We start from the raw sequence: 41,404 nt of genomic DNA, 5'->3' as shown, positions 1-41,404 counted from the left end.
CTGGAGCTGGTCGCCCGCGAAGCCGGGGTTGATCGGCTCCCCCTTCGCGCCGCCCTTTCGCGCATAGGGATAGTCGGGGCGGCTGCGATAGCCGCACCCGCCGCATTCGCGATACTGGATCACGTCGGCGGTGTGGTTGGCGATGATGTCCATATAGACCTTGATGCCGCGTGCATGCGCCGCATCGACCAGCGCCTTGAACTCGGCATTGGTGCCGAAATGCGGATCGACCTGAGTGAAATCGGTCACCCAATAGCCGTGATAGCCTGCCGATTCCTGCCCCGTCGGACCCTGCACCGGCTTGTTGCGGAAGATAGGCGCGACCCAGATCGCCGTCGCGCCGAGCGCCTCGATATAATCGAGCCGCCGGGTCAGCCCCGCGAGATCGCCGCCGTGAAAAAAGCCCTTGTGAGTCGGATCATAGCCGGTGGCCAGCCGGTCGCCCTTCAGCCCGCCGCGATCATTGGCGGTGTCGCCATTCTCGAAACGGTCGGGGAGGAGGAAATAGAGGATCTCGTCCTCGGGCAACCGGTCGCGATAGCTCTGCGCCGCCGCGGGGGCGGACAGCAGCGAGAAAGCGAGCAAAAGGAGCGCGTTACGCATCGGTAAACTCTCGACTGGCCGCCCCGCCGCGAAGACGGGGCGGCATGCGGCCTCAGAAGCGGTAGCTCGCGCCGAGCAGATAGCGGGTGCCGTAGCGCTGATAGTCGATCGTCAGCCGGTCGTCGGCGGGATCGTAGGTGCTGAACGGCTCGTCGGTCAGGTTCTGCGCCTGGAGCTGAATCCCCAGCCCCTCGAGCGCGCCCGACTGGAATTCATAGCCGATCTGCGCGTCGACGATCGTCTCGGCCTTGGCGAGGCGCTGGATGCGATCGGTGCCGACGCCGCTCAATTCGGCGAGGAAGCCCGAGCGATGCCGCACGCTGGCGCGCGCCGAGAAGCCCGATTTCTCGAAATAGACCGTCCCGCTCGCCACCCATTTGGACAGGCCCGGCAGCGGCTGGGTCGGATTGCCCGGATCGGGGGTGATGCCGCTCTCGGTATAGGAGACGCTGCCGAGCACGCCGAAGCCGTCGAGCGCCGAGGTCAAAGTCGCGAAGGACAATGCGAACGCCGCCTCGGCGCCGTAGAGATGCCCGCCCTGCCCGTTCTGGAAGATGCTGACCACGCCCTGGCGGATCGCCGGCTCGGGCCCGCTGGTGACCGGGAAGCCACTGAAATCGTACAGCAATTGCTGCTGGTAGATATAGGTTTCGAGATATTTGTAATAGCCGGCGAGCGAGACATAGCTGTCGGGCCCGAAATATTTCTCGACCGACACGTCGACCGAATCCGCCACCCACGGCCGCAGCCGCGGATTGCCGCCCGATCCGCCCCAGGGCGAAAGGTTCACATTGGTGTTGCCCGCGCGCGAGGCGTCGTAACTGAAATTGATCGACGCGCGCATCTGGTCCATCCGCGGCCGGGCGAGCTGGCGCGCGACGCCGAGACGCAGCGACCAGCCGCCGTTCAGCCGCGCGACGAGGTTCATGCTCGGCAGCAAATGGGTGTAGCTGACCTGATCCGATACGTCGGTGATCACCGCGACCGGCGATCCGCTAGCGGCGAGCCCGTTCGACGATTGGTCGACGCGGACCACCTGCACCCCGACATCGCCGGCGAGCGAGGCGCCGTCGGACATCTCGGCCTGGATGTCGTATCGGGCATAGCCGGTCAGCACCTTCTCGGTGACCGACCAGCCGAAGGCGTAGAGATTGGCGTCGGTCGCGGCGTTGAAGTCGTAGATGCCGCTATAGGCGAGGCCGAGCGGATCGTAGCTCACCATCCCCGGTATGCCGAGGAAATCGAGCTTGGTCGGGTCGAGCAGCTGGTCCGACGGGATCGGCACGCTCACATCGTGTCCCGGCGCCGCGGCATTGGCCTTGAGCCCGAGATAGAAGCGCGCGAGATCGAGCGTCTTGTCGCGCTTCGTGTAATTGGCGCCGAGCTCGATCTTGCCGGCATTGGGCCCGAGCTCGCGCTGGACCGCGGCGCGGAAGGCGATCAGTTCGTCCGTCGTCTTGGGATTGTTGAGGAAGCCGTCCTGCCCGCCGGGGGTATTGTCGGCGCCCCAGCCCTGCGGGCTGGTCAGCTGGATGACCCCGGCATTGGCGTAGTCGAGCGTCGGGTCGAAGGTATAGGTGCCGTCGCCATTGGCGCTGAAGCCGAGCAGGTCATAGGGGCCGTTGCCGGCGCCGCGCGAGGTGCCGGCATAGGTCTCCAGCACCTTGTCCTCGCGATCGACCCGCGAGTAGCTGAGGTCGCCGAGCAGCTTCCAGCCCTCGCTCTCGTACGTCACGTTGAGCCCGGCCGAATAGAGATCGGCCTCGCGCAGATTGGCGTCGTTGCGGACCACGCCCTTGACGTTGCGCCACGTGCCGTCGGTGATGATTCCGTCGGTGACCGTATAGCCGGGGTTGAGGATCGCATTGCCCCAATAGAGCGGGAATTCGATGCCGCGCAGCGTCTGCTCGTCGCGGAAGCGCGAATAATAGCCGTCCAGGGTGATGTTGAGCGCCGGATCGGGCCGCCATTGCAAGGTGCCCATCGCGCCGGTGCGCTCGAGCTCGTCCGACTGCACATAAGGCTTGGAGCCGCCGATGATCAGCGCGCCATTCGCCGCGGCATATTCGGGACGCGGGGTGAAGGTGTCGTCGGCGGTGTCCGCGGTCCCCTGGGTGTTGCGGATGCCGTAATTGTCGTTGTTGGTCTCGAAGCGCGGATAGCCCCACGCATTGAACCGCTCGAACTGGGTCGGCGAAGTGAGGTGCGCGACGCCGATCATCACGCCGAGCGTGTCGTTGGCGAATTGGTCGACATAGGTCGCGCTGGCGCGCCAGCCCTTGTCGCTGGTGCCGGCATTGAGCTTGCCCGGCGAGACGATCTCGCCGCGCAGATTGACCGCGAGCACGCGCTTGCCGTGATCGAGCGGGCGGATCGTCCGCAGATTGATCGTGCCCGAAAGCCCCTGCCCGATCAGCCCGGCATAAGGCGTCTTGTAGACGTCGACCGCTCCCATCAGCTCGGAGGGATATTGATCGAACTCGACTCCGCGATTGTCGCCGGTGGTGACCTGCTCGCGCCCGTTGAGCAGAGTCGCGGCGAAATCGGGCGAGAGACCGCGGACCGAGATTACCTGCGCGCGGCCGTCGAGCCGCTGCGCGGTGAGGCCGGGCAGCCGCGCGATCGCCTCGGCGATCGAATTGTCGGGCAGCTTGCCGATATCCTCGGCCGAGACCGATTCGACGATCTGGTTGGACTGGCGCTTGGTCGCGACCGAGGTGGCGAGCGCGGCGCGGAAGCCGGTGACGACGATGTCTTCCTGCGCGGTGTCGTCGGCCTGCACCGGATCGGCGGTCGGCGCCTCCTGGGCGCATGCGGGCGCGGCAAAAGCGGCAAGCGCGAGCGCCGCGGCAAGCGCCTGGCGGCTCACGAGAGCGATGCGAGTGGCGCTCCGGCCACGGTGATTGCTGATCAAAGTCCGTCTCCCCTAATCCACGCCTCGCTCCGGCTCTTGCGGCCGGCGCTTTTCGAATGCGCATCCTGTGGCGTGCAAGGCTGTTGCACCCCGTCGCCCCGCACTTCTTCCGAAATGGGGGCGCTCGACCAGCCGGCCACATACGTATTCAATGGCGATCCCTGCCCGGCCCGGCCGATTTGCGTGCGCCGCGCCGTTGACGCCGCAGGCGATCTGGGGCTGTCTGCATATTATGCGAAGCGGCGACACAGCCGCGCGCCGGGAAGGAGGGGGCATGCAACGCAAGCCGACATCATTCGACATCGCGCAGCTCGCGGGGGTCTCGCAACCCACCGTCTCGCGTGCATTACGCGGCGAGCTCGGCGTCAATCCGGCGACCCGGCTGCGCATCGAATCGATCGCCAAGCAACTCAACTACCGCGTCGACAAGGCCGCATCGAACCTGCGCACCCGCCACTCGCAGACCTTGGCCCTGTTGTTCTTCGAGGATCCGACCGCCGACGATTCGCTGATCAACCCCTTCTTCCACGCGATGCTCGCCGCGATCATCCGCGCCTGTGCCGAGCATGATCACGATCTGCTGATCAGCTTCCAGCAGCTCTCCAGCGACTGGCACACCGATTATGAGGATTCGCGCAAGGCCGACGGCATCATCCTGCTCGGCTATGGCGACTATGAATTGTACCGGAAGCGGCTCCGCGCGCTCGAGGATGCGGGGACGCATTTCGTGCGCTGGGGCTCGGTCCAGTCCGAAGCCTCGGGGCTGACCGTCGGCTGCGACAATCGCGGCGGCGGCCGGGACGCGACCCGGCACCTGCTCGATCTCGGCCGGCGGGGCATCGCTTTTCTCGGCAGCGCATCGAGCCATTATCCCGAGTTCCACGATCGCTATCGCGGCCATGTCGCGGCGCTCAAGCAGGCCGGCGTGATCCCGCGGCCGGGCCTGCAATTCGACGCGATCACCACCGAGGAATCGGGCGCCGCCGCCGCCAACGCATTGCTCGCCAGCGGCGAGAAATTCGACGCGATCCTCGCGGCGAGCGACCTGATTGCGATCGGCGCGATGCGCGCGCTGGCCGCGGCGGGCCTGCGCGTTCCGGAGGACGTCGCCATGGTCGGCTTCGACGACATCCCCGCCGCCAGCTCCGCCAGCCCGCCGCTCACCACGGTGATGCAGGATCCCCGCCTCGCCGGCCGCAAACTGGTCGAGACGCTGATCGGCCGCATCCGCGAGCAGCCGGTCGGCTCGGCGCTGCTGCCGACCAGGTTGGTGGTGCGGCGCTCCTGCGGCGCGGAGGGGTAACGAGGTCGGAACCCCCAATCCTTCGTCACCCCGGACTTGTTCCGGGGTCCACCGCGCAACGAAGCGGAAAGCAGGCACCGCTTGTCCGTCGCCCGACCGCGCAGTGGATGCCGGAACAAGTCCGGCATGACGGCTAATGAGGCGGGGTGATGCCTATAAGCATGCCCCTTTAAAAGTTGGATTTGATCTGGTTATGTTCTCCCAACACGACCCGATCTGAGTTCGACGCCGACGAAATATAACTACGAGATGAATCGCGTTTCGGTGAACTTGGTCAATTTAGCGCGGGCCGCCGGGCCCAGGCGAAAGCGAGAAAAATGAGCGAAAAGCCGCGTCAGTCCTTTGCCGGCCTGTGGAACATCAGCTTCGGATTCTTCGGCATCCAGATCGGCTTCGCGCTGCAGAACGCCAATATGAGCCGGATCTTCCAGACCTTCGGCGCGAAGATCGACGATCTGTCATGGCTGTGGGTGGCGGCGCCGCTCACCGGGCTGCTCGTCCAGCCGGTGATCGGCCATCTCAGCGACCGCACCTGGCTCGGACGGCTCGGGCGGCGGCGTCCCTATTTCTTCGCCGGCGCCCTGCTCGCCGCGCTGTCGCTGTTCGCGATGCCGCTGGCGCCGGCCTTGCTGTTCGCCGCGGTGATGCTGTGGGTGCTCGATGCGTCGCTCAACGTCTCGATGGAGCCGTTCCGCGCCTTCGTCGGCGACATGCTGCACAAGGACCAGCACGCCGCCGGCTATGCCGTACAAACCGCGTTCATCGGCGCAGGCGCGGTGGTCGGGTCGATCTTCCCTTGGGCGCTCGAGCATCTCGGCGTGTCCAACCTCGCGGTGGGCGGCGGCATCCCGGACACCGTCCGCTACGCCTTCTGGTTCGGCGGCGCGGCCTTGTTCCTGTCGGTGTTGTGGACGGTGGTGACCACCCGCGAATATGCGCCCGACGCCATGGCGGCATTCGACGGACCCGCCGAACCCGCCCACGCCGCGCCGCTCGCGACCCGCAGCTACGCCGCCAGCGCGCCCTGGCTCCTAGCCGGCGCGCTGGTGCTCTGGGCGGTCGGGCAATTCGGGCTCGAGAAGGAAGTCTATCTGCTCGGCGCGCTATTGCTCGGCTACGGCTTGGCCAGCGCCGCCGGAATCGCCCTCGCACGTGCCGGATCGCCAACCAATATGCTCAGCAGCATCGTCGGCGATTTCGCCGGCATGCCATTGCTGATGAAGCGGCTCGCGGTCGCGCAATTCTTCAGCTGGTCGGCCTTGTTCATCATGTGGATCAACACCACGCCGATCGTCGCGCTCCATTTCTACGGCGCGCCCGATGCCGCGAGCCCGCGCTTTCAGCAAGGCGCGAGCTGGGTCGACGTATTGTTCGCCACCTATAACGGCGTCGCCGCAGTCGCCGCGCTGACTTTGCTGCCGTCGCTCGCCCGCCGCATCGGGCAGGCGCGCACCCATATCGTCGGCTTGCTCTGCGGCGCGGCAGGCTATGCCAGCTTCTTCGTCATGCCCGATGCGCGCTGGCTGCTGCTCAGCGAAGTGGGGATCGGCATCGCCTGGGCGTCGATCCTCGCAATGCCCTATGCGATCCTCGCCTCGAGCCTGCCCCAGGCCAAGCTCGGCATCTATATGGGGCTGTTCAACGTCTTCGTGGTGGTGCCGCAATTGCTCGTCGCCACCGCGATGGGTTCGATCATGAAGCGCTTCTTCCCGGGCGAGCCGATCTGGACGATGGCCTTCGCGGCGGCGACCCTGGTGCTGGCGGCCGCCGCGATGCTGAGGGTGGAACGGCTGGTGCGGACCTAGTCCCCGTCGAACAGATTGCCGAGCGGGCCGAGCACCGAGCCTTCGCCGCGGCTCTGCCCGCCATAAGGCCGCGCCGCCGCGAGCATCCGCCCGGCGAGACGCGAGAAGGGCAAGGACTGGATCCAGACATGGCCGGGTCCGGTCAGCCGCGCGAAGAACACGCCTTCGCCGCCGAAGATCATGCTCTTGACCCCGCCTGCCGCGACCACGTCGAAATCGACCGTCGACGTGAACGCCGCGACGCAGCCGGTATCGACATGGAGCACTTCGCCGGGCGCAAGCTGGCGCTCGACCACGGTGCCGCCCATCTGGACGAACACCCAGCCGTCGCCGTCGAGCTTCTGCATGATGAAGCCCTCGCCGCCGAACAGCCCGGTCATCATCTTGCGCTGGAAGGCGATGCCGATCGAGACGCCGCGCGCCGCGGCGAGGAAGGCGTCCTTCTGGCAGATCAATTGTCCGCCATAATCGGCGAGCCGCAGCGGCAGGATCGCACCGGGGATCGGCGCGGCGAAGGCGACTCGCGCCTTGCCTTGCCCCTGATGGGTGAACACCGTGGTGAACAGGCTCTCGCCGGTGACCAGCCTTTTGCCGGCGCCGAGCAATTTGCCCATGAAGCCGCCGCCCTGCCCGCCCGATCCGTCGCCGAACACCGTGGTCATCTCGACCGACGCGTCCTTCCACACCATCGCGCCGGCTTCGGCGACGGCGCTCTCGCCGGGATCGAGCTCGATCTCGACGAACTGGAGCTCCTGCCCCTTGATCTCGAAATCGATGTCGTCGGCGACGCTCGCCGAGCGATGATGCTGCCACGGGCTGTTCGGTGCCATTCGTATCCCTCCCTCAGTTCCACCCGGTGCTCCTGCGAAAGCAGGAGCCCTGCGAGACTATCCCGCCGCGATCCGCGGCCCGAAATCGAGCTCGGCCTGCGCGACCGGCGCGAAACTGCGGCGATGGTGCGGCGTCGGCCCCAGCGTGCGCAAAGCTTCCTGATGGAATTTGGCCGAATAGCCCTTGTTGCTCGCCCAGCCATAGCCGGGAAACGCCAGATCGAGCTCGGCCATCATGCAGTCGCGGCGATGCTTGGCGACGATCGAGGCCGCGGCGATCGACAGGCACAGCGCGTCGCCGCCGACCACGGCGTGGCTCTGATGCGCCCAATCGGGGCAGCGATTGCCGTCGACCAGCACGAAGGCGGGGACGAAGCCGAGCGCGTCGACCGCGCGGGTCATCGCCAGCATCGTCGCCCAGAAGATGTTGAGACCGTCGATCTCCTCGACGCTCGCCACCCCGACTCCGACCTTCGCGCATTCGAGCAGCCGCTCGCACAGATCGGCGCGCTTCGCCGCGGTCAGCACCTTCGAATCGTCGATCCCCTCGGGAATGCATTTCGGATCGAGCACCACCGCTGCGGCGACCACCGGGCCGGCGAGCGGACCGCGGCCCGCTTCGTCGACGCCCGCGACGAGGCCCTTGTGGAGCCGCTTGTAGCGGCGTTCGAACTTCAGGTCAGGCCCGGTCTTAAGCATCGTCGAGCCGCCATGGCGGAAAGCGGCGCATCTCGCCAGCCTGATAGAGCCGAATCGCATTGCCCGCCGGATCGCGCAGCCGCGCCTCGCGCCAGCCCCATGGCTCGTCCTTGGGCTCGGCTTCGAACTTCACACCCTGTTGCTGGAGATAGGCGACCGTCACGTCGAGATCGCCACACTCGAAATAGGCCACGGGCGCTGTATAGCTTTCGTCAGTGGCGATCGAGAAGGTCGCGCCCCCCTCGCTTTCGAAGCGGGCATAGCGCGGGCTGGCCCGGACGACCTGGCGCAACCCGAGCAACCGATAGAAGCGTTCCGAAGCGGCAAGGTCCCGCGCCGGCACGGTCACCTGGTTCAGCATCGGCTCGAAGAAGCTCATGTTGAGGTCGAGCCGCACCGCCTGCTGGCCCATTGGTCCGTGGCCGCGCCCGAGCTCGGGTGCCTCGCGCATCGCGATCCGCACGAACCGCCGGCCGCGGGCCACTGCCTCGGGCAGATCCCATTCCTGCGCCAATCCGCAGGCGATCGCCGAGGACAAGGTGCAGCCGGTGCCGTGTGTCGCCTCGGTCTCGATGCGCGGATCGCTCCATTCGATTTCGGGCGGATCGTCAGGGTTGGCCGAGAACAGTCGGTCGGTCACTTGCGGCGTATCGCCATGGCCGCCCTTGACCAAAACCGCGCAGCCATGCGCGGCGATCAGCGCGCCGGGGTCGCCGCCCAGCGCGTCGAGCTCGGGCAGGTTGGGGGTGACGACGGTGGCACGTGCCATCAGCCGTTCGAACGCGGCGATCGTCGCCGGGTCGGCGAGCGTCGCGCCGCTGGTCGCGACCATCACCGGATCGAACACCACCGGCACGCCGGGCAATTCGGCGAGCTTTTCCGCCACCGCCAGCGCGGTGCGGGCGGAGCCGATCATCCCGATCTTGATCGCATCGACCCCGATGTCGCGCACCACCGCGTCGATCTGGGCGATCACCATGTCGGTCGGCACCGGGTGCACCGAATCGACCCCGAGCGTGTTCTGCGCGGTGATCGCGGTGATCGCGGTCGTCGCATGGCCGCCGAGCATCGTCACGGTCTTGATATCGGCCTGGATTCCCGCGCCGCCGCCCGAGTCCGAACCGGCAATGATCAGGATACGCGGCGTCACTGTCTATCCCTCGAACTTGCGCTCCGCCGAAGCGGGGTGGCGGAGGAGCGCTTTACCAGTTCGCGTCGGCCGGTCCATCAATTCGCCGCTGCAATTGGGGCAGCGATCGTCGAACGCATCGGTGCATTCGGCGCAAAAGGTGCATTCGAACGAGCAGATGAACGCGCCCGGAGCATCGGCAGGCAGATCGACGCCGCAGCGCTCGCAATCGGGGCGCATCTCGAGCATTCAGCGCGTGCTCTCGCCATGGTAATAATCGACTTCGTCGACCTTGCGGAACAGATGGCGCACCGTGCGCGCGCCGCGCGGACCGGCGACCACGCTGATCTTGCCCGAATCGGGATATTCACAGGTCTCGATCTCGACGAGATTGGAGACCGCGAGATAGCGCATATCGACCCGGCCGGTGTTGACGATCTGATGCGCGACCTCGGCCCCGCCAGTGGGACAGGCGATCACGTCCATTGCGCGGATCGGATGGCGTTCGGCGCCGAAACGCAGCTCGCCCTCGCCTTCGAGGATGAAGAACATCTCCTCCTCGCCGTGATGGCTGTGGAACGGGCACTGGACCTTGCCGGGCGGGAGCACGGTGAGATTATAGCCGAGCTTGCGCGCGCCGATCAGGTCGCTGATCGTCGCGCGGCGCGAAGTGTAGATGCCATTCTCCTCGACATCGTCGAAGTCGAGCGCGTCGAGATTGAGGATCGGTCCGCTCATGCCGCGGCTTCGCGCACCACATCGCAGATGCGATCGACCACGGCTTCGACCTGGCCGCGATCGTCGCCCTCGGCCATCACCCGGATCACCGGCTCGGTGCCCGAGGCGCGGATGACGAGCCGGCCCTTGCCGTCGAGCTCGGCCTCCGCGCCGGCGATGGCATCCTGCACGCGCGCATCGTCGAGCGGCTTGCCGCCCTTAAAGCGGACATTTTTGAGGATCTGGGGCAGCGGATCGAAGCGATGGAGCACTTCGCTGGCCGGCGCGCCGGCGCGGACCAGCTCGGCGAGCACCTGGAGCGATGCGACCAGTCCGTCGCCGGTAGTGGCATAATCGGAGAGGATGATATGCCCGCTCTGCTCGCCGCCGACATTATAGCCCGAGCTGCGCATCTTCTCGAGGACGTAGCGATCGCCGACCGCGGTGCGCACCATTCCCAGCCCCTGCGCGGCCAGATGCCGTTCGAGCCCGAGGTTCGACATCACCGTGGTCACCAGCCCGCCGCCGGCGAGGCGCCCCTGCCGCGCCCAGCCACCCGCGATCAGTGCCATCAGCTGGTCGCCGTCGATCACCCGGCCGGTCTCGTCGACGACGATCAGCCGATCGGCGTCGCCGTCGAGCGCGATGCCGATCTGCGCGCCGCTGGCGACCACCGTCTCGCACAGCGTTTCCGGCGCGGTCGAGCCGACCCCGTCGTTGATGTTCTTGCCGTTGGGCGTGACGCCGATCGCGATCACTTCGGCACCCAATTCCCACAGGGCCGAAGGGGCGACCTGATACGCCGCGCCATTGGCGCAATCGACCACCACCTTGAGCCCGTCGAGCGTGAGATCCTCGGGGAAGGTCGATTTGGCGGCGTGGATGTAGCGCCCGCGCGCATCCTCGACTCGCCGCGCCCGGCCGATATTGGCCGAGGCCGCCAGCCGCACCTCGCCGTCGATCAGCGCTTCGATCGCGAGCTCGTCCTCGTCGGAGAGCTTGTAGCCGTCGGGGCCGAACAGCTTGATCCCGTTATCGGCATAGGGGTTGTGGCTCGCCGAGATCATCACGCCCATGTCGGCGCGCATCGATTGGGTGAGCATCGCCACCGCCGGGGTCGGCATCGGCCCGACCAGCACCACGTCCATGCCCACCGAAGTGAATCCCGCGACCATCGCGTTTTCGAGCATATAGCCCGAGAGCCGGGTGTCCTTGCCGATCACGACGCGGTGGCGGTGATCGCCCCGCGCGAAATGCGCCCCTGCCGCCATGCCGACCTTCATCGCCATCGCCGCGGTCATCGCCGAGACGTTGGTCGTGCCGCGGATTCCGTCGGTGCCGAAATATTTTCTTGCCATGCCCTGCCTGTTCGCGCCCTTGTGGCGTTTCGTGCCTGCAGAGATAGCGGCGAAAACCACAAAGGGCGAGCATGTCGCAACCTACCCGTATTCTTCTGGCGCTGATCGCCGGCCTGGTCATCGGCGTCTTCGCGGCGAAGGGGTCGCCCGCGCTCGCGCTTCAGGCGGCGGACTGGGTCCAGCCGATCGGCACGATCTGGCTCCATGCGCTGCAGATGACGATCGTGCCGTTGGTGACGTCGCTGCTGGTCACCGGAATCGCCGCCACCGCCGAGCGGGCCAAGGCCAGCCGACTCGCTACGCGCGCGTTCATCACCTTCCTCGTCCTGCTCTGGGTTTCTTCGGCGCTGGGCGGCGCGCTGACCTTGAGCTTCCTCGATCTCTGGCCGCTCGATCCCGCCGCCGCGGCCGGATTGAAGGGCGCGCTCGCCCAGGAGGCGCCCAAGATCGGCGAAGTCCCGCCCTTCACCGATTTCCTCATCGCGATGGTCCCGTCGAACCCGGTGACCTCCGCGGCAACCGACGCCTTCCTGCCGCTGATCCTGTTCACCACGGTGTTCGCCTTCGCGGTCACCAAGCTGCCCGCCGAAGAGCGCAGGCGCCTGACCGGCTTCTTCGAGGCGCTCGGCAATGCGATGCTGGTGGTGATCAACTGGGTGCTGTGGCTGGGGCCGATCGGCGTCGGCGCGCTGGCCTATGTGGTCGGCGCGCGCGCGGGGACCTCGGCGTTCGGGGCGCTGCTCCATTATGTCGCGGTGGTCTCGGGCGTCGGCATCGTCTTGTGGCTGCTCGCAGTGCCGTTCGCATGGATCTTCGGGCGGGTCTCGCCGCTGCGTTACCTGCGCGTGATCGGCCCGTCACAGGCCGTGGCGCTGAGCACCCAATCGTCGCTCGCCTCGCTGCCGGCGATGCTCAAGGCCACCGAGAAGCTCGACGTCCCCGTCGCGCATTCGGGGGTGACGCTGCCGATCGGCGTGGCGATCTTCCGCTGGACCGGGCCGGCAATGAACTTCGCGGTGGCGATCTATGTCGCGCACTGGTTCGGCATTCCGCTCGGGCCGGGCCAGCTCGCCGCGGGGCTCGCCGCGGGGGCGATCACCACGATGGGCGCGGTCGGGCTTCCGGGAACGGTAAGTTTCGTCAGCTCGATCGCGCCGATCGCGATCGCGATGGGCGTGCCGATCCTGCCGCTCGGGTTGCTCGTCGCGGTCGAGACGATCCCCGACATCTTCCGCACCCTCGGCAATGTCGCGATGCAGGTCTCGACCACCCGCGCAGTCAGCATCCGCTCGGGAGATGACGACGAACCGGCGCGCGAAGCGGATTTGCTGCTGAGCGAGTAACAGGGGTTGCGGTGCTCCTGCTCCCGCGCCAGCACGGTTACTTCAGCAGCACCAGCTCCTCGGCCATGCTGGGATGCAGCGCGACGGTGTCGTCGAACGCCTCCTTGGTGAGTCCGGCCTTTACCGCGACCGCGGCGGCCTGGAGAATCTCGGGTGCATCGGGGCCGATCATGTGGATGCCGACCACCCTGCCGGTCATCCCGTCGCAGACCATCTTGTAGAGCGCGCGCTCGTTGCGATTGGCCAGCACGTTCTTCATCGCCCGGAAATCCGAGGCGTAGACCTTGACCGAGCCGAGCTTGTTGCGCGCCTCGCCCTCGGTCATGCCGACCGCGGCGATCGGCGGGTGGCTGAACACCGCGCTCGGCACGCAGCTATAATCGACCGTCCGGGGATTGTTGCCGAAGATCGTGTCGGCGAAGGCCTGGCCTTCACGAATGGCGATCGGCGTGAGCTGGATGCGATTGGTCACGTCGCCGACCGCATAGATGCTGTCGACGTTCGAGCGGTTCTGCGCGTCGACCTTGACCGCACCCTTGGCATCAAGCTCGACGCCGACTTCCTCGAGCCCCAGCCCGGTGGAATTGGGCACGCGGCCGGTGGCGAACAGGACGACGTCGACCTCCACCGGCTCCTGCCCGGTGAGGAAGACCTTGAGACAGCCATTTTCGAGCTTTTCGATCTTCTCGAACTCGGCATGGAAGCGGAAGTCGATGCCCTTGGTCAGCGAGATCTGGAGCAGGCGGTCGCGTACCGAATGGTCATAGCCGCGCAGGATCACGTCGGTGCGGTTGACCACGGTGACGTGGCTGCCGAACTCGTTGAAGATTCCGGCGAACTCATTTGCGATATAGCCGCCGCCGGCGATCAGGATCCGCCGCGGCAGGCTTTCGAGGTGGAAGGCCTCGTTCGAAGTAATGCCGTGCTCGCTGCCCGGGAATTCGGGAACGTGCGGATGCGCGCCAGTGGCGACGAGGATGTATTTGGCGGTGACCTTCTTGCCGGATGCGAGCGTGACTTCATGCGGGCCGGTGACGGTTGCGCGTTCGAGAATGATCTCGGCGCCGGCATTGTTCAGCCCCTGGGCATAGAGGCCGTTGAGGCGATCGACATCGGCGAGGACGTTGTCACGGAGGGTGGCCCAGTCGAAGTCGCATTCGGGGACCTGCCAGCCGAAGCGCTTGGCGTCCTTGAGATCCTCGGCGAAGTGCGCGCCGTAGACGAGCAATTTCTTGGGCACGCAGCCGCGGATCACGCAGGTGCCGCCCACGCGATACTCCTCCGCGACCGCGACTTTCGCGCCGTATGCGGCCGACACGCGCGAGGCACGCACCCCGCCCGACCCCGCGCCGATGACGAAGAGGTCGTAATCATAGTCGGCCATTGCATTCGCTCCCGCTTCGTCGCGCCGGAGCCGCAGATAGGCGCGCCGACGCCCGATGCCAACGGAGCCGATGCGTGCGCCGCCGGTTCCTCCCGTGAGGAGAGCGACGATGCACATCATTCTGGGCGGCACAGGCCATGTCGGGTCGGCCGTGGCGGAGACCCTGCTGGCAAAAGGCGAGCCGGTAACCGTGGTCGGGCACGACCCGGCCAAGGCGAATGCATGGGAAGCCAAAGGCGCGAAATTCGCCAAAGCCGATGTGCATGATGAAGCCGCGTTGCGCGAGGTGCTGCGTACCGGCAGGCACGCATTTCTGCTCAACCCGCCGGCCGCAGTCACCACCGACACCGATGTGGAGGAACGTCGGACGATCGCTGCGATCCTCGCCGCGCTGGAGGGTTCGGGGCTGGAGAAACTGGTCGGCGAATCGACCTATGGCGCCCGGCCGGGCGAGCGCTGCGGCGACCTAAACACCTTATGGGAGCTCGAGCAGGGACTGGCGGCGCAAGACATCCCTTACGCGATCAACCGCGGCGCTTATTATTTCAGCAATTGGGCGATGAATTTGCAGGAAGTGCGCGAGCAGGGCGTGCTGCGGACGATGTTCGATCCCGGCTTCGAGCTGCCGATGGTGGCGCCGGAGGATCTGGGGCGGCACGCGGCGGCGCTGATGACCGACGATCGTACCGGCATGTTCCTTGTCGAGGGACCGCGCCGCTACACGCCGCAGGACGTGGCCGAGGCGTTCGCGGCAGCGCTCGCGCGTCCGGTCCGGGTCGAGACGATTCCGCGCGACCAATGGGTGGCGACGTTCAAGGCGACGGGCTTCTCGGACGCGGCGGCGGAAAGCTATTCCCGGATGACCGCGGCGACGGCGGACTCGCCCGGCTGGCCCGACGATGTGATCCGGGGCCAGACCCGGCTCGAGGACTATATCGCCGGGCTGGCCGGATCGCCCGTCTAGCGTTTCCGCACGAACTCCGCGCGCAACACCAGGCCCTTGATGCCTTCATATTTGCAGTCGATCTCCTGCGCGTCCCCGGTCAGGCGGATCGACTTGATCACGGTGCCGCGCTTGAGCGTCTGGCCGGCGCCCTTGACGGTCAGATCCTTGATCAACGTGACCTGATCGCCGTCCTGCAGCAGGTTGCCGACTGAATCGCGGACCTCGACCGTTTCCGCGCCACCCGCTTCCACAGCCTCGGCGGCGGGGACCCATTCCCCGCGCGCCTCGTCATAGACATAGTCCTCGTCGCCGCCCGCCATCAGCCGAACGCGCGCTGGATCAGATCGCTGGTCGAGGCGTCGAAATCGCCGCCCTGCTCGGCTGCGCGCGCCATTTCCTTGCCGAGCTCGACGCCGAACTGGTCGAACGGATTGATCCCGAGCAGTACCGCGTTGACGAAGGTGCGCTGCTCGTAGAACGCCAGCAGCGCGCCCATCGTGCGCGGATCGAGATCGTTCAGCAGCAGAGTCGAGGACGGCCGGTCGCCCGGATAGGCGCGAGCAGGATCCTGATGCGGCTTGCCCGCCATCAATGCGGCGCCCTGCGCGAACATGTTGAGCAGCAGCTGGCGGTGATGCGCGTCGCCCTGCGCATGGCCCGGCTCGATCACCCCGATGAATTCGACCGGAACCAGCCTCGTGCCCTGATGGAGCAACTGGAACACTGCGTGCTGCGCGTCGGTGCCGACGCCGCCCCAGGTGATCGGCGCGGTCGGCCACGCAACCGGCTGGCCTTCGGCAGTCACCCGCTTGCCGTTGGATTCCATCTCGAGCTGCTGGAGATAGCTCGGCAGCAGGCGGAGGCGCTCGTCATAGGCGAAGGTCGCGCGAGTCTCGCAACCGCGGGCCTGTGCGTAATAAAGATCGGCGAACGCCGCGAGGACGGGGGCGTTCTTCTCCAGCGGCGTCAGGCGGAAATGACGGTCCATTTCGGCCGCGCCCTCGAGCATCTCCTCGAACGCGTCCCAGCCGAGCGCGAGCGCCGCGGGAAAGCCGATCGACGACCAGAGCGAATAGCGCCCGCCGACGCTCTCGGCGAAGGGCAGCACGCGGGTTTCGTCGACGCCCCACGCCACGGCCTTGTCGGGCGCCGCGGTCAGCGCGACGACGCGGCCATAGGGATCCTCGACGCCGTTGCCCGACAGCCAGGCGAGCGCGCTGTCGGCGTTGAGCATGGTCTCGGTGGTGGTGAAGGTCTTGGAAGCGATTGCGATCAGGGTTGCCTGCGGATCGAAGCGGTCGAGGGCCTCCTCGAGCGCGGCGCCGTCGACGTTCGAGACCACCGCCACGTCGTAGCGGTCGGCGTCGCGGCCGAGCGCGTCGACCAGAACATCGGGCCCGAGCGCCGATCCGCCGATGCCGATATGGAGGATGTGGCGCACCGGACCGAGCGCCTCGGCTTCGATCGCATCGATCAATGCGCGCATCCGCGCATGGAACCCGCGCGCACGCGCCACGCTCTCCGGCGCGCCTTCGCCGCGCTCGGCGCTGTGCTCGGCGGCGCGACCTTCGGTGACGTTGATCGCTTCGCCCGCGAACAAAGCGTCGCGCTTCGCCGCGAGGCCCATGTCCGCCGCCAGCCTGGTGAAGGCCTCGATCGCCTCGGGCATCAGATGGGTCTTGGACCAGTCGAAATGGATCCCCGCCACGTCGAGCGAAAGCGCCGTCAGACGCGCCGGATCGGCGTCGAACAATTGCTTGAGCGAGGCGGGCTCGAGGGCTTGGATCGTCGACCAGTCAGGCAATGCCATGTTCATCTCCTTGAACGCAGGCTGCCCCTATCCTCCCCTAACGGCGCCTGCCAGCGCTATTCAGCCGCTTGACCAACCCGCCCAGCCCAAGCAGAGCACAGTCCATGGAAAACGCGCCCTCCGCAGAGCCCGAAACGCCCGCAGCCGATGCGCCCAAGCCCTATTCGGTGGGCACGGCGGCGGAAAAGCCCAAATCCGAATGGCGCGATCTCGCGTCGTTCCTCGTCAAGCTGGCGCTGATCGTGTTCGTGGTGCGCAGCTTCATCTTCTCGCCTTTCTCGATCCCCAGCGAGTCGATGCTGCCGCGGCTGTTGATCGGCGACTATCTGTTCATCACCAAATGGAATTACGGCTATTCGAAGCATTCGCTGCCGTGGAGCCTGCCGCTGATCCCGGGCCGCGTCTTCGGCGGGACGCCCGCACGCGGCGACGTGGTGGTGTTCAAGGCGCCGCCGGGCAACGACACCGACTGGATCAAGCGCGTCATCGGCCTGCCGGGCGACAGCGTGCAGATGGTGGGCGGGCAGCTGATCCTCAACGGCAAGGCGATCCCCAAGGATCGCGTCGCGCAATTCGTCCTGCCGCTGAGCCCCAATTTCCCGGCGGCGCAGGAAAATGGCGGGCGCGGCTGCCAGGAACGCTTCCAGAGCCTCGACGCCCAGGGAAATGCGGTTTGCAGCATTCCGCGCTTCCGGGAGACCCTGCCCAACGGCAAGACCTATGAAGTGCTCGACCAGGGCAGCTATCCCAAGGACAATACCGGCATCTATACCGTGCCTGCCGGCCATGTCTTCCTGATGGGCGACAATCGCGACAATTCGACCGACAGCCGCTTCAGCCACGCCGATGGGGGCATCGAGTTCGTGCCGCTGGAGAATATCGAGGGCAAGGCAGTGGTCAGCTTCTGGTCGACCGACGGCAGCGCCAATTGGTTTCTGCCCTGGACCTGGTTCACCGCGGCGCGCTGGAGCCGGATCGGAGAAGGCTTCTGACCGCCCCCGCTCTGGGGGGATGGATCGCTGAGACCTTCGGCCGCAAGCCCGCGGATCTCGCCGCCTATCAGCGCGCGTTGACTCATGGCAGCCAGGCCGCGGCCAATTACGAGCGGATGGAGTTTCTCGGCGACCGCGTGCTCGGGCTGGTCATCGCCGAATGGCTGTTCGAGCGCTTCGCCGACGAACCCGAGGGCGCGCTGTCCCGCCGGCTCAATGCGCTGGTGACCGGCCCGGTCTGCGCCGGCGTCGCGCGCGAGGTGGGCGTGGCACCCTATCTGCGACTCGGCAAACAGGCGCGCGAGGACGGCGCGGCGGACAGCGACAATGTGCTGGGCGACGTGATCGAGGCGCTGATCGGCGCCTTCTATCTCGAATTCGGGCTCGAGGCGGTGCGCGGCTTCATCCGCCAGGCATGGGCGAAGCGCATCGACCTGCAGGGCCAGGCGCCCAAGCATCCCAAATCGGCGCTGCAGGAATGGGCGGCCGCAAACAATCGCCGCCCGCCCGAATATGAGATCGTCGACCGCTCGGGCCCCAACCACTCCCCGCGCTTCACGGTGAAGGTGGCGATCGGCAAACTGGCCGAGGCGACGGGGGAAGGGACGTCGAAGCAGGAAGCGGAGACCGCGGCCGCGGCGGCGTTACTGGAGAAGCTCACGTCCCGGTAGCTGGGGCGCTCACCCTTCGACAAGCTCAGGGCGAACGGCTAGGGGAGAGGACGACCCCAAAGCCCGTTCGCCCTGAGCCTGTCGAAGGGCGCGTTTCCGAATTGTGAGAAGATGACCGAGTCCACCACCCCCCATTGCGGCGTGATCGCAATCGTCGGCGCGTCCAATGCCGGCAAGTCGACCCTCGTCAACGCGCTCGTCGGCCAGAAGGTCGCGATCGTCAGCCCCAAGGCGCAGACCACGCGCGCCCGATTGATGGGCATCGCGATCGAGGGCGCCGCTCAACTCGTCCTCGTCGACACGCCGGGAATCTTCACCCCCGAGCGTCGGCTCGATCGCGCGATGGTCGCCGCGGCATGGGAGGGCGCCGACGGCGCCGACCTGATCGCTCTGGTGGTCGATGGCAAGGGCGGAACCGGCCCCAAGGTCCAGCAAGTGATCGAAAGTCTCGCCGGGCGCCGCGAACGGAAGATCCTGATCCTCAACAAGGTCGATATCGCCGACAAGCCGCGGCTGCTCGGCCATGCCGCACGGCTCAACGAGATGCTGCCGTTCGACGAGACCTATTTCGTCAGCGCGCAGACTGGCGACGGCGTCCCCGAGCTCAAGGCCGCGCTCGCCGCGGCGATGCCCGAGAGCGAATGGCATTTCCCCGAGGACCAGGTTTCCGACGCCACCGAGCGGATGATCGCCGCCGAAGTCACCCGCGAGCAGCTCTACCTCCAGCTCCACGCCGAGCTGCCTTATGCGAGCGCGGTCGAGACCGAGAAATATTCGGAGCGCTCCGACGGATCGGTCGAGATCCATCAGCAGATTCTCGTCGCGCGCGAGACACAGCGCGCGATCGTTCTCGGCAAAGGGGGCACGCGGATCAAGGAGATCGGTGCCCGCGCCCGCGCAGAATTGTCGCGGATCATGGGGGTGCCGGTGCACCTCTATCTCCACGTCAAGGTCAACCCGAAATGGGAGGAGGACCGCGGCCTCTACCGCGATATCGGGCTCGACTGGGTCGACTAGGCGCCGGCCAGAACTTCCTCGATCCAGATGGGCACCAAAGCCCCCGCCGGCCCCATCCGGCTCTCACCGAACCACAAGCTGCCTGCGGACGGATCGAGGTTGAGCTCGAGCGTCGCCGCGCCATGATAGCGCGCGGTCTGGACGAAACCTGCGGCGGGATAGACCGCGCCCGACGTGCCGATCGAGACGAACAGATCGGCCTCGCCAAGCGCGCGTTCGATCCGCTCCATCTGATAGGGCATTTCGCCGAAAAAGACGATGTCGGGGCGCAGCGCCGGGGTGCCGCAATTCGGGCATTCGGTTTCGGGCGGCAGCGAATCTTCCCATGCCGCGCGGACGCCGCAGGCCGCGCATAGTGCCGATTTGAGCTCGCCATGCATGTGGAGGAGCCGGGTCGAGCCGGCGCGCTCGTGGAGATCGTCGACATTCTGGGTGACGAGCAGCAGGCCACCGGACCATTCCCTGTCGAGCCGGGCCAGCGCAAGATGCGCGGCATTGGGCATCACGCCGGCCAGTTTCTCCCGGCGTTCGTCGTAGAAGCGGTGGACCAGTTCGGGATCATGCGCGAGCGCCTCCGGGGTGCAGACATCCTCGACCCGGTGCCCTTCCCATAATCCGCCCGGTCCGCGAAAAGTCGCGACGCCGCTTTCGGCGGAGACGCCGGCGCCGGTGAGGATCACGATGTTGCGGACGGTCATGCCCCGCTCGCTACCATCACTCAGCGCAAGCGCCTATCGATCCGCGCAGGAAATAAGCAGATCGACAGGACCACCTCTATGGGTCTCTCCCGGTATCTTCACGACTATCTGCGGAATCTTCTGGAGGCCGGACCGCTCAGTTATCCGCAGCCGGCCACCCTGCCCGGACTTCGACCGCATTTCAGGCAATGCCACATCGTTGCTGAAATGGTGCAGAACCAGCGGCATTGGCCGATGGTCGTCGGGATTCAATTCCTCGACCTTTTCGGCAAACTCTATCCCTGGCCGCACGTCGTGAACCAACGCGATGGCCAGCTCCTCGATTTCTCCGGCGGCGCCGATCAACCTTTTCTCGGCTACGTCGTTACCGGCTTTGATCAGGTGAACGAGTTCAACGCCATCGTAGCTGCCTATGACACGATGAATGCAGATCAACAGAGCCCGCGATGGACCGATCCATTGGCGCAGTCATTGTCCGACGATTTTCTGGAACGGTTGCGGTCGGTGGCGCGGTTCCCGCCGCGAGTCGATCTGTGAAGGCGGCGCTCGGCGTCTGCCATGCGGCTGCCGCAAATCTCGCGTTGAATACGCGTTATCCTTTCGGAGCGCTTGCCGATGATGTTGCTCGCCTTGCTGCTCGTCCACGCCTTGCCGCAAGACCGCAACATCGTCCCCGGCGGCGATGACGACGGAACCCGCACAGTCACGGCGCAGCCGCGCTGCGATCCTGCCGCGGATGACATCATGGTGTGCGGCACTGCCGACCCGGACCGCTTCCGGGTGAGGCGGGTCGAGCCACGTTACGTCGAGGCGCCGGTACGCGCGGCAACGCGATTGGGGCCGGGCGAGGTCTCTCTGGAGGCCGGGCAGCGCTCGTTCCCGGGCGCTGAGGCTCCCGCGGCGATGGTCCGCTTCCGGATTCCATTAGGCAGGAAGCCGAAATAGCCCCTGTCGCCCCGCCCCCCGATTGTGCCACAGCAGTCGGCATGACGAGCATCGGCATTTTCGGAAGCATGGGGCGGATGGGGCAGGCGATCGCCGCCGTCGCGCCCGGTCTCGGCGCGCAGATCGCGGGCGGCGCGGATGTCGGCGACAACCCCGCCGATCTCGCACGCAAGGCCGATGTGCTGGTCGATTTCTCCGCGCCGGCCGCACTGGAGGCGCATCTCGCCGCCGCGCGCGCCGCCTGGACCCCGATCGTGATCGGCACCACCGGGATCAGCGCGCACCACCATGCACTGATCGACGCCGCCGCCGCGGAGATCCCTGTTCTCCAGACCGGCAATACCTCGGTCGGCGTCGGACTGCTCGCGCGGCTGGTGCGCGAGGCCGCGGCACGGCTCGGCCCCGACTGGGACATTGAGATCGTCGAGATGCACCACCGCAACAAGGCCGACGCGCCCTCGGGCACCGCGCTGATGCTCGGCAACGCCGCCGCGCACGGCATCGGCACCACCCTCGCCGAAGCGGGGGTCAGCGATCGCGCCGGGCTGACCGGGCCGCGCGCGGAGGGCACGATCGGAATGGCGTCGCTGCGCGGCGGATCGGTGGTCGGCGATCACAGCGTGATCTTCGCCACCGCCGGCGAACGGATCGAACTCATTCACCGCGCCGACGATCGCGCGATCTTCGCGCGCGGGGCGGTCCAGGCGGCACTCTGGCTCAAAGGACAGCAGCCCGGCCGCTACACGATGGACCAGGTACTCGGCATTTGAACAAGGCCGGAATCGTCGAATTCTTCGCGCGGCTCGCGGCCGACAATCCGCATCCCGAGACCGAGCTCGAATACAGCAACCCCTACACCTTGCTGGTCGCGGTGGCGCTCTCCGCGCAGATGACCGATGTCGGGGTCAACAAGGCGACACGGACATTGTTCGCCGAGGCCGACACGCCCGAGAAGATGCTAGCGCTCGGCGAGGAGACGCTCCGGGAACGGCTGCGGACGATCAATTTCTACAACACCAAGACCAAGAACGTCCTCGCGCTCAGCCGCGCGCTGATCGAGCAGCACGGCGGCGAGGTCCCGGCGGATCGCGCGGCGCTCGAGGCGCTGCCGGGCGTCGGGCGCAAGACCGCCAACGTCGTGCTCAACACCGCGTTCGGGCGCGAGACCTTCGCGGTCGACACGCACATCTTCCGCGTCGGCAACCGCACCGGGCTGGCGCGCGGCAAGACCCCGCTCGACGTCGAGCTCAAGCTCGACAAGCGCGTACCCCGGCCCTTCCGACTTCACGCGCACCATTGGCTGATCCTGCACGGCCGCTACACCTGCAAGGCGCGAACGCCCGAATGTTGGCGGTGCGTGGTCGCCGATCTCTGCGCCTACAAGCCGAAGACGCCGGCACCCCCGGCAAGCAAGCATGCGGCGCGCTGACGAGGAAACGGCTGGCGCGGCCCGATTTGCTTTGCTAGGCGCGGCTTCCAGGCACCCGTAGCTCAGCTGGATAGAGCGCTGCCCTCCGAAGGCAGAGGCCACAGGTTCGAATCCTGTCGGGTGCGCCATTTTCTCCATTTCCAAGCCGCGGCGTTCAATTGCCCGCGGCCGATCCCGCCGCTTTGATCACCTGAACGAGATTTGCGAGGTCCTGTCCGGAGGGCAGCCTCGTCCCGCTCGTGAGCGTGCCTGTCCTGTCGTTCCAGATCAGTTCGGCCTTCATGCCCTTGCCGGCGCGGTAGCCGTTGGTCGTGCCGTCATCGTCGTAGAGCGTGATACGCGCGTCCCGGCCGGGATATACCCGGATCGATGCCAGCGCCTGCCTCTCGTCGGTATTGGAAATGGGGGCGCCCATGGGGACGATCGAACCTGCGCGGACGAACAACGGAATCCGGTCGATCGGCGCGGCCGCCTCGATCGTCTGCCCGCCGCCATATTGGCGGTTCGTCCAGTAATCGTACCAATCCGAGCCAGCGGGCAGATAGACGGCGCGGCTGGTGCGGCCCTGCTCGGTGACCGGTGCCACCAGAAATGCCGGCCCGAACATATATTGATCGCCGATCGTCGCCGCCCGCGGATCCGCGGGGAAATCCATGAAGAGCGCGCGCATGAACGGGGCGCCGGTCTCGTATGTGTGGCGGCCCAGCCCGTAGAGATAGGGGATCAGCGCGTAGCGAAGCTTCAGATAGTCGGCGAGGATCGGCTCGGCCGCCTTGCCATATTCCCAGATTGCCGTGGCCGGGCGCTGGCCGTGGATGCGCAGGGTCGGGGTGAAGGTGTTGTACTGGAACCAGCGCACGAAGAGTTCGGGGTAATCCGCATAATCCGCCCCCATCGCAGTTGCGCCGGCGGGATCGATCAGCAGCGGCCGCTCGGCCTTCGGCCCATGCGGCCACATCCAGCCGCCGGTGTCGCTGCTCCAGTAAGCGAGGCCGCTCGCCGTGAAGTTGAGCCCGGTCGGCACCTGACGGCGCAGCGCCTCCCAGGTCGAATGCACGTCCGACGACCAGAACAGCCCACCGTGCCGCTGGACTCCGAGATACGCCGCGCGCGAGAGGATCAGATTGCGCTTTTCCGGACGGTCGCGGGCCGAGCCTTCCGCCACGCTGCTGGTGTGCACCAGCGGGTAGAGGTTATAGTAACGATCGCCCGAGCCGATCGAATAGAAGTGGCCGCTCGGAACGAGATCAGGCTCGGTCTCATCCAGCCAGAACCAGTCGAACCCCTGGCTGCCGATATTTTCGCGGATTCGCTCCCAGAACCATTTGCGCGCTTCGGGATTGGTGCTGTCGAGAAGCGCACCGGCGCGATCGGAGCGCACCGGCAGCCCGTCGGCGGTCTGGCCGTCGGCATCCTTGAGGAACCAGCCTTTGGCGGAAAGCATGTCGTAATAGCGCGATTCGCGTTCGAAACGCGGCCAGACGCTGATGATCGAATGCATTCCCCACTCGTGGAGCTGACGGTTCATGCCCGCCGGATCGGGAAACGCGTTCCGGTCGATGTCGAGCTGTCCCATCCGCGTCCAGTGGAACCAGTCGAGCACCATCACGTCGAGCGGATAGTTGCGACTGCGATAACCCTCGGCAGTCCGCATCAGCTCGTCCCGGCGCTCGTACCGCGCCTTGCTCTGGATGAGGCCGAACGCCGCCTTGGGCGGGAGCGGCGTCTCGCCGGTCAATTTGCGATAGCCGGCATAGATCTCGTCGGTCGTCCCGCCGGTGATGACGAAGAAAGAGACGCGCTCGCCGACTTGCGACTGGAACCGCGTCGCGCTGTGAAGCCCCGGCGATACGATCGTCGCGGCGGGATTGTCCCAGACGATGCCATAGCCCTTGTTGGTGACGAGGAACGGCACGCACACGGTCTCGCCGGCAGGTGCGTCATAGTTGTGGCGGCAATCGATCGTACGCCCGCGAAGGTCGAGAATGCCCTCCTGATTTTGGCCGAGACCGTAATAATGCGTGTCCGAAGTATCGGAGAAGGTCGCGCCTACCCGGAAGGTCTTTTCGCCGTTCACGGTTTGCGGCGACATCTCCCAGCCCGTCATCCGCGTGATCTCGCTTCCATCGGCGCCGGCGACCACGATCGCAACCGGCGGGAGCGACGGCACGAAATAACGCTCCATCTGGGTGGGCGGCTTGGGCCAGGGCTGCGCCGCGACGGTCACCTCGAGAGCGGCCGAAGTGAAGACGTCGCCTGCGGTTCCCGCCCGATGCGTCCAGCCGGAAGCATCGGGCTTCGCGTCAATGCCATGGCCGGCGCCTTCGATCCGCGACGGATCGAGCGCGATCGTCACGTGCACGATGTTCGGCGCATATGCCTCGACCGACACGCGACTTCCGTTGCGGTCCACCGTCGCGATTCCCTGCGCGACCGCCGGGCTCGCCGCGAGCGCGACACTTGCCAGCAAAAGACTACGAAGGATCATGGCTCTCCCTTTGTGATGCACCGCGCGTCACGGCAAAGCCGGACGCGCGCGATAGATCAGGTTGCGAAAGGCGACGCTGCCTTCGCCCGACGCGTAGATGCCGGGACGCAGGCTCAGAAAGCCGTCCGCGACATTGTGGTTGTAGCCGGCGACCTCGAAGGAACGCTCTTTGGTCCAGCGCGCGCCGTCCGCGCTGTGGAAGAAAGTGACGATATTCTCGTCATTGACCGCGCGGAGGTGCAGCCGCCGCGTCGAGGCCTTGCCGCCGGGCGGCCAGCGCTCTTCCTGGCCGATGCGATATGCATGCAACCTGCCGTCCGACAGGCCGAGCCCGCAGAACAATTTCTCGTCGTAGAAGAGCAGCAGGCCGCCTTGCGCATCACCCTCGATTTCGAGCTCGACCGACACTTGATAGGAACGGTCGCCCGCGACGAACAGCAACGGCGAGGCATTTGCCGGACCGCTGCCCTGACCGGCGAGACGCACACTCCCTCGCCCAGCTTGACGCGTGCCGGGTAATTTCGCTTCGGCGCGTGGAATGCCAGCTTCGTGCCGAAGCTATCGTCGGTGAACCCCGACAGGGCCACGCCATGTGGTCCCGACGAAGCCGGTACCGGCTTGGCGAGCGGCCGCGACAAGTCGCCGCCCAGCCCGCGCGGCCAGCCGTCGTCGGTCCATTCGATCGGCTCGAGCAGCATCTGCCGGCCGAGCGTGCGGAATCCGTTCTCATAGCCGTGATAGACGAGCCACCAGTCGCCGGAAGGACCTTCGACCGCTGTCGCATGGCCCCGCGACCACCAAGGTTCGTCGCGGCTCGCCGTCCGCACGATCGGGTTTCGCGGGCAATTCTCCCATGGACCATGGATCGACTTCGCGCGAGCGACCACGACCATATGGCTGGTCGGCGGGCCCGCTGTCCCGCCTTGCCCCGAGAACATGTAGAACCATCCGTCCTTGCGCAGCAGCTTGGGGCCTTCGAGCGCGAAGCCTTCGATGATCCATTCCTCGGGGATCGGCCAGCCGCCATAGACATGCTCGACCTTTCCCATCGCGGAAAGGCCGTCGTCGCTGATCCGGACCCGGTGCCCGCCGTTGAAAAAGAGGTAGCGCTTGCCATCCTCGCCGACCGCGTGGCCGGGATCGATATAGCCGTCGATCCGCATATCGACGGGCTCGCTCCACGGCCCGCGCATGTCGGCAGCGTGGATCACCCAGGTCTTGAGCGGCCGCGCCCGGTCGTGCGGGTCGAGTGCGGGGATGTAGATGAAATAGCGGCCGCCATGCTTCGCGATGTCGAGCGCCCATACCGAGCCGATATTGCGACGGAGCGCCGTGGCGAGCGGAGTCCAGTGGATCAGATCGCGCGAATGCCAGATCGGCACGCCGGGATAATATTGGAAGGACGAGAAGGTCGCATAATAATCATCGCCGTCCTTCAGGACATTGGGGTCGGGCCGATCGCCTGCGAGTATCGGATTGCGGAAACGGCCGTTCCCGAGATCCGGCATGCGCTGGCCCTCGACACCCGCTTTCCACGTCGGCACGGCACTTGTGCAGCTTTGCGATGTTGCCGCGTCCGCGCGCATCTCGCCCGACAATCCGAACACGCCCGCAGCGCCGAAAGCAAGTCCGAGAGTTTCGCGGCGGGTCGGTTTCATGCGCATTCCCGGTGAGGCGGCGAGGCCGCGGAATAAAAAGGGGATGCCGCGGCTCCATGCGACATCCCAGGGGGACTCATTTTCGGGCGGACCGACCGACGGGCTCGACCAGCGCGAGAACGACGTCGTTGCTGCGCATCGGCACCCGCAGAACATAGTTGCCGGTCCTGCCGATACGCATGGTCGCGCTCGTCTCGGGGAGGTCGCGAGTCAGCGTTTGAAGCTCGGTCAGTTGCCCGGGCGAAAGCGATGCCGGCGACCCCATTTCCAGATAGCGCGTATGCGCGTCATTGGCCTTGAAACCCGTGCGCCGCACGGTGATCCGGTAGCTGCCCGGCGCGAGCCCGGAGAAATGCAGTTCGACCGGCCGAGCCTCCCGTGCAGGCAGTACTTTCGTGAAAAAGGGTCGATTGCTCAGTTCCTGCTTCGGCTGCTGCCAATCCCAAAGCAGAGCAGCGGTCCGGCCCTCGCTCGTGCTGATCCAGCTCTGCGCATCGGCGGCGGGGACTTCGCGTCCGCCGAGCAGGTTGAGATATTTGTACGCGAAGAAGGCCGGCTTGCGGATGCCTTCGCGGTTTATGAGTCCGAAACCGCCATGAAAGGGTGTCGGCGGCGGCCCGGCTTCCTCGAACAGGTCGCTGAAAGTCCAGTAGCTCATCCCCTGCGCGAGACCGCGCGTCGCCTTGAGCTTGGTCAGGATATAGGCGGCGGCGATATAGGAATCGTGGACCGGGTCGCGCGGATTGTAGCTCGCGCTCCACTCGGTGAAGAACAAGGGCAGACGCGGGAATTTCGATGCCGTGATCTGCTGGCGAACGCGGCGGACGTCGCCGATAACGGCGTCGGGATTGGTCGACAGCCGATTGTCGTCCTGCCCCTTCTCATCGAGGAAACCGCCGTCGACGCCGTACGTATGCGTCGCGACGAAATCGACCGGCAGGCCCCGCTTCGATGCGAAGTCGAGGAACTCGGGCACCCAAGCCGCTCCCGCGGTGGCGGGGCCGCCGATCCGCAATCGGGGATCGATCGCCTTGATCGCCCGCGCGCTGGCCTCATAGAGCTCGAAATAGGCCTTCTGGTCGGCCCGCTCCCAGAAGCCGTCGAGATTGGGTTCGTTCCACACTTCGAAATACCAGCTACGTATCTCGGCTTCGCCATAGCGGCTGCGCAGATGCCGCACGAAGGCATCGACCAGTGTCCGCCATGCCCTGGGCTCGGGATGCGAGGTGTTGCCCTTCCAGAAGAAGATCGTCTGCGGCGAGCTCGCTATGGCTTCGGGCGTGAAGCCGAGTTCGACAAAGGGCTTGATCCCCATGCCGAGCAGCGCGTCGTAAAGCTGGTCGATTTTCGTCCAGTCATAGACCGGCTTGCCGTTCTCGAGCCGCACGGTGCGGAAGACATCGTGGAAAATCGCATGAAAGCGAATGTAGCGAAAACCGAGCTCGTCGACCGCGATCTCGAGCTGCGCGAGGCTTTCCGGGCGAATCAATGTGCCGGGATAATCGGATCCCACCGAAAAATTGAACGACCGATCGAGTGGCGCCCCCGCTTTGCGAAGGTCGATGTCGATCCGGCGTGCCTGGGTGGCAACCGGGCTTTCAGGTTGCGCCGCAGCCGGCGTTGCGAGGCAGGCCAGCACGGTCGCCGCGGCCGCAGCCATTCGCAGGAACCGGCCCAGGCTGAATTGAATGGCGCTCACCTGTTCGGCCTCTCTTTCCATGAAAGTTGGTCGCCACCTTGGCGCGGCGCGTCCGCCATCGGCTCCCTCATGCCGCACCCGCCCGCACTGCCGCGCAATGGCGGGCGATATAGTCTTCGTGCCGCGGCATCGCGTCGGCGGTCTGCGCGACGATGTCGCGCATATGCGCCATGAAGCGCGTGGTCTCGTCGACCGGGAGCATGGCGACCAGCGGATCCGAATCTTCGGGAACGATTCCCTGCCCGTACAGGACCGCGGTCCAGCTCTCTTCGGTGAACAGCGAGTTCGAGCCGCGGAAGATCCGGCCTTTGCCGCGCCACAGCTCCAGCCGCGCGGCGAGGCTATCGGGGATGTCCATCGTCCGACAGTCATTCCAGAAGCCGGAATCGCTGCGCGTGCTGGCATGATAATGCAGCACGACGAAATCGCGGACATTCTCATATTCTTCGATGAGCCAGCGATTGTACGCGTCGATTTCCACGCGCGGGAAATTGCGGTCGGGAAAGAGCGCCATCAGGCGAAAAATGCCCGACTGGATCAAATGAATGCTGGTCGATTCGAGCGGTTCGATGAAGCCCGCGGACAGGCCGATGGCGACGCAGTTCTTTTCCCACAATTTCTCGCGCCGCCCGGCGGTGAACCGCAGGATCCGCGGCTCCGACAGCGCATCGCCGTCGAGACCGTCGAGGAGCGCGCGCCTCGCCTCGGCGTCGTCGATATGGGCGCTGGAATAGACATAGCCGTTGCCGACGCGGTGCTGCAGCGGAATCCGCCAGCGCCATCCGGCCTTGTCGGCGATCGACCGCGTGTAGGGCACGGGCGGCGAAACCGTCGCGCTGGGGACCGCGACGGCGCTGTCGCACGGCAGCCAGTGCTTCCAGCTGCGATAGGCGACGCCGAGCGCCTCGCCGATCAGCAATGCGCGAAAGCCGCTGCAATCGACGAAGAAGTCGCCTTCGATCCGCCGGCCATCCGCAAGCAGCACTGCGGTCAGAAATCCGTTTTCGTCAGATTTCTCGACATGGGCGATCTTGCCCTCGATGCGCTCCACGCCCTGCGCCTCGGCACGATTGCGCAGGAAACGCGCATAGAGCCCTGCGTCGAAATGATAGGCATAAGCCAGGCCGTTCAGCACGGCTTCGGGGTTGCCGACCGGTTTCGAGAACCGGCCCCGCGCGGCTGCCGCGATCGAGATGGCATATTGATCGAACGCCCCTGGATCGGCCTCGAGGCCCAGAAGGCGCTGTCGGAGCCAGAGCTGGTGGAACGGGATTCCGAAGGTCAGCCGGCCATATTTGCCAAAGGGGTGGACGTAGCGATTGCCGAGCTGCCCCCAATTTTCGAACGCGATGCCCAGCTTGAAGGTGCCCTGGGTCGCTGCGACGAATTCATTCTCGTCGATGCCCAGAGCCGCGTTGAAGTCGAGCAGCGGCGGCACCGTCGCCTCGCCGACCCCGACCGTGCCGATCTCGTCGGATTCGACGAGCGTGATCGTCGTACCGGCCGCGACAAGGCGTGCGAGCGCGGCCGCGGTCATCCAGCCCGCCGATCCCCCACCGACGATCACGACGCGCGAAAGCGGCGCGTTGGGAATCCTGCCGTTCACGCGGCGTGCGCCCCTTCGCCGAAGCTCGCACCTTGCGCGAAGCGAATGATCTCGCGGTTGGACGGCAGCTGGCGCACGGCATAGTCGCCGTGGCGCTGGACTTCGGCGAACGACTCCTGGGCCTCGTCGGCGAACCGACAGGCGCTCGCCCTGGCCGACAGATCGGTCTTCCAGCCCATCCCGTACAAAACATATTGCCAGCTGGCTTCGGGAAAGATGTCGACATTGGCGTCGATGTCGAGTTCGTTGGGAGGCCGGTGGCGCCAGCGATCGAGCAGTTCGCTCAGGCTGTCGGGGATCGAGCGGGGGTCGACATTGTCATTCCAGAAATCGCTGTCGCGCCGCTCGCTCAGGCAGTAATGCATCTTGAGGAAATCGAGCGTGCGCGCATAACGGCGCCGCATGTTCGCGTTGAACTGGCGGGCGGACGTCTCGAAGTCGCCTGCCCAGGGGAAGAGGTTGGCGATCAGCGAGGCCGCGACTTCGGAGAAGACGATGCCGGTGGCCTCGAGCGGCTCGAAAAATCCGCTGGAAAGGCCCACCGCGACGCAGTTCTTGTACCAGCTGGTCTCGCGATAGCCGGCGTCGAAGCGAAAGCTGCGCGTCTCGAGGCCCTTGGCGGCCGGACCGGCATAAGCGCGCAGAGCACGCTCGGCCTGCTCCGCATCGCAATGTGCCGATGAATAGACATGGCCGATCCCGCGCCGGGAAGCGAGGCCGATATCCCAGATCCAGCCCGAGGCCTGACCCGTCGCCAGCGTCGACGAAGCGATCGCTTCGTCAGGATGCTGGTTGGGCAATTGAAGCGCGATTGCCGCATCGCAGAACAGGGTCGAGCGACAGGAGGTCCATGGCTGCCGCAACGCCTTGCCGATCAGCTCGGCACGAAAGCCGCTGCAATCGATGTAGAGATCGGCAGTGAACCGGCCATTCTGGCGCAGCGACAGTGCGGCGATGCTGCCGTCCCCGGCCAGATGGACCTCTTCGACCGTATCAGCGAGATGCGACACGCCATTGGCGATGCCCTGCTCGCGGAGCAGCTCGGCAAAAGCGCCGGCGTCGAAATGAAAGGCATAATTGAGCGGCCCGACATAATCGGGATGGCTGGTGAGCTTGGGCGCGCGACAGGCGTCGACGGCCCGGCGCTGCGGCGTACTGACCATATCCCACGGACGATCGCCTGCGACGCCGAGCAGCCAATAGGGCAGCAGCTCCGGCCCCTCTCGCGCCGCCTCCTGAAAGGCATGAAGGAAGTGATCGCCACCCGGTGCGCCCGGCGCGTATCGCCAGTTGATGAAGCTGGCGCCCTGCTTGAACGATGCGCCGCACCGCCGGACCAGATCCGCTTCGCGCACGCCGATACGGGCCAATGTCTTGCGGATGGTCGGGAAAGTGCCCTCACCTACGCCGAGAATGCCGATCTCCGAGGATTCCACGAGCGTGATCGCGGCGCCGCCCGGCCGATCCGCCGCCAGCAGGCGCGCGAGATAGCCGGCGGTCAGCCAACCCGCGGTCCCACCGCCGACGATCACCACTTTTCGTACGCTGTTGGTCATGGGCACTCGGGCGAGCGGGGTCGCGGACCTTACGGCCCGCCACCATCGTCTGGTTTAGAAAGCGAGATTGATGCCCATCCGCACGCGCCGGTCGCTCTGGAACCAGCTGCGCACGTACAAGGCGTCGTTGGGATAGCCGCCCATCAACGTCTTTTGGGTCGCGTTGGTGAGGTTGGTTCCCTGGATCAGGAACGAAAAATTCTCGGTGACGTCGAACGTCACACCGGCGTCGAGCGTGCCATAGGCGCTGCCGTAGACCGGCAGTGCGATCTGGGTGTTGGCGCCGGCACCTCCGGCACCGCTATAGAAGAGATAGGCCGGGTTGGTGCCGTTGGAATTGGTCGACTGCAGATATCGCGACCGCCAGCTATAGGCGATGCGCGCCGAGATTGGCTTGTGCTCGTAGAGCAGCGTCACGTTGAAATTGTGCCGCGACAGGCCTTGCAGCGGCGCATCGTTCTTCACGACGCCGTTGATGTCGCGGTAGAGATCGCCCGGGTTCTTGCTGTCGATCCATGTGTAGTTGGCCTCGAGCCCGAGCCCGCGGAACACGCCGGGGAGATTGTCGAGGAAGACGCGCCCGCCGACCTCCACGCCCTTTACCGTCGCGGCCTCGGTCGCGTTGCGCACCGCCGTCGAAACCGCCGTCGCCTGCTCCGTCGTTCCGCCGGCATAGGTCACCGTCACCGGCTGGTCCGCCACGGCATAGATCGGGAGATTCTTGATGTGCTTGTAGAATCCCGCGACGTGGAAGGTCGTGCCGGCGCGTGGATACCATTCGAACGAAGCGTCGAAATTGTTCGATGTCGCCGGGACCAGCCGCGGATTGCCCGCGGTCGTGGTGAAATTGGTGAAGATCGGAGGGAGGCTCGGCGCCGGCGCCGGCGGATTGTTCGGGTTGGTGATCGTGGCGACGCCGAGCTCGCCGGCCGCCCGCAGCGCCTGGAAGGACGCATTGTCGAGCGTGATGTTGTAGGCTGCGCGCAGCTTCACCTTGTCGTCCGGCGCGTAGCTGAGATTGATCGCCGGAAGCACCTTGGTGAATTCCGCGCTCTCCGACCGGGGCGCCGCCACCGCCGCGATCGTCACCACTTGCCCGTTGCGGATGAACGTGTTGGAAAACTGCTGGAAAAAGCCTTCGCTCTCGTTGGTGATGTTGACGAGGCGCACGCCGACATTGCCCGCGAGTTCACCGCCCCCGAGCGAGGCGCCGAAACGGGTCATGAGATAGCCCGCCCAGGTGTCCGTCACGAAGTCGGTCTGGTCCTGCGGCAACAGGAAGCCGGATTGGCGATATGCCGGATTGCCATAGCCCGTCGCTTGCAGCGGGCCGCTCGACGAGCAGTCGAAATAGGTTGGGTTGCCCCAATCGAACGATCCGCAGAACCCGACCGGCGCGGCGCGGTGGACGAGATCCACGTCGAGCTTCCCGGTGAGAGCGAGGCTCGGGTAAAGCGAGTTGCCATTCCCTGGCAACGTTGTCGCCCCACGGAAGAAGTTCTTGTAGGTGTGCACTTCGACGTCGCCGGGTGCTGCGTTCGCGAAAGTCAGCTGCGGCGCGTAACAACCACCGCAGCTCCCCGGATCGCCGTTCCACCCGCGGCCGAGCGCATTCCACGCATAGCTGTTGTTGAGATCCCGCTCGGTCCGTCGCGACCAGCGTCCGCCGGCGCTCAGCGACTTGAAGAAGCCGTCGCCGAACTTGAACTCGGCATCGAGATTGACGGCGTCCATCTCGCCGCGATTGAGTTCGTTGTGCGGCATGGCCGCAGCCCATTGATAGCGCGCCGGATTGAAGAAATTGCTCTGCGCGAAGCTCGCCGGGGTGGTCAGTTGCGGCAGATCGCCGCTCAGGTCGAGCCCGAAGCTGGTCGGAAAGGCGAAGTCGCGAAACAGCGACAGGCTGTCGACCTGCGAAGTCGAGTTGATCCGCTGATAACCGCCGCGGAGCGAGAGCGGGCCGTCCGATGGTGCCCAGGCGAAAGCCGCGGAGATGTCCTGCGTCTTCGATCTGGTCTTGCTGACGCCGGTGGTGCCGCCGCTCGTTATCGGATTGCCGCTCGGCAGGAAGGTCGCCGGGTCGCGCTGGAAGATCGCGTTCGACGAAATCAGCGCGTTGTTCGAGTCGAACTTGCTCGCCGACGGATCGACCGAGAGCGTCTGCGACGTGACGAAGGACGCCCATTCGTCGCCGACATTGCGGTAGCGCGACTGGAAGAAGATGCCGGTGAACGTCAGGTCGTCGTTCGGGGCCCATTGGGCGGCGGCATAGAGCCCGTCGCGCCTGCGCTGGAACAGTTGCTCGCCATAGTCGTAGCCGCCCGGAATGTAATAGTCGGTCGAATTGATCCGGGTCCGGAAATAGGGCTCCATCCGGAAGAATTGCGAGTTCGAGGTGAACTGGCTGTAGGCGCCGTCGACGAGGACGCCGATGTCGCCGATACCCGTGGACCATTTGCCGGCGATCAGGCCCGACGCGGAATAATCAACTTCGCGGGCGAGGTCGCCAAAACCGATATCGGCCGAACCGGCGACGTGCAGACCATAGCCATAATCGAAGGGGAGCTTGGTCCGCAGATCGACGCTGCCGCCCGTGCCGCCCCCGATCTGGTCCGCCGACGACGATTTATAAACGTCGACTGCCTGCATCAGTTCGGGCGTGACATCGCCCCAGAGCAACGACCGCCCGGCATTGGCACTGAAAATCTCCCGGCCGTTGAGGCGCGAGGCGACCCCTGAGAGTCCACGCACCTGAATGCCGGAGCCTTCGACCGAGAAATGGTCCGGATCGTTGAGCGCCGAGAAGCGGACGATCGTCACGCCGGCGACACGCTGGAGGACCTCGGTTATCGAATTGTCGGGGAGCTTTCCTGCTTCGTCCGCGACGACCGAGTCGATGATCGTCTCGGCATTCTTCTTGCGGTTGTCCGCGGACTGCAGCGCGGCGCGACGGCCCGTGACGACGATCGCGTCGTTCTGCTCTTCACTCGCCACCTGCTGCGGCGGCGCGTCTTGCGCAAACGCCGGAGCCTCCAGCCCCGTGGCGATCAGTGCCAGCAGAGATGCACTGCCCTTTGCCGCAACATCCAGATGACGTCGTGAATTCTTGACCATTGCCCGCCCCTCTCCTCGCGTGCCGCCCTGATTGAGCGGTCGTGGTTTCTCGCCCTACCAGCACGAAGCGCCTGGCAGTGCGGACCCGATCACACGCGGAACAAAGGCCACAATCTCCGGGTCGAGTCTACGGATGTTAGCGCAAACAATATGGGTAAATCGCTGTTTTTGAAGATCTTTTCCAAGGCCCCAATCCGGCCTGCAAATTCTGCGGCCGGCCTGCAAGGCAATAGTCCGCTTCGTAACATTTTGGCCTGTTGGAGGCCGCGCGCCTTGCCCGGCCCGGGCTCTGAAAGGAAATTGAGCCGCCAAATCGAACCCGGGGGCGATCGCACACCACGCGGCATTCGCGTGGCAGCGCGTGGAACCACGCTTCTACCGGCAGCCGAATTGATGAATATTGATGCCCATGAATCGCGCGAACGAGCTCGCATCCGCAACCGGCCTTGGCGGCTGGACGGGGTTGATCCCCGAAAGCGCCGGATCCTCCCCGAGCCGCACGTGGCGGGCAAGGTTCAAGCCTGCGGCCCTGACCTTCCTCTTATGGACCATCGTGGGCCTGTTTCAGGCCGTACCCGACATGCTCGACGGCTTCCGGTGGAACGAGACCATCGGAAAATTCATCGATGCCTGGGCCTGGGCATTGCTCACGCCGGCGATATTGCTGATCGATCGCAGACTGACCTCGCTCTTCCAGAGCGTCGTTCGTATCGCGCTGGCACATCTGGCGCTGAGCATCCCGATCAGCCTGCTGCACACCTATCTGACCGGCCTGATCCTCTACCCGATCCCGACGATCTGGTGGAGCCCGCTCAGAAGCACCGAGTTCGCGATCTATTTCTATCTCGGTGGCTGGGGAACCTACTGCGCCATTGTCGGGGTGCTGCAGACATTCAAATATTATAATCGTTTGATGAGCAGCCAGGTAGAGCTGGCAAAGGTCGAGAAACGGCTCGTCGAGTCGCATCTGAATGCGCTCCGGCTCCAGCTCGAACCCCATTTCCTGTTCAATACGCTGAACGCGATCTCCTCCGAACTCGCGGAGAATCCCGTGCTGGCCCGCGAGATGATCGAGGATCTGGGCGCGCTGCTTCGACAATCCCTCGATTGCCAGGGAAGCAAGGAGATCACGCTGGCGCAGGAGCTTGCGCTTCTGGACCATTATCTTGCCATTCAAAAGCTCCGGTTCGGCGACAGGATCGACATCCAGGTCGAAGTCGAGCCCGCGACGCTCGCGGACCTGGTGCCATCGATGTTTCTGCAGCCACTCGTCGAGAACGCCGTCCGTCATGGCCTCGAGCGACGCATGTCGGGCGGCAAGGTGGTGGTTTCCGCGGCGCATGTCGCCGGCCATCTGCTGATCAAGGTGATCGACGATGGCGTCGGCCTGCCGCCGCATTGGGCGATCGAAACCTCCGCGGGCCTCGGCATAGGCGTGACCCGCGAGCGTCTCCAGGCGCTATATACGGAGCCGGATAGTCACGATTTCACCATCTCGCGATGCAGCGGCGCCGGCACGGAGGTGACGATCCGCATTCCCTTGCAGAGAACGGGAGACGACGCACATGGCAGCGCATCCTGAGCGCCTCTCCGCGCTGGTGGTCGATGACGAGGTCCCGGCGCGGCGACGAATCGCGGACCTGCTCGCGAAGGATGAGGACATCGCGGCGGTCAGGAGCGCCGGGAATGGTATAGCAGCGATCGAGATGATCGAGAGTGCACGACCCGACATCGTGTTCCTCGACGTGCAGATGCCCGGCCTCGACGGCTTCGGCGTGGTAGAAGCGATCGGGGCCGAGAACATGCCGCTCACCGTGTTCGTCACCGCCTATGACCATTTCGCCATCCGGGCGTTCGAGGCGGAGGCGATCGACTATCTGCTCAAGCCGTTCAGCGACCGGCGGTACGAAAGGATGATGCAGCGCGTTAAGCAGCGCCTGCAAGATCGCCGTTCCACCGAATCGGACGATGCCAACGTCTTCGGACCCGAACTGCTCAAGCTGGTGGCCAGACGCGCGAGCCCCGGCGAAATCTGGGACTGGATCGCAGTGAAGTCGCGCGACACCACCCGCCTGTTGCTGACCGACGACATCGACTGGATCGAGGCCGCCGGGGTCTATGTGACCGTGCATTCAAAAGGCGAGGAGTTTCTCTATCGAGCGGGCCTCGCCGCGGTGGCAAGCCGGCTCGATCCATTTCGCTTCGTCCGGATCCACCGATCGCATATCGTCAACGTTCGATCGATCGCGTTCCTCGAGCGACGCTCGCACGGCGAATTCGAAGTGATGCTCAAGACCGGGAACCGGCTGATGATGAGCCGCACGTATCGCGGCGAGGTCGAAGCGATTCTCGGCCAACCCATTTGAATCCACGGATGCGTGCAGTCGTCCGAGGCAGGTGCCTGTCCGCCGGTGAGCGTGCGCCCAGGTAAGGTGGGCGGAAGCGACCGGACCCGACGGCGCCTGCAAGACCAGCGCCGCCGGGTCTTGCCTCTACGGTTGCAATTCAGGGTGCACCAGCAAGGCATCGATCGAGCGAGTAACCTCGATGCACGTCAATGCGTGAACCGCAGATAGAGGAAGCCGGTGCGGCCCATCACGTCATAGACGCCGGCCTGCCAGCCTTCGTCGCCGAAATAGGCGCCGCCCGCCTCGGCTCCCGGATAACGCGGCGGCTGCTTGTTGAAGAGATTGGAAAAGCCGGCGCCGAGGGTGAGATTGGGCCTGAGCCGATAGGATGCGTTGAGATCGTGATAGGTGACCGACGGTGTCCGGTACGGCGAATAGGTTTCGGGCTTGATCGTGGTCGTCTGGCGCATCCCCGCGAAATAGCGTGCCGTCCAGCCGACCCACAATTTATCCTTGCTGTAATTGATCGATGCGCGGCCCTTGAGTTCGGGGAAACCGAAAACGCCGAAGGTATCGGTGACCGTGTCCGGGTTGTCGGGATCGGGGGTATATTTGTTCTCGATCAAACGCGTGAAGACGCTGTTGATGCCGATACGGCCGCCGCCGAGATCGAGATCGGCGAGGTCGAACCAGTAATCGACTTCGAAGTCGACGCCGCTCGTCCTGCGTCGCGACAGGTTGATGTTCTGCTTGAGGACCGAGACCAGATTGTTGGTCGCCGGATCGCGCACCACCAGGGCGCAATAGGCGTTGTCGAGAGTCGCGCCGTCCATGCACTTGTTGATGATCGTCTGCGGCTCGACCGAGGAGATCACATCCCGCATGTTGATCTTGTAATAATCGACCGTCGCGGTGAAGTTCTTGACGAAGCTCGGCTGGAATACGAGCCCCAGAGTCAGCGTCCTGGCGGTCTCGACCTTGAGCTCGGGATTGCCCTGTTTGATGACGTCCAGCCAAAGCCAGAAATCATTCTTGTTGGCGGGCATGACCGCCGCGCAATTGGCCGCGGTGAACTCGGTCCTGTCGGGCCGGTTCGGCAGATTGTAATAATTGCAGGGATCGCTGAGCCACTGACCGCTCACCGACGACGCCGTGAAGACTTCGCTGATGTTCGGCGCACGGACTGCCTTGCCGTAGGTGGCCCGGAAGCGCAGGTCCTTCACCGGCGCCCATTGAACGCCGTATTTCTCCGCCGTGGTCGTACCCGCAGTCGAATAATCAGCGACGCGGATCGCACTTTCCAGCGACAGGCGGTGAATGAGCGGCAAATCCTTCAGCAGCGGCACGCTCAACTCGCCGAATATCTCGCTGACGTCGATGCGGCCCTTGAGCGGGTTCTCGATCACACCGTAGTCGGGCACGAACGCCGGATTGTTGGGATCATATTCGGCACGTGCACCGATATCGTTGGATTCGCTGCGAAACTCGCCGCCCAGCACGACCTGCACTTCGCCGCCCGGCAGATTGAACAGGCCCCCGGTCGCATAGCCCGACACGACATATTGCTCGAGCGAGGTCGAGGACTCGCTCGAATCATATTGCAGGTAATCGATGACGTTCTGCGGGATCGGCTTGAACGGGTTCAGCGCGACGCAATTGGGGTCGTCGTTCGAGGTATCGGCATCGGAATTGACCCAGCAGATCGGCGTCCCGCCCGGTCCGCTGACGGCGTCGAGCGCGCGCAGATAGCGGTCGTTCGACGTGTTGTTCCGGTCGCGGATCGTTTCCTTGGTCTTGCCGTAGGAGAAGTGCGCCGCCCACGACCAGTCATGCCCGCGGAAAAAGCCGGGCAGTTCCCCTTCGAAACCGGTGACGACCTGATACATTTCGCGGCGATAATCGGAGCGCGACTTGCCGAATTCGGGGAACTGGCGCACGAAAGTCAGCCCGTCGGCGCCGAACGGTTGCCCGCCATTGGCCGCGATGATTTCCGGCGTGATGAACGGGTTTCCGTCCCACAATTTGTTGCCGCCGCCTTCGTACCACAGGCCATATTCACCATGCGACTTGTTGGTGGCGTAGTCGGCCTCGATGAAATAGCGGACATTGTCGGAAAGCTGGTAGGCGAAGGTGCCGTGGGTGATGAACCGGTCGTTCGGTACCGACAGCAGCCAATTGTCATAGCGCCCGCCGAACTCCGAGCCGCTGTTGGTTTCGAGCTGGCCCACGACCGAATTCTTGGTGAGGTCGAGGGTATTCGGCAAGATCCCCGCCGAGCCCAGCCGGGGCGCGCGCATGGTGCCGTCGTCGTTGAACACATAAGGTTTGGAGCCCAGCAGCACGACCGCACGGGGCGAATAGCTGAAGCTGTGCCGATCATCGAGGATGGTGTTCATCGTCGTGCCCGCCGGACGGTACCACCACGGATTGCCATAAGCCGTCGAGGGGCGATCCTGACCGCCGACGATGCCGTTCGACTGGCCGTAATAGGCGAACAGGGTGACGTTCGCCTTGCCGTCGGCGAAGTTCTTCCCCCACAGAATTTCGCCGTCGTACCCCGGCATGTCGCCATAGGTCGAATTGGTGTAGCTCAGCTTCGCGTCGAGGCCCTGATAATCCTTCTTCATGATGAAGTTGGCGACGCCGGCCACGGCGTCGGCGCCATATTGCGCCGAAGCGCCGCCGGTGATGATCTCGACGCGTTCGACCAGACCGCTGGGTATCGTGCTGATATCGACGCCGGAGGTGCCGGGGGCGCCCGGCACGTGGCGGCGGCCATTGACGAGGACGAGCGTCCGCTTGCTGCCCAGACCGCGCAGATCGAGCAGGTTGAGACCGGGATGTCCGCTGTCGAGCGAATCCTTGTCGCGGTTGGCGTTGGAGGTCTGGTCGCTCTGGCTGATCACCAGTGCCGGCATCTGGTTCACGAGGTCGGCGATCTGACGCGTGCCGGACTTGCTGATCGTTTCCGAAGTAATGACGGTGGTGGGCGTCGCGCTGGCCGCGCCCTTGTGGCGGATCCGGGTGCCGGTCACGACGATGCCGCCGCTTTCTTCGTCTTCGTTCGAGGGCTCAGGGACATCCTGCGCGGCACTCGCGGATGCCGGGCCCTCGGCTGGAAATCTCTCCTGTGCCGAAGCGGCCGAAACATTGATACCGGCAAGCACCAGGGCGAGCATGCTCACACCGCCGGACGTCTTGAAATCGTGACTCATGTGGCCTCCCCGCCATGTATCGTCACCTTGTTGGTATACGATATACGGATATGATACGATATACGAAGTGGTTGTCCAGCCCTTCGTCTGATATCCGTACGGCTGCGATTTCGCGCGGCGGGGTCACCCGACGGATAGTCGGTGACGGGATGGGACGGCCTTTCGTCGTGGAAATCTGATACTCGCGACGACAAATCGGCGAGGCGCTTGCAGATCGAGGAGTTACCCGTCACCCGCGCGGGCGACGTGGCGCGCCGGGAACCTGACGCTCGAATTGCTCATCACCTCAGGACGATGGCTATGAGGCCAACCCGTTCTGGCACCGCCGCTCGTTGCGGTGATCACCGGCTACGCGCCGGACATCGGTGCCGCTGGCCGCGCGAGGAAACGGCCATACGCCCAGCTGATCCCAATCAGGACCATTCCGAGCGCGAGGAAGGACAGAATGCGCAACACGCCATCGAGCGCGGCGGCATCGATCAGAAACACCTTGAAGGTCACCAGCGTGAGCAGCGCCAGCCCGGCGATCCGCAGATCATGCACGCCGGCAGCGATCCCGCGCCACAGCCAGAACAGCGCGACGCCGAGCAAAGCTGCCGAATAGCCGCCGTTTTCGAGCGTCCCGACCGGGCCGGTCAGCATATCGCCATGCGTCGCCTGGCGTATCGTCGCGAGTGCCGCGGTGACGGTGAGCAATGCCGCGCCGGCGCGGCGCCCGTGGATCTTCGCCGCCGTCCACAACCAGAAGGCGGCGAGTATCGCATGGACGACTACCGCGTTGAGCAGGGGAATCGCACCTACCGCCTGAGGCACGATCGCGGGATTGAGCAGCAACAGATCGAACCAGACGATGCGCAACAGCCCGAGCCCGAACAGCATCGTGGCCAGCGACGGAAAACGACCGCTGCGCAGCAAGGCCCAGCCCGTCGCAAGACACGCCTGGGTCAGCAAGGCGCGTTCGACGAAGCCGAGGCTGACGAAGCGCTCCGGCGTCGCGATCGCCAATATCTGTTTGGCCAAGGCATAGACGAGCAGGATTCCCACGCCGATCGCGATGCTGCCGATCAACCGCCGCGCGCGGCCCAGCTGGCGCGGATCGAGCAGAATGCCGAGCAACGCAAAGCTGG

33 protein-coding genes, 1 tRNA gene and 1 pseudogene are annotated in these 41,404 nt (G+C 65.4%); 14 read left to right on the top strand and 21 right to left on the bottom strand.

What is annotated here, in order from left to right; translation table 11 throughout:
* Together Q9Q95_RS21190 and Q9Q95_RS21185 are read right to left on the bottom strand one after the other, a co-directional pair.
* On the bottom strand, positions 1–603 hold a 603-nt coding region (locus Q9Q95_RS21190; protein WP_306099156.1), incomplete at its 3' end, for an alpha-amylase family glycosyl hydrolase.
* 52 nt (positions 604–655) lie between these two features.
* Complete coding sequence (locus tag Q9Q95_RS21185; RefSeq protein WP_306099155.1) at positions 656–3,517, bottom strand: TonB-dependent receptor; 2,862 nt, start codon at positions 3,515–3,517, stop codon at positions 656–658.
* 274 nt (positions 3,518–3,791) lie between these two features.
* On the opposite strand from Q9Q95_RS21185, the gene Q9Q95_RS21180 reads away from it, so the two are divergent.
* Both Q9Q95_RS21180 and Q9Q95_RS21175 read left to right on the top strand, forming a co-directional pair.
* Positions 3,792–4,820, top strand: a complete 1,029-nt coding sequence (locus tag Q9Q95_RS21180; RefSeq protein ID WP_306099154.1) for a LacI family DNA-binding transcriptional regulator — start codon at positions 3,792–3,794, stop codon at positions 4,818–4,820.
* 317 nt (positions 4,821–5,137) lie between these two features.
* Entirely contained in the window at positions 5,138–6,625 is a 1,488-nt protein-coding gene (locus Q9Q95_RS21175; RefSeq protein ID WP_306099153.1) for an MFS transporter, read from the top strand.
* Here the strand turns inward: Q9Q95_RS21175 and Q9Q95_RS21170 are convergent.
* From Q9Q95_RS21170 to glmM, 6 genes are read right to left on the bottom strand one after another with little or no spacing between them, the layout of a single operon-like run.
* Complete coding sequence (locus Q9Q95_RS21170) at positions 6,622–7,455, bottom strand: TIGR00266 family protein (protein ID WP_306099152.1); 834 nt, start codon at positions 7,453–7,455, stop codon at positions 6,622–6,624. The genes Q9Q95_RS21175 and Q9Q95_RS21170 overlap by 4 nt on opposite strands.
* Positions 7,456–7,512: 57 nt before the next feature.
* A complete protein-coding gene (locus tag Q9Q95_RS21165; RefSeq protein WP_306099151.1) occupies positions 7,513–8,154 on the bottom strand; it encodes a ribonuclease HII in 642 nt (213 codons plus the stop codon).
* Entirely contained in the window at positions 8,147–9,304 is a 1,158-nt protein-coding gene (thiD, locus tag Q9Q95_RS21160; protein ID WP_306099150.1) for a bifunctional hydroxymethylpyrimidine kinase/phosphomethylpyrimidine kinase, read from the bottom strand. The genes Q9Q95_RS21165 and thiD overlap by 8 nt, the downstream gene beginning before the upstream one ends.
* Positions 9,305–9,307: 3 nt before the next feature.
* Positions 9,308–9,532, bottom strand: a complete 225-nt coding sequence (locus tag Q9Q95_RS21155) for a DUF1272 domain-containing protein (RefSeq protein WP_306099149.1) — start codon at positions 9,530–9,532, stop codon at positions 9,308–9,310.
* Positions 9,533–10,021, bottom strand: a complete 489-nt coding sequence (locus Q9Q95_RS21150) for a cupin domain-containing protein (protein WP_306099148.1) — start codon at positions 10,019–10,021, stop codon at positions 9,533–9,535.
* Entirely contained in the window at positions 10,018–11,358 is a 1,341-nt protein-coding gene (glmM, locus tag Q9Q95_RS21145) for a phosphoglucosamine mutase (protein ID WP_306099147.1), read from the bottom strand. Before glmM ends, Q9Q95_RS21150 begins: the two co-directional genes overlap by 4 nt.
* 71 nt (positions 11,359–11,429) lie before the next feature.
* Here glmM and Q9Q95_RS21140 point away from each other — a divergent pair, with 71 nt between their 5' ends.
* Positions 11,430–12,701, top strand: coding sequence for a dicarboxylate/amino acid:cation symporter (locus Q9Q95_RS21140; protein WP_306099146.1), 1,272 nt, complete (start codon positions 11,430–11,432; stop codon positions 12,699–12,701).
* A 37-nt stretch (positions 12,702–12,738) separates the two neighbouring features.
* Here the strand turns inward: Q9Q95_RS21140 and gor are convergent, their stop codons facing one another.
* Positions 12,739–14,085 carry a glutathione-disulfide reductase gene (gor, locus tag Q9Q95_RS21135; RefSeq protein WP_306099145.1) on the bottom strand — a complete coding sequence of 449 codons (1,347 nt, stop codon included), beginning with the start codon at positions 14,083–14,085 and terminating at the stop codon, positions 12,739–12,741.
* Between the two features lie 109 nt (positions 14,086–14,194).
* Here gor and Q9Q95_RS21130 point away from each other — a divergent pair, with 109 nt between their 5' ends.
* Positions 14,195–15,049, top strand: a complete 855-nt coding sequence (locus Q9Q95_RS21130) for an NAD(P)H-binding protein (protein ID WP_306099144.1) — start codon at positions 14,195–14,197, stop codon at positions 15,047–15,049.
* Here Q9Q95_RS21130 and Q9Q95_RS21125 read toward each other — a convergent pair.
* Together Q9Q95_RS21125 and pgi are read right to left on the bottom strand one after the other, a co-directional pair.
* A complete protein-coding gene (locus Q9Q95_RS21125) occupies positions 15,046–15,351 on the bottom strand; it encodes an alkylphosphonate utilization protein (protein WP_306099143.1) in 306 nt (101 codons plus the stop codon). The two genes, Q9Q95_RS21130 and Q9Q95_RS21125, sit on opposite strands and share 4 nt — an antisense overlap.
* A complete protein-coding gene (gene pgi / locus Q9Q95_RS21120; protein WP_306099142.1) occupies positions 15,351–16,841 on the bottom strand; it encodes a glucose-6-phosphate isomerase in 1,491 nt (496 codons plus the stop codon). The genes Q9Q95_RS21125 and pgi overlap by 1 nt, the downstream gene beginning before the upstream one ends.
* Before the next feature lie 104 nt (positions 16,842–16,945).
* Between pgi and lepB the strand changes: the two genes are divergently transcribed.
* The 3 genes from lepB to era all read left to right on the top strand — a co-directional run bounded on the left by lepB (position 16,946) and on the right by era (position 19,521).
* A complete protein-coding gene (gene lepB / locus Q9Q95_RS21115) occupies positions 16,946–17,833 on the top strand; it encodes a signal peptidase I (protein ID WP_306099141.1) in 888 nt (295 codons plus the stop codon).
* Complete coding sequence (rnc, locus tag Q9Q95_RS21110; RefSeq protein WP_371876825.1) at positions 17,830–18,504, top strand: ribonuclease III; 675 nt, start codon at positions 17,830–17,832, stop codon at positions 18,502–18,504. The genes lepB and rnc overlap by 4 nt, the downstream gene beginning before the upstream one ends.
* Positions 18,505–18,615: 111 nt before the next feature.
* Positions 18,616–19,521: a GTPase Era gene (gene era / locus Q9Q95_RS21105; protein ID WP_306099140.1), complete on the top strand. Its 906-nt coding sequence runs from the start codon at positions 18,616–18,618 to the stop codon at positions 19,519–19,521.
* Here era and Q9Q95_RS21100 read toward each other — a convergent pair.
* The gene (locus tag Q9Q95_RS21100) at positions 19,518–20,219 is read right to left on the bottom strand and encodes an NAD-dependent deacylase (protein WP_306099139.1); all 702 of its coding nucleotides are present in this window, start codon (positions 20,217–20,219) and stop codon (positions 19,518–19,520) included. The two genes, era and Q9Q95_RS21100, sit on opposite strands and share 4 nt — an antisense overlap.
* A gap of 78 nt (positions 20,220–20,297) precedes the next feature.
* On the opposite strand from Q9Q95_RS21100, the gene Q9Q95_RS21095 reads away from it, so the two are divergent.
* From Q9Q95_RS21095 to Q9Q95_RS21075, 5 genes are all read left to right on the top strand, one after another.
* Positions 20,298–20,756 (top strand): hypothetical protein, encoded by a 459-nt coding sequence (locus tag Q9Q95_RS21095; protein ID WP_306099138.1) that lies wholly within the window; start codon positions 20,298–20,300, stop codon positions 20,754–20,756.
* Between the two features lie 78 nt (positions 20,757–20,834).
* Positions 20,835–21,164 (top strand): hypothetical protein, encoded by a 330-nt coding sequence (locus Q9Q95_RS21090; protein WP_306099137.1) that lies wholly within the window; start codon positions 20,835–20,837, stop codon positions 21,162–21,164.
* Positions 21,165–21,205: 41 nt separating this feature from the next.
* A complete protein-coding gene (gene dapB / locus Q9Q95_RS21085; RefSeq protein ID WP_306099136.1) occupies positions 21,206–21,934 on the top strand; it encodes a 4-hydroxy-tetrahydrodipicolinate reductase in 729 nt (242 codons plus the stop codon).
* Positions 21,931–22,593, top strand: a complete 663-nt coding sequence (nth, locus tag Q9Q95_RS21080) for an endonuclease III (RefSeq protein WP_306099135.1) — start codon at positions 21,931–21,933, stop codon at positions 22,591–22,593. The genes dapB and nth overlap by 4 nt, the downstream gene beginning before the upstream one ends.
* 51 nt (positions 22,594–22,644) lie before the next feature.
* Positions 22,645–22,721 (top strand) — tRNA-Arg (locus Q9Q95_RS21075).
* 26 nt (positions 22,722–22,747) lie between these two features.
* On the opposite strand, the gene Q9Q95_RS21070 is transcribed toward Q9Q95_RS21075, so the two are convergent.
* From Q9Q95_RS21070 to Q9Q95_RS21045, 7 genes and pseudogenes are all read right to left on the bottom strand, one after another.
* Positions 22,748–25,081, bottom strand: a complete 2,334-nt coding sequence (locus tag Q9Q95_RS21070; RefSeq protein ID WP_306099134.1) for a TIM-barrel domain-containing protein — start codon at positions 25,079–25,081, stop codon at positions 22,748–22,750.
* A gap of 27 nt (positions 25,082–25,108) precedes the next feature.
* Complete coding sequence (locus Q9Q95_RS21260; RefSeq protein WP_371876826.1) at positions 25,109–25,567, bottom strand: hypothetical protein; 459 nt, start codon at positions 25,565–25,567, stop codon at positions 25,109–25,111.
* Positions 25,568–25,797: 230 nt separating this feature from the next.
* Positions 25,798–26,589: pseudogene (locus Q9Q95_RS21255) on the bottom strand (family 43 glycosylhydrolase); the annotation flags it as partial.
* A gap of 226 nt (positions 26,590–26,815) precedes the next feature.
* On the bottom strand, positions 26,816–28,438 hold the full coding sequence (locus Q9Q95_RS21060; protein ID WP_371876824.1) for a beta-xylosidase: 1,623 nt from the start codon (positions 28,436–28,438) through the stop codon (positions 26,816–26,818).
* 67 nt (positions 28,439–28,505) lie between these two features.
* Positions 28,506–30,044 (bottom strand): tryptophan halogenase family protein, encoded by a 1,539-nt coding sequence (locus tag Q9Q95_RS21055; protein WP_306099133.1) that lies wholly within the window; start codon positions 30,042–30,044, stop codon positions 28,506–28,508.
* Positions 30,041–31,600 (bottom strand): tryptophan halogenase family protein, encoded by a 1,560-nt coding sequence (locus tag Q9Q95_RS21050; RefSeq protein ID WP_306099132.1) that lies wholly within the window; start codon positions 31,598–31,600, stop codon positions 30,041–30,043. The genes Q9Q95_RS21055 and Q9Q95_RS21050 overlap by 4 nt, the downstream gene beginning before the upstream one ends.
* A 54-nt stretch (positions 31,601–31,654) precedes the next feature.
* Positions 31,655–34,714 (bottom strand): TonB-dependent receptor, encoded by a 3,060-nt coding sequence (locus Q9Q95_RS21045; RefSeq protein WP_306099131.1) that lies wholly within the window; start codon positions 34,712–34,714, stop codon positions 31,655–31,657.
* A 463-nt stretch (positions 34,715–35,177) separates the two neighbouring features.
* Here Q9Q95_RS21045 and Q9Q95_RS21040 point away from each other — a divergent pair, with 463 nt between their 5' ends.
* Together Q9Q95_RS21040 and Q9Q95_RS21035 are read left to right on the top strand one after the other, a co-directional pair.
* Positions 35,178–36,296, top strand: a complete 1,119-nt coding sequence (locus Q9Q95_RS21040) for a sensor histidine kinase (RefSeq protein ID WP_306099130.1) — start codon at positions 35,178–35,180, stop codon at positions 36,294–36,296.
* Entirely contained in the window at positions 36,280–37,080 is an 801-nt protein-coding gene (locus Q9Q95_RS21035) for a LytTR family DNA-binding domain-containing protein (RefSeq protein ID WP_306099129.1), read from the top strand. Before Q9Q95_RS21040 ends, Q9Q95_RS21035 begins: the two co-directional genes overlap by 17 nt.
* Positions 37,081–37,268: 188 nt before the next feature.
* Here Q9Q95_RS21035 and Q9Q95_RS21030 read toward each other — a convergent pair whose 3' ends face one another.
* Complete coding sequence (locus tag Q9Q95_RS21030; RefSeq protein WP_306099128.1) at positions 37,269–40,277, bottom strand: TonB-dependent siderophore receptor; 3,009 nt, start codon at positions 40,275–40,277, stop codon at positions 37,269–37,271.
* Between the two features lie 348 nt (positions 40,278–40,625).
* Positions 40,626–41,404: DUF2339 domain-containing protein (locus Q9Q95_RS21025; protein ID WP_306099127.1), on the bottom strand; the 779-nt coding region annotated here is incomplete at its 5' end.

Source organism: Sphingomonas sp. DG1-23, from assembly GCF_030730875.1.
In the GTDB taxonomy this organism is placed as follows: domain Bacteria; phylum Pseudomonadota; class Alphaproteobacteria; order Sphingomonadales; family Sphingomonadaceae; genus Sphingomonas.
This window is presented reverse-complemented; position numbering and strand designations above follow the sequence as displayed.

Coding starts and splice junctions, on each gene's coding strand:
- Q9Q95_RS21180 (WP_306099154.1), top strand. CDS start 3,792: ATGCAACGCAAGCCGACATCATTCGACATCGCGCAGCTCGCGGGGGTC.
- Q9Q95_RS21175 (WP_306099153.1), top strand. CDS start 5,138: ATGAGCGAAAAGCCGCGTCAGTCCTTTGCCGGCCTGTGGAACATCAGC.
- Q9Q95_RS21170 (WP_306099152.1), bottom strand. CDS start 7,455: ATGGCACCGAACAGCCCGTGGCAGCATCATCGCTCGGCGAGCGTCGCC.
- Q9Q95_RS21165 (WP_306099151.1), bottom strand. CDS start 8,154: ATGCTTAAGACCGGGCCTGACCTGAAGTTCGAACGCCGCTACAAGCGG.
- Q9Q95_RS21155 (WP_306099149.1), bottom strand. CDS start 9,532: ATGCTCGAGATGCGCCCCGATTGCGAGCGCTGCGGCGTCGATCTGCCT.
- Q9Q95_RS21150 (WP_306099148.1), bottom strand. CDS start 10,021: ATGAGCGGACCGATCCTCAATCTCGACGCGCTCGACTTCGACGATGTC.
- glmM (WP_306099147.1), bottom strand. CDS start 11,358: ATGGCAAGAAAATATTTCGGCACCGACGGAATCCGCGGCACGACCAAC.
- Q9Q95_RS21140 (WP_306099146.1), top strand. CDS start 11,430: ATGTCGCAACCTACCCGTATTCTTCTGGCGCTGATCGCCGGCCTGGTC.
- gor (WP_306099145.1), bottom strand. CDS start 14,085: ATGGCCGACTATGATTACGACCTCTTCGTCATCGGCGCGGGGTCGGGC.
- Q9Q95_RS21130 (WP_306099144.1), top strand. CDS start 14,195: ATGCACATCATTCTGGGCGGCACAGGCCATGTCGGGTCGGCCGTGGCG.
- Q9Q95_RS21125 (WP_306099143.1), bottom strand. CDS start 15,351: ATGGCGGGCGGCGACGAGGACTATGTCTATGACGAGGCGCGCGGGGAA.
- pgi (WP_306099142.1), bottom strand. CDS start 16,841: ATGGCATTGCCTGACTGGTCGACGATCCAAGCCCTCGAGCCCGCCTCG.
- lepB (WP_306099141.1), top strand. CDS start 16,946: ATGGAAAACGCGCCCTCCGCAGAGCCCGAAACGCCCGCAGCCGATGCG.
- era (WP_306099140.1), top strand. CDS start 18,616: ATGACCGAGTCCACCACCCCCCATTGCGGCGTGATCGCAATCGTCGGC.
- Q9Q95_RS21100 (WP_306099139.1), bottom strand. CDS start 20,219: ATGACCGTCCGCAACATCGTGATCCTCACCGGCGCCGGCGTCTCCGCC.
- Q9Q95_RS21095 (WP_306099138.1), top strand. CDS start 20,298: ATGGGTCTCTCCCGGTATCTTCACGACTATCTGCGGAATCTTCTGGAG.
- Q9Q95_RS21090 (WP_306099137.1), top strand. CDS start 20,835: ATGATGTTGCTCGCCTTGCTGCTCGTCCACGCCTTGCCGCAAGACCGC.
- dapB (WP_306099136.1), top strand. CDS start 21,206: ATGACGAGCATCGGCATTTTCGGAAGCATGGGGCGGATGGGGCAGGCG.
- Q9Q95_RS21070 (WP_306099134.1), bottom strand. CDS start 25,081: ATGATCCTTCGTAGTCTTTTGCTGGCAAGTGTCGCGCTCGCGGCGAGC.
- Q9Q95_RS21050 (WP_306099132.1), bottom strand. CDS start 31,600: ATGACCAACAGCGTACGAAAAGTGGTGATCGTCGGCGGTGGGACCGCG.
- Q9Q95_RS21045 (WP_306099131.1), bottom strand. CDS start 34,714: ATGGTCAAGAATTCACGACGTCATCTGGATGTTGCGGCAAAGGGCAGT.
- Q9Q95_RS21035 (WP_306099129.1), top strand. CDS start 36,280: ATGGCAGCGCATCCTGAGCGCCTCTCCGCGCTGGTGGTCGATGACGAG.
- Q9Q95_RS21030 (WP_306099128.1), bottom strand. CDS start 40,277: ATGAGTCACGATTTCAAGACGTCCGGCGGTGTGAGCATGCTCGCCCTG.